The organism is Algibacter miyuki (genome assembly GCF_030409805.1).
Taxonomy (GTDB): Bacteria; Bacteroidota; Bacteroidia; order Flavobacteriales; family Flavobacteriaceae; genus Algibacter; species Algibacter miyuki.
Map to the genome: position 1 here is coordinate 697059 of NZ_JAUFQP010000010.1, position 57671 is coordinate 754729.

61 protein-coding genes and 1 other RNA gene (1 of these 62 only partly in view) are annotated in these 57671 nt (G+C 34.4%); 33 read left to right on the forward strand and 29 right to left on the reverse strand.

Annotated features, from left to right (window positions below; genetic code table 11):
* Nucleotides 1–316, forward strand: partial view of a SanA/YdcF family protein gene (locus tag QWY92_RS10880; RefSeq protein WP_290271162.1) — the 3' portion only. It extends 314 nt beyond the left edge of the window; only the last 316 of its 630 coding nucleotides appear in the window; the start codon falls outside the window, past its left edge; the stop codon is at nt 314–316.
* Between the two features lie 193 nt (nt 317–509).
* Nucleotides 510–893: a ribosomal maturation YjgA family protein gene (locus QWY92_RS10885; protein ID WP_290271164.1), complete on the forward strand. Its 384-nt coding sequence runs from the start codon at nt 510–512 to the stop codon at nt 891–893.
* Between the two features lie 256 nt (nt 894–1149).
* Here QWY92_RS10885 and QWY92_RS10890 read toward each other — a convergent pair whose 3' ends face one another.
* Both QWY92_RS10890 and QWY92_RS10895 read right to left on the reverse strand, forming a co-directional pair.
* Entirely contained in the window at nt 1150–1971 is an 822-nt protein-coding gene (locus QWY92_RS10890; RefSeq protein WP_290271166.1) for an SDR family NAD(P)-dependent oxidoreductase, read from the reverse strand.
* Between the two features lie 26 nt (nt 1972–1997).
* Nucleotides 1998–3200, reverse strand: a complete 1203-nt coding sequence (locus QWY92_RS10895) for an NAD(P)-dependent oxidoreductase (RefSeq protein WP_290271168.1) — start codon at nt 3198–3200, stop codon at nt 1998–2000.
* 298 nt (nt 3201–3498) lie between these two features.
* Here QWY92_RS10895 and ssrA point away from each other — a divergent pair.
* Both ssrA and QWY92_RS10905 read left to right on the forward strand, forming a co-directional pair.
* Nucleotides 3499–3893, forward strand: a transfer-messenger RNA (tmRNA) gene (gene ssrA, locus QWY92_RS10900).
* A gap of 388 nt (nt 3894–4281) precedes the next feature.
* Complete coding sequence (locus QWY92_RS10905) at nt 4282–4623, forward strand: lipocalin family protein (protein ID WP_290271170.1); 342 nt, start codon at nt 4282–4284, stop codon at nt 4621–4623.
* 248 nt (nt 4624–4871) lie between these two features.
* Here QWY92_RS10905 and QWY92_RS10910 read toward each other — a convergent pair whose 3' ends face one another.
* From QWY92_RS10910 to QWY92_RS10955, 10 genes are all read right to left on the reverse strand, one after another.
* Complete coding sequence (locus QWY92_RS10910) at nt 4872–5252, reverse strand: Fur family transcriptional regulator (RefSeq protein WP_290271172.1); 381 nt, start codon at nt 5250–5252, stop codon at nt 4872–4874.
* A gap of 163 nt (nt 5253–5415) precedes the next feature.
* Nucleotides 5416–5895 (reverse strand): DUF4625 domain-containing protein, encoded by a 480-nt coding sequence (locus tag QWY92_RS10915; RefSeq protein WP_290271173.1) that lies wholly within the window; start codon nt 5893–5895, stop codon nt 5416–5418.
* 55 nt (nt 5896–5950) lie between these two features.
* Complete coding sequence (locus QWY92_RS10920; protein WP_290271174.1) at nt 5951–6727, reverse strand: DUF4625 domain-containing protein; 777 nt, start codon at nt 6725–6727, stop codon at nt 5951–5953.
* A gap of 42 nt (nt 6728–6769) precedes the next feature.
* Nucleotides 6770–9139: a TonB-dependent receptor gene (locus tag QWY92_RS10925; RefSeq protein WP_290271175.1), complete on the reverse strand. Its 2370-nt coding sequence runs from the start codon at nt 9137–9139 to the stop codon at nt 6770–6772.
* A gap of 220 nt (nt 9140–9359) precedes the next feature.
* Complete coding sequence (locus QWY92_RS10930) at nt 9360–9608, reverse strand: hypothetical protein (RefSeq protein ID WP_290271177.1); 249 nt, start codon at nt 9606–9608, stop codon at nt 9360–9362.
* A gap of 477 nt (nt 9609–10085) precedes the next feature.
* A complete protein-coding gene (locus tag QWY92_RS10935; RefSeq protein ID WP_290271178.1) occupies nt 10086–10727 on the reverse strand; it encodes a response regulator transcription factor in 642 nt (213 codons plus the stop codon).
* Nucleotides 10724–11482, reverse strand: coding sequence for a sensor histidine kinase (locus tag QWY92_RS10940; RefSeq protein WP_290271180.1), 759 nt, complete (start codon nt 11480–11482; stop codon nt 10724–10726). The genes QWY92_RS10935 and QWY92_RS10940 overlap by 4 nt, the downstream gene beginning before the upstream one ends.
* Nucleotides 11452–12096, reverse strand: a complete 645-nt coding sequence (locus QWY92_RS10945) for a hypothetical protein (RefSeq protein ID WP_290271181.1) — start codon at nt 12094–12096, stop codon at nt 11452–11454. Before QWY92_RS10945 ends, QWY92_RS10940 begins: the two co-directional genes overlap by 31 nt.
* Before the next feature lie 38 nt (nt 12097–12134).
* Nucleotides 12135–12854: a hypothetical protein gene (locus QWY92_RS10950; RefSeq protein ID WP_290271183.1), complete on the reverse strand. Its 720-nt coding sequence runs from the start codon at nt 12852–12854 to the stop codon at nt 12135–12137.
* A gap of 236 nt (nt 12855–13090) precedes the next feature.
* The gene (locus tag QWY92_RS10955) at nt 13091–16423 is read right to left on the reverse strand and encodes a hypothetical protein (protein WP_290271185.1); all 3333 of its coding nucleotides are present in this window, start codon (nt 16421–16423) and stop codon (nt 13091–13093) included.
* A 134-nt stretch (nt 16424–16557) separates the two neighbouring features.
* Here QWY92_RS10955 and QWY92_RS10960 point away from each other — a divergent pair, with 134 nt between their 5' ends.
* On the forward strand, nt 16558–16917 hold the full coding sequence (locus QWY92_RS10960) for a hypothetical protein (RefSeq protein ID WP_290271186.1): 360 nt from the start codon (nt 16558–16560) through the stop codon (nt 16915–16917).
* Between the two features lie 109 nt (nt 16918–17026).
* Here QWY92_RS10960 and xylA read toward each other — a convergent pair whose 3' ends face one another.
* From xylA to QWY92_RS11000, 8 genes are all read right to left on the reverse strand, one after another.
* Nucleotides 17027–18343: a xylose isomerase gene (gene xylA / locus QWY92_RS10965; protein WP_290271189.1), complete on the reverse strand. Its 1317-nt coding sequence runs from the start codon at nt 18341–18343 to the stop codon at nt 17027–17029.
* Nucleotides 18344–18484: 141 nt separating this feature from the next.
* Nucleotides 18485–19969 (reverse strand): xylulokinase, encoded by a 1485-nt coding sequence (locus QWY92_RS10970; RefSeq protein WP_290271584.1) that lies wholly within the window; start codon nt 19967–19969, stop codon nt 18485–18487.
* Nucleotides 19969–20955: a GntR family transcriptional regulator gene (locus QWY92_RS10975; RefSeq protein WP_290271192.1), complete on the reverse strand. Its 987-nt coding sequence runs from the start codon at nt 20953–20955 to the stop codon at nt 19969–19971. Before QWY92_RS10975 ends, QWY92_RS10970 begins: the two co-directional genes overlap by 1 nt.
* Before the next feature lie 153 nt (nt 20956–21108).
* Complete coding sequence (locus QWY92_RS10980; protein ID WP_290271194.1) at nt 21109–21378, reverse strand: hypothetical protein; 270 nt, start codon at nt 21376–21378, stop codon at nt 21109–21111.
* A gap of 159 nt (nt 21379–21537) precedes the next feature.
* Nucleotides 21538–21933 carry a rhodanese-like domain-containing protein gene (locus QWY92_RS10985; protein ID WP_290271196.1) on the reverse strand — a complete coding sequence of 132 codons (396 nt, stop codon included), beginning with the start codon at nt 21931–21933 and terminating at the stop codon, nt 21538–21540.
* Nucleotides 21934–21936: 3 nt separating this feature from the next.
* Nucleotides 21937–22251: a rhodanese-like domain-containing protein gene (locus QWY92_RS10990; protein WP_290271197.1), complete on the reverse strand. Its 315-nt coding sequence runs from the start codon at nt 22249–22251 to the stop codon at nt 21937–21939.
* Nucleotides 22252–22404: 153 nt separating this feature from the next.
* A complete protein-coding gene (locus QWY92_RS10995; RefSeq protein ID WP_290271199.1) occupies nt 22405–23025 on the reverse strand; it encodes a thioredoxin family protein in 621 nt (206 codons plus the stop codon).
* Between the two features lie 2 nt (nt 23026–23027).
* Nucleotides 23028–23564, reverse strand: coding sequence for a TlpA family protein disulfide reductase (locus QWY92_RS11000; protein WP_290271201.1), 537 nt, complete (start codon nt 23562–23564; stop codon nt 23028–23030).
* Nucleotides 23565–24261: 697 nt separating this feature from the next.
* Between QWY92_RS11000 and QWY92_RS11005 the strand changes: the two genes are divergently transcribed.
* From QWY92_RS11005 to QWY92_RS11115, 23 genes are all read left to right on the forward strand, one after another.
* Nucleotides 24262–25668: an anthranilate synthase component I family protein gene (locus tag QWY92_RS11005; RefSeq protein ID WP_290271204.1), complete on the forward strand. Its 1407-nt coding sequence runs from the start codon at nt 24262–24264 to the stop codon at nt 25666–25668.
* Nucleotides 25669–26162: 494 nt separating this feature from the next.
* On the forward strand, nt 26163–26729 hold the full coding sequence (locus tag QWY92_RS11010) for an anthranilate synthase component II (protein ID WP_290271585.1): 567 nt from the start codon (nt 26163–26165) through the stop codon (nt 26727–26729).
* 104 nt (nt 26730–26833) lie between these two features.
* Entirely contained in the window at nt 26834–27826 is a 993-nt protein-coding gene (trpD, locus tag QWY92_RS11015) for an anthranilate phosphoribosyltransferase (RefSeq protein ID WP_290271205.1), read from the forward strand.
* A 77-nt stretch (nt 27827–27903) separates the two neighbouring features.
* Nucleotides 27904–28689 carry an indole-3-glycerol phosphate synthase TrpC gene (trpC, locus tag QWY92_RS11020; protein WP_290271206.1) on the forward strand — a complete coding sequence of 262 codons (786 nt, stop codon included), beginning with the start codon at nt 27904–27906 and terminating at the stop codon, nt 28687–28689.
* A gap of 42 nt (nt 28690–28731) precedes the next feature.
* The gene (locus QWY92_RS11025) at nt 28732–29358 is read left to right on the forward strand and encodes a phosphoribosylanthranilate isomerase (protein ID WP_290271207.1); all 627 of its coding nucleotides are present in this window, start codon (nt 28732–28734) and stop codon (nt 29356–29358) included.
* Between the two features lie 71 nt (nt 29359–29429).
* Nucleotides 29430–30611, forward strand: coding sequence for a tryptophan synthase subunit beta (gene trpB, locus QWY92_RS11030; RefSeq protein WP_290271603.1), 1182 nt, complete (start codon nt 29430–29432; stop codon nt 30609–30611).
* Nucleotides 30612–30658: 47 nt separating this feature from the next.
* The gene (locus QWY92_RS11035; protein WP_042501141.1) at nt 30659–30943 is read left to right on the forward strand and encodes a GIY-YIG nuclease family protein; all 285 of its coding nucleotides are present in this window, start codon (nt 30659–30661) and stop codon (nt 30941–30943) included.
* Nucleotides 30944–30985: 42 nt separating this feature from the next.
* Nucleotides 30986–31750: a tryptophan synthase subunit alpha gene (gene trpA, locus QWY92_RS11040; protein WP_290271212.1), complete on the forward strand. Its 765-nt coding sequence runs from the start codon at nt 30986–30988 to the stop codon at nt 31748–31750.
* 1 nt (nt 31751) lies between these two features.
* Nucleotides 31752–31976 carry a hypothetical protein gene (locus QWY92_RS11045; protein ID WP_290271215.1) on the forward strand — a complete coding sequence of 75 codons (225 nt, stop codon included), beginning with the start codon at nt 31752–31754 and terminating at the stop codon, nt 31974–31976.
* A 57-nt stretch (nt 31977–32033) separates the two neighbouring features.
* Nucleotides 32034–33314, forward strand: a complete 1281-nt coding sequence (locus tag QWY92_RS11050) for an NAD(P)/FAD-dependent oxidoreductase (protein WP_290271216.1) — start codon at nt 32034–32036, stop codon at nt 33312–33314.
* On the forward strand, nt 33314–33763 hold the full coding sequence (locus tag QWY92_RS11055; protein ID WP_290271218.1) for a tRNA (cytidine(34)-2'-O)-methyltransferase: 450 nt from the start codon (nt 33314–33316) through the stop codon (nt 33761–33763). The genes QWY92_RS11050 and QWY92_RS11055 overlap by 1 nt, the downstream gene beginning before the upstream one ends.
* Before the next feature lie 73 nt (nt 33764–33836).
* On the forward strand, nt 33837–34802 hold the full coding sequence (locus tag QWY92_RS11060; RefSeq protein ID WP_290271220.1) for a tRNA dihydrouridine synthase: 966 nt from the start codon (nt 33837–33839) through the stop codon (nt 34800–34802).
* A 285-nt stretch (nt 34803–35087) separates the two neighbouring features.
* A complete protein-coding gene (locus QWY92_RS11065) occupies nt 35088–37685 on the forward strand; it encodes a chondroitinase-B domain-containing protein (protein ID WP_290271222.1) in 2598 nt (865 codons plus the stop codon).
* Between the two features lie 94 nt (nt 37686–37779).
* Nucleotides 37780–38094 (forward strand): EF-hand domain-containing protein, encoded by a 315-nt coding sequence (locus QWY92_RS11070; RefSeq protein WP_290271224.1) that lies wholly within the window; start codon nt 37780–37782, stop codon nt 38092–38094.
* A 139-nt stretch (nt 38095–38233) separates the two neighbouring features.
* Entirely contained in the window at nt 38234–38998 is a 765-nt protein-coding gene (locus QWY92_RS11075) for a ParA family protein (RefSeq protein WP_290271226.1), read from the forward strand.
* A 2-nt stretch (nt 38999–39000) separates the two neighbouring features.
* Nucleotides 39001–39915, forward strand: a complete 915-nt coding sequence (locus QWY92_RS11080; RefSeq protein ID WP_290271228.1) for a ParB/RepB/Spo0J family partition protein — start codon at nt 39001–39003, stop codon at nt 39913–39915.
* Nucleotides 39905–40552 carry a DUF5683 domain-containing protein gene (locus QWY92_RS11085; RefSeq protein WP_290271605.1) on the forward strand — a complete coding sequence of 216 codons (648 nt, stop codon included), beginning with the start codon at nt 39905–39907 and terminating at the stop codon, nt 40550–40552. Before QWY92_RS11080 ends, QWY92_RS11085 begins: the two co-directional genes overlap by 11 nt.
* Before the next feature lies 1 nt (nt 40553).
* Entirely contained in the window at nt 40554–41258 is a 705-nt protein-coding gene (gene dapB / locus QWY92_RS11090; RefSeq protein ID WP_290271230.1) for a 4-hydroxy-tetrahydrodipicolinate reductase, read from the forward strand.
* A gap of 185 nt (nt 41259–41443) precedes the next feature.
* The gene (lepB, locus tag QWY92_RS11095; RefSeq protein ID WP_290271232.1) at nt 41444–43024 is read left to right on the forward strand and encodes a signal peptidase I; all 1581 of its coding nucleotides are present in this window, start codon (nt 41444–41446) and stop codon (nt 43022–43024) included.
* Nucleotides 43025–43042: 18 nt separating this feature from the next.
* Nucleotides 43043–44347, forward strand: coding sequence for an AAA family ATPase (locus tag QWY92_RS11100; protein WP_290271234.1), 1305 nt, complete (start codon nt 43043–43045; stop codon nt 44345–44347).
* The gene (locus tag QWY92_RS11105; protein WP_290271236.1) at nt 44347–45576 is read left to right on the forward strand and encodes a tetratricopeptide repeat protein; all 1230 of its coding nucleotides are present in this window, start codon (nt 44347–44349) and stop codon (nt 45574–45576) included. The genes QWY92_RS11100 and QWY92_RS11105 overlap by 1 nt, the downstream gene beginning before the upstream one ends.
* Nucleotides 45576–46199 (forward strand): WbqC family protein, encoded by a 624-nt coding sequence (locus tag QWY92_RS11110; RefSeq protein WP_290271238.1) that lies wholly within the window; start codon nt 45576–45578, stop codon nt 46197–46199. Before QWY92_RS11105 ends, QWY92_RS11110 begins: the two co-directional genes overlap by 1 nt.
* Nucleotides 46199–46510: a DUF6122 family protein gene (locus QWY92_RS11115; protein WP_290271240.1), complete on the forward strand. Its 312-nt coding sequence runs from the start codon at nt 46199–46201 to the stop codon at nt 46508–46510. Before QWY92_RS11110 ends, QWY92_RS11115 begins: the two co-directional genes overlap by 1 nt.
* A 35-nt stretch (nt 46511–46545) precedes the next feature.
* On the opposite strand, the gene QWY92_RS11120 is transcribed toward QWY92_RS11115, so the two are convergent.
* From QWY92_RS11120 to QWY92_RS11155, 8 genes are all read right to left on the reverse strand, one after another.
* On the reverse strand, nt 46546–47571 hold the full coding sequence (locus tag QWY92_RS11120) for an endonuclease/exonuclease/phosphatase family protein (RefSeq protein ID WP_290271242.1): 1026 nt from the start codon (nt 47569–47571) through the stop codon (nt 46546–46548).
* 229 nt (nt 47572–47800) lie between these two features.
* Complete coding sequence (locus QWY92_RS11125; protein WP_290271244.1) at nt 47801–48646, reverse strand: rhomboid family intramembrane serine protease; 846 nt, start codon at nt 48644–48646, stop codon at nt 47801–47803.
* On the reverse strand, nt 48646–49413 hold the full coding sequence (locus tag QWY92_RS11130; RefSeq protein WP_290271246.1) for a rhomboid family intramembrane serine protease: 768 nt from the start codon (nt 49411–49413) through the stop codon (nt 48646–48648). The genes QWY92_RS11125 and QWY92_RS11130 overlap by 1 nt, the downstream gene beginning before the upstream one ends.
* Before the next feature lie 3 nt (nt 49414–49416).
* On the reverse strand, nt 49417–51276 hold the full coding sequence (gene mutL, locus QWY92_RS11135) for a DNA mismatch repair endonuclease MutL (RefSeq protein ID WP_290271248.1): 1860 nt from the start codon (nt 51274–51276) through the stop codon (nt 49417–49419).
* A 4-nt stretch (nt 51277–51280) separates the two neighbouring features.
* Nucleotides 51281–51568, reverse strand: coding sequence for a riboflavin synthase subunit beta (locus QWY92_RS11140; RefSeq protein WP_290271249.1), 288 nt, complete (start codon nt 51566–51568; stop codon nt 51281–51283).
* A gap of 28 nt (nt 51569–51596) precedes the next feature.
* A complete protein-coding gene (locus QWY92_RS11145; protein ID WP_290271250.1) occupies nt 51597–51830 on the reverse strand; it encodes a hypothetical protein in 234 nt (77 codons plus the stop codon).
* A 256-nt stretch (nt 51831–52086) separates the two neighbouring features.
* Nucleotides 52087–52572: a 6,7-dimethyl-8-ribityllumazine synthase gene (ribH, locus tag QWY92_RS11150; protein WP_290271251.1), complete on the reverse strand. Its 486-nt coding sequence runs from the start codon at nt 52570–52572 to the stop codon at nt 52087–52089.
* 18 nt (nt 52573–52590) lie between these two features.
* The gene (locus QWY92_RS11155; RefSeq protein WP_290271252.1) at nt 52591–53361 is read right to left on the reverse strand and encodes a tetratricopeptide repeat protein; all 771 of its coding nucleotides are present in this window, start codon (nt 53359–53361) and stop codon (nt 52591–52593) included.
* Nucleotides 53362–53498: 137 nt separating this feature from the next.
* On the opposite strand from QWY92_RS11155, the gene recF reads away from it, so the two are divergent.
* The 3 genes from recF to QWY92_RS11170 all read left to right on the forward strand — a co-directional run bounded on the left by recF (nt 53499) and on the right by QWY92_RS11170 (nt 55256).
* Entirely contained in the window at nt 53499–54578 is a 1080-nt protein-coding gene (recF, locus tag QWY92_RS11160) for a DNA replication/repair protein RecF (RefSeq protein WP_290271254.1), read from the forward strand.
* 91 nt (nt 54579–54669) lie between these two features.
* Nucleotides 54670–54966, forward strand: coding sequence for a DciA family protein (locus QWY92_RS11165; RefSeq protein ID WP_290271257.1), 297 nt, complete (start codon nt 54670–54672; stop codon nt 54964–54966).
* A gap of 98 nt (nt 54967–55064) precedes the next feature.
* A complete protein-coding gene (locus tag QWY92_RS11170) occupies nt 55065–55256 on the forward strand; it encodes a cold-shock protein (protein ID WP_034044451.1) in 192 nt (63 codons plus the stop codon).
* 194 nt (nt 55257–55450) lie between these two features.
* On the opposite strand, the gene QWY92_RS11175 is transcribed toward QWY92_RS11170, so the two are convergent.
* Nucleotides 55451–55870, reverse strand: a complete 420-nt coding sequence (locus QWY92_RS11175) for a nucleoside-diphosphate kinase (RefSeq protein ID WP_290271266.1) — start codon at nt 55868–55870, stop codon at nt 55451–55453.
* A 251-nt stretch (nt 55871–56121) separates the two neighbouring features.
* Between QWY92_RS11175 and QWY92_RS11180 the strand changes: the two genes are divergently transcribed.
* On the forward strand, nt 56122–57141 hold the full coding sequence (locus QWY92_RS11180; RefSeq protein ID WP_290271268.1) for a DHH family phosphoesterase: 1020 nt from the start codon (nt 56122–56124) through the stop codon (nt 57139–57141).
* Nucleotides 57134–57667, forward strand: coding sequence for a gliding motility-associated peptidyl-prolyl isomerase GldI (gldI, locus tag QWY92_RS11185; protein WP_290271270.1), 534 nt, complete (start codon nt 57134–57136; stop codon nt 57665–57667). Before QWY92_RS11180 ends, gldI begins: the two co-directional genes overlap by 8 nt.
* The last annotated feature ends 4 nt before the right edge of the window (nt 57668–57671 follow it).

Here is a 57671-nt window from a genome sequence, read left to right on the forward strand (position 1 = left end):
TGAAAATGGCATTCCCGAAAATAAGATCTATTTGGATTATGCCGGCTTTAGAACTTTAGATTCTATGGTGAGAGCCAAAGAAATTTTCGGATTGGATGCTTTTACCATTATTTCTCAAAAATTTCATAATGAGCGCGCCATTTACCTAGCTAATCAATATGATATAAGCGCTATTGCATTCAATGCTAAAGATGTTCCGAAACGATATAGTTTTAAAACCAAACTTCGGGAATACCTCGCGCGCACTAAAGCTTCAGTAGATATTTTGTTTAATATATCGCCTAAGTTTTTAGGGGCTAAAATTGAAATAAAATAACATATTATACACCTTGTCTGATTTAAAACACAATAAAATTACGATTCCTCCTATCTCATACGGGCATTTTTCTCGTAAATACTCAAACAAGCAAAAACATTTAAAACGCTTGAGGTATTATTCCTGTCCATATTCTGGCCGCTATTTTATACCAAAACATAATTATAGACATAACAAATAAGATACTACACTAATGATTTTCCGACTTAACAAACACTACGCATCCCTCTGCGTACTCCTTTTACTTACTGAAATCTATATTGCACTTTTCTTAAAAACAGGATTTATCAGATATACTTTTGGAGATTTTTTATCTGTCATTTTACTGTATTGTTTTTTCAAAAGCTTTTTAAAAATAGACAGTATTAAATTAGCTGTCAACGTTTTAAAATTTGCTTTCGTAATAGAGTTTATGCAATTTTTTCATGTGTTAAAACTATTCCATTTAGAAAACAACCGTTTTTTAAGTATTGTTTTAGGTAGCACCTACCAAACCTCCGATTTGTTAGCCTACACTATTGGAGTTATTGCCATAGTTGTTGTGGAGCATAAAGTGAATAAACTATGCATTGTGTAAAACACCTTTTAACCATTAATTAGAACCATTGCCCATTTTAGCGGTATCCATATCGTTTTCCTTTATCCCTTATAGTTAGAAATTATTTTTAGCAGTCATTCCTTATTTTATTGCAAGTTATTTGGCAAGTGCCCCCAAACTTAATAAAGCTCTGCTTGTAATATATTTTGCGTTTGGCTGCTATTTTCTCCAAACGCGACCTAATATTAATGAAATTGGAAATTCGTGATTCTTATAGTTCAATATTCTGAACTGTTTAATCTGCTCTATTTTTAGCTTGTATTTTTCTAACAAGAGCTGCTGTAGCATTCCGCGTCATAAATCTTGGAATAATGGATAAAAATTTATTAAAACGTCCTGGGATAGCATAGGTTTTTCCTTTAAGCATCGCTTCATAACCATAAATAGCAACCGTTTTAGCACATCCCATATTGAATTTGATTTTATTATCGGAAGCGCCTTCTGACACGGTACCTGTAACCGTGTCTTGAAATGCTGTTTTTGTAGGTCCTGGACAAAGCGCCGTAACAGTAACCCCAGTACCTTTTAACTCGTTTGCAATGGCTTCGGAAAAAGATAACATATACCCTTTAGAAGCATAATAAATAGACATTAATGGGCCTGGTTGAAAAGCTGCCAAAGACGACATATTTAATATTTTACCCGAACCACGCTCTACCATACCTTGCAAAACCAGTTTGGTTAAATGTGTGGTGGTCATGATATGAAGATGTAACATGGCCGATTCGCGTTCCCAATTGGTTTCGGCAAAGGTACCAAACAAGCCAAAACCTGCATTATTAATAAGCACGTCTATATGCACATTACCCACAGCACTCATGATATCTTGAGCAATATTGGGTAGACTTAAATCTTTAATTAAAGCCAAAACCTCAACATTAAACTTGTTTTCTAGTTCGGTTTTAACCACTTCTAAGCCTTCCGAATCAAGGTCTACTAAAATTAACTTATAGTTATCTTCTGCCAATAATAACGCTAATTCATACCCTAATCCCGAGGCTGCTCCTGTAACTAATGCCGTTTTAATAATACTCGATTTTTTTAATTCTTCTACCATTTGAAATAAATGATAGGGCAAACTTATTAGTTTCCGTTAATATATCCTTGTAAATATGAAAAATTTTCGGTTAGTTTTTGATTTTCGGTCATTTTTGACCGTTGTAAAACACCATTGGCATCGTTATTAAAAAAGGCAGGAATAACTTCTTTTAGAAACATATCGCCAAAACCTTCACTAGCGTCTTGCGGAAGCTCGCAAGGTAAATTATCGACAGCCATTACGGTTATGGCTTTTTCGGATGTAAAATCTATTTCGGTTTCTGTTTCCGGGTTGTAGCCATAAATAGGATCGGCAATAGTTGAAGCGCGAAGCGTTGTAGCTACTGGCCCGTCGACATCGCAACTGATATCGGCCACAACTTTAATATTGAAATCTGGTGATTTCACGTCGGAACGGGTATAAAGATATGGAGCACCATCGCCGTAAAAATGCCCTGCGATGTAATAGTCTGTTACTTTAGCGAAACGCATAAAGTTGGATTGATAATCTTGTGGATTATTGAAAAAATCTTGATTATCTAGAACTTTACTGTCTTTGCGTATGTTGTAATCGAGCACATCGATGTTGCAATATACAGGCTCTGTAAAATTTTTATTTAGATAATCGGACACGGTAACAGATTTTACCTGCATGGCATCGAGCATTTCTTGAGCACCTTTTGCTACTTTTCCGCTACCGGTAAGGAGTATTTTTATGTTGGGTAATTTTAGGTTATTGAGTTCTGAAATTAAAGCTTCTTGATTTGGTAATGGGCCTGCTTTGGGTAATTGCCAGGTATTGTATTTTAGTCCCCAGGCTCGAAAACCGTTATAAGCGCCAACAATACCAGCATAACGACCAAAACCTATTAAGCGAAATCCTTGTGCGTTTACAATAGTTTCGTGATCGTGAAGTTCGATATTCTTTTCTAATATAGCTTGTAGCAACTTGCGGTTATAGGGTTGCTTTTTTATGGTATGAGAAAAGAAAAAATATTTTTTATTAGGAATTAGTGCGTTGATTGGAACTTCTTTTACACCAAGCATAACATCACAATCGGATACATCGTTTACGACTTCGAAGCCTGCGTTTCGGTATTGCTCGTCGGTAAACACACGAATGTTGGACGATTCTACTTTGAAAATGGCTTCAGGGAATTGTTTTTGGGCTTCGGCTAGTTTGGATGGCGAAAATACCACGCGACGGTCGGGTGGGTTTTTACGTTCTTTTATGATGGCGAATTTCATGGGTTTCTCTTTAGGTGTAATTTCGGAAATATATTAAAATATTTCATTAATTATACTAACTTTTTTTACTGACAACGATGAACTGACAAATGAAAATGGTATAATTTTTGATTTATGTTAGCGGATTACACACTAGTTTAAAAGTTTTAATTAACTTTGCGGACTGTGCGTTAGGGATTGAGGCTTTGTTGAAGCTCTTTTTTGTTTTTCTCAAAAAAAGCGACTGCCGAAAGCCCGACCCTTGTGGTAACGCCAAAAAAAACTTAGTGAATTAAAATTTTACTATTTCATTAATTCTGGGGTCGACTGGTTTTGACAGCGAGATTAACGAAACGGTAAGCACGTCGTGTAATGGCATTGATACACGTTAAAGGCTAGACCAACTTTTAAACGGCGAGAATAACTACGCTTTAGCAGCATAATTCGAATTATAGTAGAATTGGCCTAGGTACACAAGGTGTACATGCTTTATGTCTCCGGAAAGCCTTGATTGACGGCGTTCCATTTTGAGGCATCGTAAATGTCAATATAGTTTAGGCAGTGCTTTGATGCTTTTACGAAACTAAAGAAGCTAAGTTATAAGTGGGTTGTCTTTAACCAGCTTATAGTCGAAAACCCAAGAAAAGAATAAACGTGTAGAAAGCTCTTTGGTTACTTGTTTGGACGAGAGTTCGATTCTCTCCGACTCCACTTTTAAACCCCGTAAACCCAGTGTTTACGGGGTTTTTGTTTTTAGAGGTACTGTATAGGCCTCAGTTTGGTTCAAAATGCAATTATTACTTTCACTTCTTTTGAGGCAACTATTCTCAAATCCAATTTTATTTAAATTTAATATTCAACAAAGCTTATTACCAAACTAGGCCAGATAGCCATTTAATATTGGAGTTGTTATTGGTATTAGATTATTTGTTAGTTCATATTTTTTTAGGACTAAAAAAAACAGTTTTTAGAAAAGTAATTGGATTTTTACTTAAAACCTTATGAATCGCATATAACATAAAAGTACTTTTATCGGATTATCTTTTTCTAAAAAAATAAAATAACCTCAAATTATTAAATATAAAAAACGAAAAACAAAACGATGATTTTTAGAGCAATATTAATTGCAACATCACTTTTTATAATGTCTTGTACAGAAGAAGACAATGAGCCTACACCTGCAAAAGAACTATCCAATTTAGACCTCATTAAACATACTTGGGAAAAGAGCACTGTAACACATGATGGCGTAACAAGTACAACACAGGTTATATGCAATGAAGAAAGAGAGCTTTTTACCTTTATGAGTGATAATACATTCTCTGAACGTTATTTTGATGATTCTTGTGAAGAAGATTTTGACAATGGCACTTTTGTAGTTAAAGAAACATCTTTTATATTAAGTTATAATGATTCCTCAATAGATACTTATACCATTGTTTAGCTAAGTGAAACAACTTTAAAATTCAACTTTAAATGATGGTGGAGTCATTGTTGAGAACACATACTCTAAAAGTAACTGAATAAACTATAGTAAAAATTAACACATATAAAAGCCCCATTTCTGGCATAGCTTTTAATAGTATTAATAAAAAAAACCGTTCATTTTCATGAGTTTTTTTTTATGCTCAAAACGTAAAAGATTCAATCTTAAGAAAATAAAAAATAAATTATATTTGAATTGAATATTACCTAAACTAAGCATGCCTTACAACTACCTTGCAACAAAACTTGCGAGGCTTCTACTCTGTGATTAGGTATTTGTGGAACATTAAAATCGGTATCTAGACAATCTACCTTACCACAATGTAAACATTGAAAATGTGCATGAGAATCATGATGTTTAGAGGAGGAGCAATCATGACATTTTGCATACCACTTATGTCCATTTTTCCCGAAAAAAGAATGTAAAACCCCATCATTTTCAAGTTTATCTAAGATGCGATACACTGTAGTTTTGTTCATCTGAGAACTAAGATTTTCTATTAGAGCAACAGCAGAAATAGCACTTGTGTGCTTATCAAATTCATCTAGTAAAATTTTAACTGATTTTGTTTTTCTTATAATACCCATAGTACAAAAATAATACAACTGAGTCGCAAAAAAAAATCACCTCTACATTTCTAATTTTCAAGGCACAACAGCGCCCTATTTTAATATAATCATATTAGGTTTTTCGTAATAATTACAAAAAAACCTAAAATAATTAAAACAGTTACCCACCTCTAGCCTTCATTTATTCAATAATTTTTATGTCTATCGATGTTCTACTTTGCCAACCTGTTGCATCTGTTACAGAGTAAGCACAGTGATAATCGCCTATATCTATATCGTCAGGAATTGTTATTGAGATATTAATTTCATAACTAGTTAATCCGCTTTCCAAAGTATAGTTTTCCATAAAAATTAACGGATTTACAACCTGTTTTACCTCTTCTAAATCGCATTGTTCGCCTTGATCGTCATGGGTATGATGATCAAAATTATGATGAATATCTAAACTATAACTAGCCAGCGCTAAGTTGTCTGTAACTTTTGCCTTAAAATTGTACGTTTCTCCTTTTACAAGCTGGGCACAGCCTTGAGGAACCCCCCCATTATAATTAATCGTTATGGTTGGCTTTTCTTCATCTTTATTACCACCGTCATCACTTGAGCAAGATGCCAAAAGCGACATAAAAAGTAAAAAGCAACCATGTTTTAGTATCGTTCTCATTTTAATATGATTTATAACCGCATAGCACATCATGATGCTATGCGGTTTAGTTATTTTATGATGCTGTAACATCTATATGAGTTTCATAGGTTTTAGTGTTTCCGTTTTCATCTTCAACTGTAAAAAGCATATGATATTCTCCTGCAGGTGCCGTAACAGGTACATCTATATGCTTATGAAATTCTACTTCAGTTTGCTCATGGTATCCTTCTTCATACGCTTGCTCAAAGTCCCATTCTACTTCTCCTTCTCCAGGAGTAATTCCATCTGCATGGATATCAACAGTAATATTATGGATGCCATTAACAGCATTTACCATAAATTCTGCATGAAAATCGCTTCCGCGCACTACCGAAGTATCTATAGAGAAATCGCTTAAAGTAATTGGGTCTAAAACGTCGATATGTCCTTCAATTTCTGTACTATTTCCGAGTTCATCTGTTACGATTAATTCGATATGATATTCGCCGGCTGGTATATTAGCAGGAACATCTATATGTTCATGAAATGTAGGGTTAATCACTAAATAATTACTATCTGTAAATACCTGCTCAAAATCCCAATCCACTTCATCATCTCCAACAGTTAAATCGTGTGCATGAATGGAAAGCGTAATACTACTTACTTTTGCTTCTGCATTAATTTCCGCTTCTAAATGAATATCCGAACCTTTATAGGCAACCTGTTCAGTTGAATGCTCACTTCCTTCTCCATATTCAAAATTAGAGATTATCGGAGCATTGAATGCTACGTTATCATCATCGCTACTACAGGAATTTAAAAAGAGTCCTAAAAAAGTGATAAATGCTAAAAATTTAAAATTTGTTTTCATAATGTTTGTTTTCATTTGATTTTGATTATTTATTTATAATTATTAAAAAGGTATTGTTAATGATATGGATAGGTTTCTACCAGCTTCGGGAACATCTATCAACCTATAAAAACTGGTATGGTCAAAATATTTGGTATTGAATACATTGTTGAGTTTTACTCGTAGTGCTAAAGGTTTATTATTTTTGAAAACATCCATTTCTGTTAAAAATGACATATTAAGCATTTGATAACCTTCTGTTTTTTCTTCTGGCGGAACAATTTCATCTTGATTTGCGGTTATTCTAAAATCGGCCACAAGTAGTGGTTTCTTAAAAAAAAGAAGATCGTTAAATTGGTAGCTAGCAGATAACAACCCCGATAATGGCGGAGAAAAAGGAAGCGTAAAATCTTTTTTCGCGCCACTGGTTTGTCTTGAAAACACGTATTCTGCGGAAGCATCTAATTGTAGGTTTTTGAAAACCGTAGTACGCGCTCTTACCTCTCCTCCAACTCTAAACACCTTACTTTGGGTATATTCGTAAATTTGTAAGGTTTCATAATAATTTGAAGTGGGATTCAAATAAATATAATTCTCAAATAGGTTTACAAAGGGGCTTACACCAACTGAGAAGTCCTTTGTAGTATGATCAATATCAACATCCAATTGATACGATTCTTCCGGATTCAAATCCAAATTTCCTCTTTCATACCGATACATGTGATAGTTTACGCCATCCGAAGCCAACTCATTTGGTAATGGCATTCTAAAACTCTTACCTATATTTAATTTATAAGTAGTATTTTTCTGAACATAACTAAGCCCAGCCGAGGCACTAATATTACCAAAATCTAACGTTTTATTCTGAGCTCTTTGTAAATGCACGTACGAGGTGGAGCCATCTCTATTACTTATAGTTGAAGGGTACCAATCGAAATAAGATTTGGAATCCATAAGCCCATAATCATAGCGTATGCCTGCCAACAGGTGTAAATCCGGCTGAATCTCAAATTGATCATAAACAAATGCCCCAATGCTAAAACGATTATAATTAGGAATTAAAAATCCCCATCCGCCAATATTATTATCTTGAAATTCAACATTAATCCCTGCGACAAGATCATGTAAGTCATTCGGCTTAAAAACATCTCTAACATTTAAGGCGTAAGTATTCTTATTAAATTGTCGCTCCTTGCTGTCCGAAGGTTTTGGCATATAGCCATGTGGTACTGGTTCGGAATGTTCTTCTCTATGATTATTTTGAAACCCCAAATCAAAATGAAAAGCGTGGTCGCCCTTTGTCCAAGATGTATTATTGGTGATTTTAAAATGATTTACTTTATGAAAAGGCAAATCGATATCTCTATTAGAACTATCATAATCTATACTAGACGTTCTCACTTCTAAACCATGCGCATTGGCAAAAAAGCCGTTTTTAGCATTAACGTTACTAAAAAAAGTTTCCGATTTTAAATTTTCAGAAACATAACCTACGCTAAAACTGGCATTAGCTTCTTTTCCTGCGGTGTTTCTTAAATTATTATCGTGTAATTCAAAAATGTAATTCTCGTAGTTAATTTTATCGGTAGGCACTTTGTAATCTCCATAATCTCTAAAAGTTAAACGTCCGCGATAAAACCATTTCTCTTTTCTTGTCTCAATACCTGCAGAAATACCTAGTAAATCATTATTACTTTCTCCCAATACATTTACCTCGCCACTAAAAGAGTTTAATAACGGAATTTTATTAGGCTGAATATCCACAACACCCGCAATAGCATCAGAACCATAAACTAAAGAGGCTGGGCCTTTTATAATTTGTATGTTATTAATACCGTATTGATCTATTTCTAAGCCATGGTCATTGCCCCACTGTTGCGCTTCGTGTTTTATTCCATTTTGAACAACGGCAACTCTATTAAAACCCAAGCCTCTAATAACAGGTTTAGATTGCCCCGAACCAATAGTAATAGTACTTACCCCAGGAATTTTACTCAGAGTTTGCATCAAGCTATTTTCTCTGTTTTTATCAAGAAACTCCTTAGAAACGATATGAGAAACCACGGGCGTCTCCTTCGATATTCTTTGTTTTGATTTACTATGCACCTCAACTTCATCAAGTGCCGTGGAGACTTCATTTAATAATATTTTTACAGTTTCCATTTCTGGACTCACAATGATGTTCACTTTTTGAGACGCATACCCCATGTGAGATATGGTTAAAGCATAAGTATTTTTAACTACATTTTTAATTGTAAAAGCACCTGTTTTAGATGAAATTGAAAAGACACCTTTACCAATAATATTGGCTCCCTCAATAGGTTTTAAGGTACGGGCATCTATAACAGAACCTTTTATTTGAAAAGAATTTTGCGCACACACTATAGAGCATAGGCTGAAACACAACCATACACTCAGTATTTTTTGAAACATATTTAAAATACTATAAAATTTGAATAATTACCCCTAGAAAAAGGGCTACGACAAAACCTATACATTAATTAATAAGAGACTAAACGGAAGAACTAGCAGGCATTACGAGCGTAATAACTAGCTGTATTAAGTTTATTAATAAACAGAACAACATATTAGCTCGTTTAGCACGATTTAACACTTAACGTTCAAATTCTCAAATAAAATGTACAAGGAAAACTTATAGTAAAAAAGGAGGAGGTCGAGAAAAGAGCTCGTTTGCAGCAATGGTACTTGCGATAATAAAACTGTAGTTTTTAATTATCGTTCTTGGAACTATGGGTTCAGTGTTTTCAATAGTGCAATCCTGTAAATCCGGGGTAATGGCAGGAATTAAGTTATGCGTAATAGCATGGTCGCAAATAGTACAATGAATTTCGTGATCGTCATCATTTGTATGAGACAACACGTGAAGCCCTGCTATTTTCATTGTTAGAAAAAGAGCAATGAAAAAGAAAGTTATACTATTTTTAATCTGACTTGTTTTCATTATCACGTTTAAAAACTTCTAAAAAGAAGTACTTAATATTTTTTGGCTTGCAATAATTTTATATCTAAAAATAAACTAGAGATAAAACTATAATGAGACACATGGTAATATATTTTTACTTGTTTGTAATTTAATTTTACCAAGTTATTTTGCAAATATATTACTTTTGATTTCTAATGCAACTAAGTTGCGTTAATTTATTTTCTTTTCTAAAATTAAAATCCTACTATAAAAAAAAAGGAAGGTTTAACTAATGTGGAAATTTCGGAATATTTAGATGTTTCTATAAAAAGTGTAGAAGCCCAAATTACCAAAGCATTCCGAACTATTAGAAAAAACATTGGTAAAAAAGCAAATGGTATTTTATTTTATTATTCGGCCAAACAAAAATATATTAAACGTGATAACCGCAGCAAACTAAAGGTGCACAATTTTGTTTTTTATAGCATAAAGCACCAAACCAATTTTGTTTTTCACTTGTAGTTTTTGAAACAAGCTATCGCGATACCCATCGATAGTCTTCGGGCTTAAAAACATTTTATCGGCAATTTCTTTATAGGTTAACTCCGAGCAAACAAGTTTTATAAATTCGAGCTCGCGTTCTTTTAGTTTTCCTACAGCAGTATTTTCATCGGTTAAGGAATCAACTAAAATTTTGGACACCGTTTTGGTATGAAAATAACCCGTGCTAATCACTTCTTTCAAAGCTAACTCTAGCACTTCTTTTTCAACATCTTTAAGCAAATAACCTTTTGCTCCAGCCTTTAGCATTTGGATAATGGTATCTTCGGAACCTTCTACAGAAAGGGCAATTACTTTTATTTGCGGATATTCATTTTTAATAATCTCGGTAGTTTCTATGCCGTTTAAAATAGGCATATTTACATCCATCAAAACAACGTCGGGTATGTTGTTTGCAAATTTTAATTTATCTAAAAGTTCACGACCATTATTACATAAATACGGTACTTCAAAGTTATTAAACGCATTGACTAGTCCTGCTATAGCTTGAGAAAGCAAAACGTGATCTTCAACAATTACAACTTTATATGGATTCATGATTTATAGCGATAGGTTATAGTTAATTGTGTGCCTTGGTTTGGTTTAGAAAAAACATTAACAGTTGCATTTACCAATTGCGCTCTGTTTTTCATGTTAGACAAACCAATTCCTGAAGCCTGATCTTGTTGATCGGAATCAAACCCTTGACCGTCATCTTTCGCTATGATTGAAAGTTCTTCTGTATCGAACTTTAAAGTCACATCCAAATGCCTAGCCTTGGCGTGTTTCATCGTGTTCGAAAAAAACTCTTGTAATATTCTAAATAATACAATTTCAGTTTTTTCGTTTATTTTTTTTTCTTCACCAATAATATCTATGGATGCTTTAATAAAATTGAGCCTATTAAAACGTTCAATTTCTTGTGTTACAGCCTCCGTGAAACGCATTTTTTTTAATGCTTCGGGGTTTATCTGTTTCGATAAAGACCTCAACTCAATTAACCCTTTATTCAATGTTTCTTTTACATCGTTAATATTTTCGGGATTTTGAATTTGGATTTTAGCTAAGGTTAGAAGCTGCCCAATATTATCATGCAGTTCCCAACTTATATTTCTAAAGGTTTCTTCCCTAATTTCTATTTGAGTTTGGGCTATTTCTTGCTCAAATTGTTTTTCGATTTCCTTCTGTTTTAAAATTAGAATATTTTTCCTTTTCTGAAAAACAACAAATAAAACCACTAGAATGAAGCATAAAAAAACCAACGTAAAAACGGTAACTAATATTACAGCTTGCCCTTGTCCTTCTCCCCCCATACAAATCCGATAATAAAACACATATTCATAACAATGCTTAAAACACTGCTTATTTCTAAAACGTTCTCTAAACTTACAACATCTGCAAAGTAATTCCTAATAACTCGAATCGGAATATTCCCAGAGAGGTATAACAAGTACCCTACACTAATCCAAAAAAGCATATTATTTTTAACATAAAGCACTTCTTCTGTATTTAATATTTCAGAAAAATAAAACACAATACTTGTAATTAATAATACGGAAGCTATTAAAAAAGGTACAGTTTGCACTTCTATTAAATAGTTTTCAAAAAACATATTTATAAAAAAACTAGCGACATAAATACCCAGAAATATACTGGTTGCTTTTTTGTACTTCGGAATTTCTAATGACCTATTAAAGAGTAAAAACAGGAATGAAAAATTTATAAAATGAAAAACATTGTAGATTATCATATTTGTAGAAAACCCCAATATTCTAAACAAGTAACCCGAAAATTCGTTAATAGCAGTGTACCAAAGTATCACTAAAAAATACTTTAAATACGTATGTTTATATTTAAATAAGTAGATGGTTCCGATAATAGCAACAAGAAGCTCAATATATTTTATTGAACTTCGAATTGATATCATTAAGGCGATTTCTAGGGGCATAGGCAGTAGGTAGGTGCTTAGTTATTTATTGGGGGTGGAATCATTTCGCCTTCATTAAAAATCATTTTTAATTCGGCGGTACTTCCAGTAAAAGTATTCGTGTTAAAACCTGCCGTTTGGAAATTTTGCGATTTCTTATAAAACAAGTTTAGACGCTCTTTCTTTGATGTTGAATTCATTAAATCATCAATAATTTTGAAGTCTCCATTCAAACTATTAGTGGCTTTAGAATTTATAACGAATGGTAGATGGTTTAGGGCATTATACTCTTTAGAACCGCCTTCTATAGCAACGGTAGGCACCATAAAAACAGTTTGTTGTCCGGGTAATTTAATCTTTTTACCATCTTTAAATTTTCCAGAATCAGGATAAGCTCCTAAATAAATTCGTAGGCCAGAAACATCTTGCTTTGGATTTGCTTTTTGTATAGCTTCAACATATTCTATGTACGCTTTTAAATCTTCTAAAGCATACCAGATAAATTGAGTGTCATTAAAATCCGGATTTTTATACTTGTCTTTCAAGGTTTTTGCTAAGACTTTAATTCTGTTTTCATCAAATTCATGATACATTTCAGTCCCTTGATTTACAGAGATCAAATGTTCTTCCAACGCATTATCTTTCACCTTAATTTCTCTTGCAGATTCCTGTTTAACATCCGATGTCTTCTTGTCGCAAGAAAAGAGAAACATAGTTAATACAAATAGGCTAACTGATAAACGCTGTAAATGCTTCATAATAAGTTTTTATTTAAAGTTCAAAGTTAATCAGAAGAATACACCTACATAAGGGGAAAAACCCCCTTTTTTATTAAAAACAAAATCTTTTCCTACAAATAGGATGATTTTTTGCAAATTAAGCACCTCAACAAAACACACATAAACCCCTGAACAACATAAAGATAAACATTTAAATCATTCCGTTTTCTTCTTTTTAATCTAAAACAATAAAAACCAGCACTAAACCGTTCAAATTATTTTATACAATTTAGTTTATCCATAAAAAACGTGTTATAACTTAAGTTTTCTACTTCTCTATAGCCTTTGGTTCCCTTTAATTTAAGAGACTTAATTGGCGATTTTTCTAGTTGAGAAATTTGCGATTGTGTTAAATTAGCTTTAAACAAGAACTCACCACATTCCATATTCCAGGAGTGATATAAAGTAATCACCTGGTTGTTTTCTAAACGAACAATTACTGAGGAACGGTTGTTAGATAGGTAGCTTACACAGCCTAAATCTATAGGCGAATTAATAAACACGGATGCTTTATTACCATACTTAAATAGCTCGACAGTTATGTTTTCCGAAATATCATAAGGTTCTGTTTTTATGGTTACTTTCTTGGTAAAACTATCGTACTCGTCCAGTAAATAATGGCACGTATTTCTAAACTGCATTCTTGCAGAGTTTTCTTTTTCAGCCACTTGTGATTCGTGCTGTTTTTCAGCATTTCTAATATTAGTAATAGAGTCCCTTATTCTATTTGCTTCTAGCTCCACAGCGGCCTTTATAGCTTGTGCACGCTCCTGTTCTAGCTGTTGTATTTTATCGGCACTTGCTTGTTTAATAGAGTCGTTTACTCGTTTCAACTCCAGTTCTTTTAACCGTTTTAAAGCCTGAGTTTTTTCATAATTTGCTTGCTCTAATTTAGCTTGTTGTACACGCATTATAGAGTCTTTAGCGCGTTTCACAATCAATTCTACGGCTCTTTTTTCAGCTTCCTGTTTTTCTCTTTCAAAAATTAATCGTGTGCTTTCTGCAGCCTCAGCTTTAACTACTGAATCACTAACACGCTTTGCCTCAATTTCTGCTATTCGTTTTCTTACACGCTCTTGTTCTTTCTCATCTTCTAAACGCGCTTTTTCTAATACTTCGGCCTGAGCCGCGGCATTTTTTAAGCGCTCTTCTTCAAGCTCCTTTGCTAGAGCTCTTACTCTTTCTTGTTCTTTTTCTAAAGCTTCCCTTTGTTTTTCTAAAACTTCAGCATGTGCAATAGAATCCTTTACACGAATAGCTTCCTCTTCTTTCTTCTGTTTTAAAACAGCTTCTAATCGTTCTTTTTCAGCTTCTGCGGCACGGTCAAGTTCATCCTGAATACGTTTTGCTTCTAACTCTGCCGTTCGCTGTTCTGCTCTTTCTTTTTCCTTTTCGAATATGATTCGATTCTTCTGTGCTGTTTCAGCTTTTTCAGTAGAATCTTTAATGCGTTTAGCTTCTAGTTTCTCGGCTTGTTTTCTTTCTAATTCTTGAATACGTTCGCGTTCTAAACGTGCTTTCTCAATGGTTTTGGCTTCAATTATAGAATCTTTTACACGTTGCTTCTCGACTTCCGCCGCTTTTTTAAGCGCTTGTTCTCGGAGCATTTCCAAACGTTCTTTTGCAGCTGTTTCAGCTTTTGCTATCGAATCGTTTACGCGTCTTATTTCTAATAGCGCAGCTTCTTTTCTAGCTTCTTCCTGCTTGGCTTCAAACGCTAAACGTTCACGCTCGGCAGTTTCAGCCTGTTCAGTAGAATCTTTAATGCGTTTAGCTTCTAGTTTCTCAGCTTGTTTTCTTTCTAATTCTTGAATACGTTCGCGTTCTAAACGTGCTTTCTCAATGGTTTTGGCTTCAATTATAGAATCTTTTACACGTTGCTTTTCGTCTTCCGCTGCTTGTTTAAGCGCTTGTTCTCGCAGCATTTCCAAACGTTCTTTTGCAGCTGTTTCAGCTTTTGCTATCGAATCATTTACACGTCTTATTTCTAATAGCGCAGCTTTTTTTCTAGCTTCTTCCTGCTTGGCTTCAAACGCTAAACGTTCACGCTCGGCAGTTTCAGCCTGTTCAGTAGAATCTTTAATGCGTTTAGCTTCTAGTTTCTCGGCTTGTTTTCTTTCTAATTCTTGAATACGTTCGCGTTCTAAACGTGCTTTCTCAATGGTTTTGGCTTCAATTATAGAATCTTTTACTCGTTGCTTTTCGACTTCCGCCGCTTTTTTAAGCGCTTGTTCTCGGAGCATTTCCAAACGTTCTTTTGCAGCTGTTTCAACTTTTGCTATCGAATCGTTTACCCGTCTTATTTCCAATAGCGCTGCTTCTTTTCTAGCTTCTTCCTGCTTGGCTTCAAACGCTAAACGTTCACGCTCGGCAGTTTCAGCCTGTTCAATAGAATCTTTAATGCGTTTAGCTTCTAGTTTCTCTGCTTGTTTTCTTTCTAATTCTTGAATACGTTCGCGTTCTAAACGTGCTTTCTCAATGGTTTTGGCTTCAATTATAGAATCTTTTACACGTTGCTTCTCGTCTTCCGCTGCTTGTTTAAGCGCTTGTTCTCGGAGCATTTCCAAACGTTCTTTTGCAGCTGTTTCAGCTTTTGCTATCGAATCGTTTACCCGTCTTATTTCTAATAGCGCAGCTTCTTTTCTAACTTCTTCCTGCTTGGCTTCAAACGCTAAACGTTCACGCTTGGCAGTTTCAGCCTGTTCAGTAGAATCTTTAATGCGTTTAGCTTCTAGCTTCTCTGCTTGAGCTTGTATTTTTTCTTGATCTTCGCGTTCCTTTTTTAATATTTTAGCTTGCTTTATAGAATCTTTAACCCGTATAACTTCAGCCTCAGCAGCCAACTTTAAGGCCTGAGCCCGAGCAATTTCTAATCGTTCTTTTTCGGCTGTTTCAGCTTTTGTTATCGAATCGTTTATGCGTCTTATTTCCAATAGCGCTGCTTCTTTTCTAGCTTCTTCCTGCTTGGCTTCAAACGCTAAACGTTCACGCTGGGCAATCTCTGCCTTTTCAATAGAATCTTTAACACGCTTAGCTTCTAATTCCTCGGCATGCTTTTTAGCGATAGCCTCTGCTTTAGCTTGACTTATAGAATCGGCAACACGCTGTTTTTCTATAGCCTCTGCTTTTTCTTTTGCTATAGCATCATTTTTTATTTGCAATCGTTTTTCTTTGGAGAGCACTTTTCCATATTGAATCACTTCTTGCATTTCAACTTTTCTTATACGTTCGAGCTCAACGGCCTTTTGACTTTCTTTTTCTTGAAAATCGAAATACAAATCGGACATCGCTTCAGTAACCAATAAATCAACATCTTTTACAATACCAACCCATTCTTTATACTGCACTTTATAATTATCGCGGCCCAAATACCCCACAACAACACACTTTTCCTTTTCGGAAAAAGTTGTAATAACTTGAGATAACTGATTCGAATTAGTATCCAATTTTTTATACAAACTACCATTCTCTAAGAACTTAGTCGGAATATTAACTTCCTGCCCAAAGAGACTGATTGAAAACAATAAAAAACATATGTATTTAATCAAAATTTATAATTTTAGATGAATTGAATTCTCGGAAGAATTCAATTATGCAATAATACTCCAATTTAAACATTTCTAAAAAAGTAATCCCTGTTTTTAAAGATTTTAGCTGTTTAAAATCAATAACTTTGTTCAATATGACGATAAACGATATTATTGGAGAGTTTTCTATTGAAGGCTCTAACCAAGACGAACATAAAACGGCTTATTCGGGAACCCTAACTCTGTCATTAGACGAGCACCAAAGAATAATAGCCCATTGGATGATTGGACCAGACCAGAGCCAAAAAGGCACTGGATTTTTTAAAGACCACATTTTGGTCATTAATTTTAATTATGAAGGGGAAGACGGTAACATTTTCAAAGGCGTTGTAGTTTACAAATGCTTAACACCCGATTTACTCGAAGGTTTTTGGTCTGAGAAACATGGAAATCCATTATTCTTAGGAGAAGAACGCTGTTTCCGAATAGCAAAAAACCACTCGTTTTTGAATTAAAAAAAGTTGATTTTCATTAAAAAATGAAAAAAGCTCGAAAACCAATTGCTTTTCGAGCTTTTTAAAATTGAACATTTAGAGAATTTGCAGATTCTCTTTCGTCTTGAATCTATATGTACTGATTGATAATATTCTCAAACAATTCCTGCTTACCGCTTTTTAATTGCAGCTCACCATTGTCTTGAGCAATTTTATATAAATCTTGTAAATTTAATTTACCAGCTTCAAAATCTTTACCTTTTCCAGCATCGAAAGAACTGTAACGCTCTGTACGTAATTTATCGTAAGCTGAATCTGTAATAATTTTATCGGCTGTTAATAATGCTCTAGCAAAAGTATCTGCTCCACCAATATGCGCATGGAATACATCGTCTAAATCGGTTGAGTTTCTTCTAATTTTAGCATCGAAATTAACACCTCCGCCTTGTAAACCACCAGCTTTCATGAAAACTAACATAGCTTCTGTAGTTTCTTGAATGTTATTTGGAAATTGATCGGTATCCCAGCCATTCTGGTAATCGCCGCGGTTAGCATCTAAACTTCCTAACATACCAGCTTTTGCAGCCGTTTCTATTTCGTGTTGGAATGTGTGTTGCGCTAATGTTGCATGGTTTACTTCTATGTTTATTTTGAAATCTTTATCTAAACCATATTCTCTTAAGAAACCGATAGCTGTAGCCGAATCGAAATCGTATTGGTGTTTAGATGGCTCCATTGGCTTAGGCTCGATAAAGAAATTACCTTTAAAACCTTGTGCTCTAGCATAATCTCTAGCCATGGTTAAAAATTGTCCCATGTGGTCTAATTCGCGTCCCATATCGGTATTTAATAAAGACATGTAACCTTCACGACCTCCCCAGAACACGTAGTTTTCACCACCTAACTTAATAGTTGCATCTAAAGCTAATTTTACTTGTCCGCCTGCTCTAGCTACCACATCGAAATCTGGATTTGTAGCCGCACCATTCATATAACGTGGGTTTGAAAAACAGTTCGCTGTTCCCCAAAGTAATTTAACACCACTTTCGGCTTGTTTACCTTTTATGTAATCTGTGATAGTCTCTAATCTACTTTCTGACTCTGCAAATGTTGCACCTTCTTGAATTAAATCGAAATCGTGGAAACAGAAATAATCGAATCCCATTTTTCCAATAAATTCGAAAGCTGCATCGGCTTTATCTTTTGCCGCTTGAATTGGATCTGATGATTTATCCCACTCAAAACTTTGTGTTCCTGGACCAAATGGATCTCCACCTTGCCCACAGAATGTATGCCAGTAAGCAATTGAAAATTTAAACCATTCTTTCATGGTTTTTCCTGCTACAACCTGGTCCGGATTGTAATATTTGAATGCTAATGGATTATCAGATTCCTTACCTTCAAATTTAATGTTGCTAATGCCTTTAAAATATTCTTTAGTAGCCATAATGTTAAATTATTTGTTGATATTATTTTTTATTTTTCTAATGTTTGTTTGCGTTAGGGATTGCAGTGAAAAGCCCACAGCCTGACGCAGGAAGTGCGAGGACTTGTAACGTAAAGCCCGACCCTTGTGGTAACGCCCTAATTATTTATTTAATACGAGTTCTAGTTCTTTTTTCCAGTTATTGTATGCTTCGGTGTATGGTGTTTTGTCTTTAAACGGCATAAACGTCATAACATGATCGTTGTCCATTATAGTTTTTCCAAAGGCCTCAAAATCGCCTTTATGCAGGTTTGCTGCACGTGCCGCACCAATAGCTCCGGTGGTATTATATATTTCTATTTCTTGCCCAATTAGGGTTGCTACGGTGTTTGCAAAAATCTCGGAACGGAATAAGTTATCGTTGCCAGCACGGATTACGCTAGCTTTAATACCATCGGATTTTAGAATTTCCATGCCATATAAAAATGAAAAGGCAATACCTTCCAAAGCAGCCCGACATAGATGTGCTTTGTTGTGATTGTTAAGGTTTACGTTTACCATACGCGTGCCAATACTTTTGTTGTTTAGCATACGCTCGGCGCCGTTTCCAAATGGTAAAATGCATACTCCATCTGACCCAATTGGAATCTCGGATGCAATATTATTCATCTCTTCGTAAGAACTTACATCGAGGTTATTTAGTAACCAACGGTACTGAATTCCAGCCCCATTGATGTTTAATAATTTACCTATATTTTTGTTTTCTTTAGTATAGTTTACGTGTGCAAAATTATTTACTCGTGTGCTCTCTTTACCCGAAAGACTATCTGTTACAGCATAGACAACACCTGATGTTCCACCGGTTGCAGCTACTTCGCCTGGATTGAATACATTCAACGACAGTGCATTATTTGGTTGATCTCCGGCGCGGTAATAAATTGGTGTTCCGGCAGCTATGCCACTTTCTTTTTCACCAGTTTCATCAACTTGAGATTGGTTACCAAAAGTATCTACAATGTCGGGAATTAAATCTGCACTAATACCGTAATGTTCCAATAGAAAATTGGCTACACTATCATTTTTAAAATCCCAAAAGATACCTTCGGAAAGTCCTGAAATTGTTGTATTTATTTTATTTGAAAATTTATACGCCACATAATCGCCAGGCAACATAAATTTGTGAATTTTACTATAAATATCGGGCTCGTTATCTTTTACCCATTTTAATTTTGAAGCTGTAAAGTTTGCTGGAGAATTAAGTAAATGCTCGGCACATTTAGCCTCGCCAACTTCAGCGAAAGCTTTATGTCCAATTTCTACCGCACGGCTATCGCACCAAATGATACTTTTACGCAATGGTTCTCCATTTTTATCGACTACAACCAAACCGTGCATTTGATACGAAATACCAATACCTTTTATTTGTGTGCGACTAATATTGTATTCTTTTTTTAGTTTTTGAATGGCGTTACAGGTATGCAGCCACCAATCGTTTGGGTTTTGCTCGGCCCAACCATTTTCCTTGGCAACCATGCTCATTTCCTCTTTTGGCTCTTGAGCTACGGCTAAACTTTTGCCTGTTTCTACTTCTACTAACGCAACTTTTATTGACGAGCTGCCAATATCGATTCCTAAGTTATAATTCATCATAGTGAGTCTCTTAAAATTAGTTTGGTGGGTATGTATTCTTGAATTGTTTTGTCTTCGCTAACAAATTCGGCTGCTTTGGCTCCCAATTGTTTAAAATCGGTAGAAATAACCGAAATGCCCTTATATATGAATTGTTTCATCGGGGTTTCATTATAGGATAAAAAACCAACATCGGTTCCGGGCTCAAAATTATTAGAACGGCATTGCTCTAAGAAAAAACCTAAAACACGATCGCTTACACTGATGTAGGCTTCTTGCTTTTTTATGCTGAATGCTTTTGGATTGGTCACTATTTCGAAATCGAACTCTTCCTTTTTACAGTAATCTTTAAAATATGTTACGGCTTCTGATGGATGGCTGGTGAATGTTGGGTAAACAAATACCAGTTTTTTATACTTTCGAAAAGCCGTTGTAGCTTCCGTTAAAGCATTATAAAACGATTTTCCAAAATCTTGAAACACGAAGTTATTGTTTTTATTGGCGTAAACATTCCAATCTATTAAAAGCAACTTAGCATTATCTATTTCTGAAATAACTTCTGGCACTTCGGGATTATCAAAAGTCATGACCACATATTTAAAATATTTCCCTTTGCTATTGTGAAGTATGGTTTTAAAATTTTCGATATTATAATGATGAAACTGAATATCGACAATAACATTATCCGGAAGGTTATATACAAAGGCGTGATACAACACTTCCTTATAAGCCTTAAAGGTATCTAACAACAATAGCACTTTTCGGTTCTCGTGGGCTACATAATATCCTATATTGGGTACAGACTCGATTACGCCATGTTCTTTTAATATAGAATAAGCTTTAAAAACCGTATCGCGAGACAGTTGAAGTGTTTTGCAAACCACATTTACCGATGGCAAAGCATCTCCACTCACTAACCTATTATTAGCAAGCTCATTATTTATAGCATTAACGAGCTGCTGGTATTTAGGTACTTCGCTATTTGTATCTATTGTGAAATTCATAACAAAAACCGGTCTGGTCTGGTCTGTTATGCAAATATAGAAATAATTTGATATTAATGAAATATTTCAGATTCTATTTTTAGAAAATAGGCACAAAAAAAGCCATATAAATTTTCATCTATATGACTTTACTATTTATTGACTAAATACCTATTAACTAGCTATTTGTTTTTGTTTCATTTTATCAAGTAGCTCTAATTCTACTCGAATTTCTTCTTTACGTTTATTGAAACTTCTAACGCGTTCTAACATAGATTCTTGTTTTTCTAAGCGTGCTTTTCTTCTTAACTCTTGCGCTTCAAGCATGTCTTTGTTTTCTTGCTTTTGTCTTGCTTTTTCCTTAGCTACAGACAAATAAGAATAGCCATACATGCTAATAAATAACATAGCTATTATACCGATAATTACGAAACCATTTTCCATAAGTTCTTTGAGGGATTAATTAATAAAATCATTTACATTTTAGACGGGTTAGGAATAAATATAAATTCTTATTAAATGTAATAAAAACCATTAAAAAAAACGAATTTAAAAGTCCATCAGTAAATAAAATAGACAAACGATAAAAATATATACGAAATACTACTTTGTTTTAAAGCCTTCAGACTTCCATCCTAATATTCCGCCTTCCAAATTGTAGATTTTATTAAAGCCTAATTTGGTAAAAACCTCTTGACTTTTACCACTTCTACGTCCTGATTTACAATAAATAACCAATGATTTTCTATTATCAATTAATCCTACTCTTGTTTCAAAATCTGAATCAAAAAAATTGATATTTTCAGCTCCTTCAATATGTCCAGCTTCAAATTCTTCTGGGGTTCTAACATCAATAATTCGAATGTCTTTTTCCTGTTTCAAGACCTGCTGAAGTTCCTCTGGAGATACCTCGATAATATGCTCGTTATTTTGTGCATTACAACTAAACATTAATGCACAAAAAATGAGACTTAGTGTTATTAATTTAAATTGTTTCATGGTTTATAAATCTACAACATCACCTGTCCATTCTAGCATACCGCCTTCTAAATTATAAGCATTCTCGAATCCTAATTGATCCATGATTGCACAGGCTTGACCACTTCTATTTCCAGATCGGCAATACACATAAAAGTTTTTACTTTTATCAAGCGCTTCAATTTCATTTATAAATTCTTGCCCTTTGTAAATATCGATATGTATTGCGTTCGGGATAATACCTTCGGCTACTTCTGCATCGGTTCTAACGTCTAAAACAACAGCATTATCATCTTTTGCCAATTGCTCAACCCATTCTTCTTGTGTTAAATCTTCCATGTTTATGTTTTTATATTTTATTTTAATTCTATTAAGTTGAAAACAAATTTAATATTTCTATAGGGATAGACGAAAAAAATCCGAAGTATTACACTCCGGATCTTTATATAACGCTCTTTTTAGTTTTAATAAATAAAAATCTATTCTGAAAAATTAACTTTTTATACCACACCCAATAGCGCGAGTTTCGGTTTCTGGCACTGATTTTCCTGATAATAAGGCATCGATAGCATCTTCAACATATTTCGTTTTTACCGCATTTGCGTCTTTATAATTATCATCTATCGCTCCAATATATTTTACTTCATTCCCTTTATTTGTTTTTTCCAAAATAAACACATGTGGTGTTTTAGTGGCTCCAAATTTCGGATATATGCTTTGATCTTTATCTAGTAGATATGGAAATGTAAAACCTTTTTCTGCGGCACGTTGTTTCATGGCTTCGAAACTATCACCGGGCATAACATCTGTATTATTGGGCATTATAGCAATTACCGGATACCCCAACTTTGCGTATTTTTTATCAAGATCAACAATACGATCTTCATACATTACGGCGTACGGACAAGTGTTACAAGTGAATGTAACAATAAAACCTTTGGCATTATTATAATCGGAAAGCGACACCATTTTACCATCAATGTTTTTTAACGAAAAATCGTCTGCAATATCACCAATTTGATAGCCGTCCCCTGTTATGGGAGTATGCATAGTAAAGGCACTTGCGCAAATTACAACCAGCAGTACAGACCAAATTTTAATTATTTTTTTCATAGTTATTCGTTTAAAAATTGTTTTAATTCATGTTCTAATTCTTCGTAAGTAAAAGATTGTTCGTAAAATTTTCTTTTTCCGTTCTTGTAAATAATAGTGGCTGGAATGGATCCAGACCATGTTTCACCTACCTTAGGAATCCATGTATTAGAGTCGACATCATCTAGAGCGATGACTTTCGATTTTAATTTATGTTTCCGCATAAAAGGTTTCAACTTCGTATCATATAAATGCGGAAAATCTAAGCTCACTAAAACAAAATCAACTTCTTCGTGTTCGGCTTTCAGTTTTTCAAAATAAGGCAATTCTTTAACGCAAGGTGCACACCAAGTGGCCCAGAAATTAATCACATGAATTTTATCGTCTTTAATATTTAAGAATTTTTCAAATCCATCAAAATCATAAACCTCTAGCTGCACATCGGCTTCTTTCAAATTTTCAGACACCGCCAAATCCTTAACATTTTCCTCGATGTTTTTCTTCTTATTAGAACAAGCAACCATCAAGAATACGACGGCTAAAAATAGATAATGTTTCATATCTATAAAATTAATTAATCCTGTATGACTTTTACTGCTGTTTAACAAATTATTATAAAATTTTGAGAATTAAATTCAAATTATATACATTTGTGTAATAACAAGTCCCTCTGTTATTTAATAATTAAAATTTATTATCTCCCTCTCTATAAATTTTATTATTACAACAAGTATGTGAAGTCTACTCCCAATGTCAATACTCAAATTTTATGAGGATTGAAATGTATTAGAATTTTAACGCTTCTGTAAAAACAAAAAATTATTACAACATAAATAAATACAAGGTAGCCGTTTTACTACTGACGATAAAGTTGATTTTTTTCAACTTTAGGCGAATTAGCAATAATTTTCCTAAAACCCTTAGTAACCAACCAAGACTGTTGTACTTGTTACAACAGTCTTTTTTAGCAACGAATTACTAAACAAAAATGAATAATCCTGATTTTTTCGTAAAAAATGAATAAAGTTTTGTTTAATACTTTTTCAATCTTTATCTTTGAACCAACATAAAAAATAACAATGAACATATCTTTAAATAATTCTTGGTGGTGGAACTTTCGAAACTAAAATTCGTGAAGAAACCCGAGTATATTTAAAACTTAAAAATATCCAAAAGGCTTGTCATTCACGACAAGCCTTTTTTTTATTTTATAACTGTTCACTTTTTGGCCATTTGCCGAAATACAAAAAACAATAAATGGAAAAATTTAGTCTATACACACATCACAAAAAAATATTAACAGATACCATTACACCTGTATCCGTTTACTATAAAATACGCGATAAATACCCAAATAGCATTCTATTAGAAAGTGGCGACTACCATAGAAGTCATAAAAACTTCTCGTACATCTGTTTCAATCCAATCGCCTCTATAAAGGTAGAGAATGAAGTGATATCGCAAACTTTTCCAGATGGCAGTTCAACTTCACTTAATATTACAAGCGAAATAAATGTAGCCGATGAAATTCACGATTTCACCAAACGTTTTAAACCACAATCCGACGAAGATTTTAAGTTTATAAACAACGGTATATTTGGTTACACTGCTTACGATGCCGTACGTTATTTTGAAGATGTACAAATTAGTAAAAAAGACAACTCGGTAGTTATACCAGATATCTATTATGCGGTTTACAAAAATATCATTGCCATAAACCATTACAAAAATGAAGCTTATATTTTCGCGCATTGTTATGATGATGCCGAAAATAATATCGATGCCATTGATAAACTTATAAACGTGCAAAACTTTGCATCTTATAATTTCAAATCTAAAGGTGATATACAATCTAATTTAACCGACGACGAATTTAAAAATCAAGTTGAATTAGCACGTAAACACTGTGCACGAGGCGATGTTTTTCAACTCGTATTATCACGTCGTTTTTCACAAGAATTTACTGGCGACGATTTCAATATCTATCGCGCCCTTCGTAGCATAAACCCATCACCATACTTGTTTTATTTCGATTATGGCGATTTTAAAATATTTGGTAGTTCGCCCGAAGCTCAACTTATTGTTTCCGAAGGTATGGCAGAAATCCACCCTATTGCCGGAACTTTTAAACGTACAGGCGACGAGGAAAAAGATGAAATATTAGCAGAAAAACTTAAAAAAGACGACAAAGAAAACGCCGAACACGTAATGCTTGTCGATCTTGCACGAAACGATTTAAGTCGTCACGGCAGCGAAGTAAAAGTAGTAACCTACCGTGAAGTTCAGTTTTTCTCACACGTTATTCACCTCGTTAGTAAAGTCGTTGGAAAAAAACACAAAAGTACTTCAACTATGCAAGTCGTAGCCGATACTTTTCCAGCAGGAACCTTAAGTGGCGCACCAAAACACCGTGCCATGCAACTTATCGAGCAGTACGAAAAAACAAGTCGTGGCTATTACGGCGGAGCCATAGGCTTTATGGATTTCGACGGCAATTTCAATCATGCCATCATGATCCGTACTTTTTTGAGTAAAGATTATAAATTGAACTGGCAAGCAGGCGCCGGAATGGTATCAAAATCCAATGCCGAAAGCGAGCTACAAGAAGTATTTAACAAACTCGGCGCATTAACAAAAGCCATAAAAGTAGCCGAAGACATTTAAATAATTTGGACGTTACCCGAAAAGGGGCGGGCTTTGAAGAGAGTCTCAGTATTCAGTAGCAGTTGGCAGTGTTTACTCGAATGAATAAAAAAAGCAACAGTGAGTAGTTGCAGTTAACAGAGCTTGCTCAGATAAAAAAAAGAAGTAAAAATTGGAAAGAAAAACAAACATAACAAAAGTGAAACTCCCAAATTCTGACGTAGTTGGAAAACGTTAATCTGCAGAAATAATGAGCGAAAAACGGAACTGCAAAACGAAGTTTTAAGCATGAAGTTTTTCAGCGAATGTTCCGAAGGAATTTCATCAGATTAACATGATTTTTTGGTTCGTTTTGCATCAAGGCAAAATGAACAGAAAGTGAAAAAAATAAGAAAAAGTAGCAGTGAGCAGTTGCAGTAAAACAGTGCTTACTCAGATAAAAATAAAAAAGTCAAAGTAAACCAACACTTACTCGACTAATAAATAAAATTCAGAGTCATCTGAAAAAAAATAAAATTATGAAAGTACTAGTCATAGACAATTACGACAGTTTCACATACAATCTAGTTCATTACCTAGAAGATTTAAACTGCGATGTTACCGTAGTACGTAACGACAAACTCACTCTAGACGATGTTAAACCGTTCCATAAAATTGTACTATCGCCAGGCCCAGGAATTCCAGACGAAGCTGGTTTACTAAAAGCCATTATAGAAACCTACGCACCAACAAAAAGCATTTTAGGTGTTTGCCTTGGCCAACAAGCCATAGGTGAAGTTTTTGGAGGTTCGCTTATAAACCTAGAAGACGTTTACCACGGTGTAGCAACAAATGTTACCATAACCGTAGACGACGAAATCTTATTTAAAGGTTTAGATAAAAACATAGAAGTTGGGCGTTACCACTCATGGGTAGTAAATCCAAACTTACCAGAAAGTTTAGAAGCCACATCGGTAGATGCTAACGGACAAATTATGTCTTTACGCCATAAAGTTTACGATGTTCGTGGTGTACAATATCATCCTGAATCGGTTTTAACACCTAACGGAAAAGCGATATTAAAAAACTGGGTGGAAAATTAAAAGCAGTATTCAGTTTTCAGTCGCAGTAAAACAGAACTTACTCGAATGAAAGTGCACAAATAACCAACAACTATTAACCAGTAACAATTATCTCTTTTATAGAAATGAAGAACTTACTAAACAGATTAATAAATCACGACACCTTATCTACCGAAGAGGCTAAACAAATCTTGGTAAACATATCGAATGATGCGTATAACCCGAGCCAAATAGCATGTTTTTTATCAGTTTTTATGATGAGAAGCATTACTCTCGAAGAACTAAAAGGTTTTAGAGATGCACTTCTAGAGCTTTGCTTACCCATAAATCTTAGCGATTTTAACGCGATCGATATTGTAGGTACTGGTGGCGATGGTAAAAACACATTCAACATCTCTACCCTATCGGCTTTTATTACGGCAGGTGCAGGTGTTCATGTTTCTAAACATGGAAATTATGGCGTATCATCTACATCAGGTTCTTCAAATGTTATGGAGCATTTAGGTGTGAAATTTTCTAATAATGAAGATTTTTTAAAACGCGCTTTGGACCAAGCAGGTATATGTATTTTACATGCACCACTATTTCACCCAGCAATGAAAAACGTAGCACCTATTCGTAAAGAACTTGGTGTTAAAACTTTTTTCAATATGTTAGGGCCTTTAGTAAATCCGTCGTTTCCAAAAAATCATGTTTTAGGTGTTTTTAATTTAGAAGTTTTGAGACTTTATAGTTTCTTATTTCAAAACACAGGGCACAATTATAATATTGTTTACGCTTTAGATGGTTACGATGAAATTTCATTAACAGGAAAAGCGAAAATTATTTCTAATCATACCGAAAAACTTTTTTCACCTGAAGATTTAGGCGTTTCAATAATTAAACAAGAAGATATTTTTGGTGGAGACTCTATAAAAGATGCCGCAACTATATTTGTTGAGATCATTTCTGGAAAAGGAACTGAAGCCCAAAACAACGTAGTTTGTGCTAATGCCGGTTTAGCTATTGCTACTTCAAAACAAATTTCGCATCAAGAAGGTTTTGAACTAGCAAAAGAATCGTTGTTTTCTGGAAAAGCAAAAACCTGTTTAGATAAATTAATTGAGTTAAGTAAATAAAAAAAGTCTGCAGTTGATAGTATTCAGTTGGCAGTTTGCTCACTCAAAACTTAAGACTCAGGCTTCAAGACTAGAACATGAATATTTTAGACAAAATAACATTAGATAAGCGTAAGGAAGTTGAACTTCGTAAAAGTTTAATCCCAGTTTCTCAATTAGAACAATCTGTTTTATTCGGAAGACAAACCGTTTCTCTTGCAAACAATCTACGCAATAGTAAATCCGGAATTATCGCCGAACATAAACGCCGATCGCCATCAAAATCTGTAATTAATAACAACTTAAACGTTCAAGATGTAGCAAAAGGGTATCAAGATGCGGGCGTTTGCGGCATGTCTGTTCTAACCGATGGAAAATACTTTGGAGGCTCTCTAGACGATTTATTAACAGCAAGAGCAAGTTGCAACTTACCATTACTTAGAAAAGAATTTATAATCGATGAATATCAAATGCTAGAAGCCAAGGCTTATGGTGCTGATGTTATTCTTCTTATTGCAGCTATTCTATCTCGAGACGAAATAAAACAATTCTCAGAGTTTGCTAAAAGCTTAAATTTAGATGTGCTTTTAGAAGTACATAACGAAGAAGAATTACATAAATCGATTATGCCAAGTTTAGATATGCTTGGTGTAAATAACAGAAATTTAAAAACCTTCGAGGTGAGTTTAGAAACCAGTAAATTATTAAGCACACAGATACCAAACGATTTTGTAAAAGTATCAGAAAGCGGCATAAGTAGCGTTGAAGCCATTAAAGAACTTCAGCCTTTTGGATATCAAGGATTTTTAATAGGTGAAAACTTTATGAAAACGGATAATCCTGGGGCAAGTGCTACCGATTTTATAAACCAATTGAATCAATAAAATTTTACTGAATTTATTTTAGAACAACACAAATTGAACATCATGAAACTGAAAATTTGCGGAATGAAATATCAAGATAATATGACTGAAGTCGCTGGCCTACAGCCCGACTATTTAGGTTTTATATTCTACGATAAATCGTCTAGAAATTTCGACACATCCATTCCCGAAATATCAAATTCTATAAAAAAGACTGGTGTTTTTGTTAATGAAGATTTACAAGTTGTTATTGAAAAAATAAAAACATTCAACTTACAAGCTGTTCAATTACACGGCGAAGAATCCCCGGAATATTGTAACGATTTAAAAGGAAAAGTATCAGAAATCATTAAAGTATTCTCTATTAAAAACGAATTCAATTTTGAGGTTTTAAAGCCTTACGAAGCGGTTTGCGATTACTTTCTATTCGATACCAAAGGAAAACACCCTGGCGGAAATGGATACACTTTCGATTGGAATGTGCTAAACAATTACCCGTCTACCAAACCCTTCTTTTTAAGTGGTGGTATTGGTTTCGATGAAATTGAAGCGGTTAAAAAGTTTCAACAAAGTACGGCATCAAAATACTGCTATGCTTTAGATGTAAATAGTAAGTTTGAAATAGAACCCGGATTAAAAGATATTAAATTATTAGAAAATTTTAAACAAAGTTTGTCATTCCGCAGTTGATGTGGAATTCATTATAAATTAAACCAAAAAATAAGATTCCCTCCTTCGAGGGAATGACAAAAGAAAACATGATGAATTATAACGTAAACGAAAAAGGCTATTACGGCGAATTTGGTGGTGCATTTATTCCAGAAATGCTTTACCCAAATGTGGAAGAGTTACGCCAAAACTATTTAAAAGTGATGGCCGAACCAGATTTCAAAAAAGAATTCGATCAACTTTTAAAAGATTATGTTGGTCGCCCATCACCTTTGTATTTTGCTAAACGTCTTTCTGAAAAATACAATACCAAAATTTATTTAAAGCGTGAAGATCTAAACCATACGGGCGCACACAAAATAAACAATACTATTGGCCAGATTTTAATGGCCAAACGCTTAGGTAAAACTCGAATTATTGCTGAAACAGGAGCTGGACAACACGGTGTTGCTACCGCTACTGTTTGTGCTTTAATGGGACTAGAATGTATTGTTTACATGGGCGAAATTGATATTGCACGCCAAGCCCCGAACGTAGCTAGAATGAAAATGTTAGGCGCTACCGTTGTGCCTGCACTTTCTGGAAGTAGAACTTTAAAAGACGCTACAAACGAAGCGATTCGCGATTGGATTAACAACCCTGTAAACACTCACTATATTATTGGATCGGCTATTGGGCCACATCCATACCCGGATATGGTTACCAGATTTCAATCGGTAATTTCCGAAGAAATAAAATGGCAACTAAAAGAACAAATTGGGAGAGAAAACCCAGATTATGTAGTGGCTTGTATTGGTGGCGGAAGTAATGCTGCCGGAACGTACTACCACTATTTACACGAACCAGATGTAAAAATCATTGCTGTTGAAGCGGCTGGTTTAGGTGTAGATTCTGGAGAAAGTGCTGCTACTTCTGTTTTAGGACACGAAGGTGTTATTCATGGTTGTAAAACCTTGTTAATGCAAACTAAAGACGGACAAATTACGGAGCCCTACTCTATTTCGGCTGGTTTAGATTATCCTGGTGTTGGCCCAATGCACGCACATTTATGCAAAACGGGACGTGCTGAATTTATGTCGATTACCGATGATCAAGCTATGACGGCTGGTTTGGATTTATGTAAACTAGAAGGTATTATTCCGGCTATTGAGAGTTCGCATGCGCTGGCTATTTTTGAAGAAAAAACCTTCAAACCAGACGACGTGGTTGTTGTGAGTCTTTCAGGACGTGGTGATAAGGATTTACAGAATTATATTGAATATTTTAAGATATAAGTTTCATTTTTTCATTTCCGCGAAGGCGGAAATCTCAAAGTAAAACCATGGACGTACATTACGTTTACATATTAACAAATAAGAACCATACAGTTTTGTATGTTGGGCGTACTAAACAATTAAAGGTTAGGCTAAATCAACATAAAAACAATAGTTCAAAATCCTTTACAGGAAAATATAATGTTGATAAATTAGTTTACTTTGAAACAACGAAATACGTAAACAATTCAATAAAAAGAGAACGACAAATTAAGAAATGGAATAGAGCCTGGAAAATCAATTTAATAAATAGTTTAAACCCTGATTGGAAAGACCTTTCCGAATACATTTAAAAGATTCCCTCCTTCGAGGGAATGAAAAAAATAGTCTTAAAAATGAATAGAATAAACCAAAAATTACAAGAAGACAAAAAATTATTGTCCATATATTTTACAGCCGGTTACCCGAGTTTAACCAACACTGTTTCCATTATTGAAGATTTAGAAAAAAATGGTGTAGACATGATAGAAATTGGACTTCCGTTTAGTGATCCTTTGGCCGATGGCCCAACGATACAGGCTAGTTCTACGCAAGCACTAAAAAATGGTATGACCACCGAAGTGCTTTTCGACCAGTTAAAAGATATTAGAAAAACCGTATCTATTCCGTTAATAATTATGGGTTATTTTAACCCGATGTTACAATATGGTGTGGAGGCGTTTTGCAAAAAATGTCAGGAAATAGGTATCGATGGTTTAATAATTCCAGATTTACCGGTAGATGTTTATAAAGAAGATTACCAAGCCGTTTTTGAAAAATACGGACTAATAAATGTGTTTTTAATTACACCACAAACATCGGTGGAGCGTATTAATTTCATCGATTCGGTTTCAAATGGATTCATTTATATGGTAAGTAGCGCAAGTGTTACTGGTAGCAGTTCTGGTTTTGGGGACGAGCAAACAAGCTATTTTAAACGTATTGCCGATATGAATTTGAAAAACCCGCAGGTTATTGGATTTGGAATTTCGGATAATGAAACTTTTACTCAAGCCACAACGTACGCTAAAGGCGCCATTATTGGTAGTGCATTTATAAAACACATTACGGAAAACGGTGTTAACAAAACGGATGTATTTGTGAAATCGATACTCGGTTAAAATGAAAGTACTAAACGATTGGAAACTTGTTTTACTAATTTGCTTAACTTTAGGTTTAGCGCCTTTTTTCCCTGAATCTCATATCCTAGGTAAACTTAAATGGATACTAGGTGGAGCAACAGGCATGAAACTTAAAGATTGGTTTGATGTTGTTTTACACGGGTTTCCTTTTGTGCTATTAATACGAATTGTACTCCTAAAAATATTTCAAATGAGTAAAAAATAAAGAACAAATATCGTTAGTAAATTAATAAAATTTATTCTTGCCTAAAAATAAGATAACATGAGTAAAACAGAAAAAATTGTAATTATTGGTGCTGGTTTCGCAGGACTAAGACTTGCACAAGACTTAATAAATCACCCAAATTACGAGGTGTATTTAATTGACAAGCAAAATTACCACCAATTTCAACCACTTATGTATCAAGTAGCCACGGCTAGGCTTGAACCTGCAAGTATTTCCTTTCCGTTACGAAAGGTTTTTCAAAAGGCAAAAAACGTAAGAATTAGAATTACAGAAGTAGCGGAAATTAATTTCGAAGACCAGTTTGTTAACACACCTATTGGCGATTTTGATTACGACCATTTGGTGATTTCTATTGGTTGTACAACCAATTATTTTGGGAACGAAAACCTAAAGAATTTCGCTTACCCCATGAAAACTATTCCTGAAGCCATACAGCTTAGAAATAGAATTCTACAAACTTTTGAAAACGCGCTTAACACCACCGACCCCGAAAAACTTCAAACTTTACTAAATTTCGTCATTGTTGGTGGAGGCCCTACTGGTGTAGAGTTAGCAGGTGCTTTAGCAGAAATGAAACAACACATTTTACCTAAAGATTATCCTGATAAAGATTTCTCTAAACTAAAAATATATTTATTAGAAGGCAGTCCGAACACACTGAGTCCAATGAGTGAAGGCTCTCAAAAAATGTCTCAAAAGTATTTAGAAGAACTTGGTGTTTCCGTAGTTACAAATACCTTTGTTAAAGATTATGATGGCACCATTGTTACCCTAAATACAGGAAAAACAATAAACTCTAAAAATGTAATTTGGGCAGCAGGTGTAACCGGAAATGTTATTAAAGGTTTCCCTGAAACTTGTATTACTCGTGGCAATCGACTTATTGTTAATCGCCAAAACGAAGTTACTGGTTTAAAACATGTTTACGCCTTAGGAGATATTGCATACATGGAAACTCCTAATTTCCCGAAAGGCCATGCACAAGTAGCGAGTGTAGCTTTGCAACAAGCTTCGCTTTTGGCCGAGAATTTAAACAGAAAAGTTAAAAACAAGCCTTTAAAAGATTACGAGTACACCGATAAAGGTTCTATGGCAACCATTGGAAAACGCAAAGCCGTTGTAGATTTGCCTAAATTTAGTTTCCAAGGACGTTTGGCCTGGTTTACCTGGATGTTTATTCACTTAATGCTCATTTTGAGTATCAAAAACAAACTTCTAATTTTCATGAATTGGATGATTAGTTATTTTAATAACGACAGCACGTTACGAATTATAATGAAACCTGTTGCAACCAAAGTTAAAACCACAAAAGAATAATGCCGTTAAACATCGTTTTAGTTGAACCAGAAATCCCCAATAACACCGGAAACATAGGCCGTTTAGCTCTAGGATCGGGCTCACACTTACACCTTGTAAAGCCTTTTGGTTTTGAAATATCGGATGCGCGATTAAAACGTGCTGGATTAGATTATTGGAAACATCTTTCTATTACGTATTACGATAATATTGATGAATTCTTCAAAATTAATCATGATAAAAAAATGGCGTTTCTTTCTAGCCATGGTGAAAAAAAACATTGGGATATTCCTTTTGAAGACGATTTGTTTCTTGTTTTCGGAAAAGAATCGGTTGGTCTTCCAAAATGGATTAATGAAACTTACGCAAATCAGCTTTATAAAATCCCTCTGTATAGTGAACATGTGCGTAGTTTGAATATAGCGAATGCCGTCAGTATTGTAACTTATGAAGGATTGAAACATCTTTAAATTTTCATATTTCGTTTAGGTCTAAATTCACCTTCAAACCAATTACTCTATATTTGCCCCACAAAACAGCAAAATGGCTTCTACTTTACTTTCATCACCTTTACAAGGATTTACCGATTTCCGTTTTCGCAACGCCTTCCATCATTATTTTGGAGGTATCGACACCTTTTATGCGCCGTATATTAGATTGAATGGAAAGTTGAAAATTAAACAATCGTATCAAAATGATTTACAACCGGAAAACAACACGACTTTAGAGGTTATTCCGCAAGTGATGACGAACGATGCCGACGAGTTCATTTTTGTTGCCAAGTACGTACAGAGCTTAGGTTATAAAGAATTAAATTGGAATTTAGGTTGTCCTTACCCTATGGTGACAAAATCTGGTATGGGTTCAGGATTGATTTGTAATCCTAATAAAATTAACGACATTTTACACAAAGCCCATAACGAAACCGATATTTTGGTTTCCATGAAAATGAGAATGGGTTATGAACATGCCGAAGAAATTCTAGATGCCTTTCCTATTTTAGACCAATATCCACTTAAAAACATTGCTATTCATGCCCGAATTGGAAAGCAACTTTACAAAGGCCCTGTAGATTTAGATGCTTTTGAAAAATGCATTAGTAGTACCAAACACAAATTATATTATAATGGTGATATTACTAGCGTTTCAACATACAAAGCTATTGAAGAACGTTTCCCAAGTATCGATCATTTCATGATGGGACGTGGCTTAATTGCCGATCCATTTTTACCTAGTATGATAAAAAATAATACTACGGAATACCCAAAGGATCGTTGGTCTATTTTTTCTGAATTCCATGATACTATTTATCAACAATACGACGCATATTTATCTGGACCAACACCTATAAAAATGAAAATGCTTGGCTTTTGGGAATTCTTTTCTCAATCGACATCAAATCCGCAAAAAACTTACAAAGCCATAAAAAAGGCCACAAACCCCGTAAAATACAGACAAGCTGTTGATAAAATTATAGCGACTGAAATAAAAGTTAAACGCGCGTTTTAAATTTTACTGTAATATAGTTAATACCACTTCCATAGTATTTGATTCTTAAATATCTTCCTTCTAAACAAAGAGAGGTTAAACTTACACTTCTTACCTGCTATAAACCTATTGTTAAAGTATTACAAAGCAACCTAACACCTTAGTAAACACTTAAAAACCAAATAATTACAACTAAACACCTTTTAATTACATTTTGACGGTTTTAATTTGAACAGATAAAATTAAAATTTACATTGGTTTACCAATCTGGGAAACCAATTAATTAACCATTAAAACTAAACTAAAATGCCATTAAGAACTACCCTCAGCATGCTTTCTTGTTTTAAACCTTTTCGTTCAAAAGCAGTCTTTATTGTATTAATTTTCAGCTGTAACCTCCAAGTTTTGGCGCAAACATTTACCGATGCAGAAGATCTAGTAGATGCCGTAAACGCCAGTACCAATGGTGGTACTTTTATTGTTAAAAACGGAACTTACAATGATTTTGAAGCCACGTTTGAAGTCATGGCCACAGCGGTCACCCCCATTATTATTAAGGCTGAAACTGTTGGCGGTGTAACCTTAACAGGCGAATCGCATTTTGTTTTTAAAAAATCGGCTCACATTACTTTAGAAGGTTTTGTGATTGACGGTGTTGGCGATAATTCTTTAATAAAATTAGAAGGCTGTAACAACATTCGAATTACAAGAAATATTTTTGAGTTAGTTACTGAAGAATCTATTAAATGGGTTTATATCGGCGGCGTTTATAACGACAACACTAAACCATTTGTTTACCCAAGCCATAACAACAGAATAGACCATAATATATTTCAGAATAAAACTACGCCAGGTCATTACATTACGATAGATGGCACCACAGATTCTAACGATGTAGCCTACCAATCACAATACGACAGAATAGACCACAATCATTTTAAAAATAATGGACCAAGAGCTGTTAACGAACAAGAATCTATTAGAATTGGTTGGAGCGAAATGTCACAATCAAGCGGCTATACAATCGTCGAATTTAATTTATTTGAAGATTGCGACGGCGACCCTGAAATTGTTTCTATAAAATCGTCGGACAATACGGTGCGCCATAATACTTTTAAAAGCAGTTATGGCACACTATCTTTTAGACACGGAAATAACAACAGAGCAGAAGGCAATTACTTTTTCGGCAACGGAAAGGCCATAACCACATCTCCTGATGGCGCTACATTATACACCGGAGGCATACGTATTTACGGCAAAAACCAAGTAATTATTAACAATTACATGGAAGGTTTAACTGGCACCCGTTGGGATGCACCAATTACCTTAACTCTAGGCGACGCTATTGATGGGCAAAGCAGCAGTTTGTCAAAACATTTTAGAGCAGAAAACGTATTAATTGCATACAACACTTTGGTGAATAACAGCCATGGTATTGAAATTGGTTACGACAACAACAATGCGTATTCTAAAGATTTAGAAAACATAACCATTGCAAACAATTTAATTACAGGATCGGAAAATGCTTTAGTTGAAATTGTAGATACCGATAACGACCAAGGCGATAACATTACTTGGAAAAACAACCTATTTTTCCCAAAAGATAACGCTGTACTTTTAGCTGGAGCAACATCAACAAGTTTTGATATGAGCGAAGTGGTTAATGAAAACCCTAATATTATTTTTGATGCAGATTCTGGGACTTGGAAAACCTCCGCAACCACCCCATTATATAGCAATGGTGTTACTAACGAATCTATTTCCGAAGATATTGAAGGACAAATGAGACCGACAAGTAGTAATCCTGGAGCCGATCATTTTAGCACAGAAAGCATAAGATACAAACCTTTAAACTCCACTGATGTTGGACCAGATGCTTATGAAATTGATGATACTTCAGAAAGCTTATATCTTTCATCAATAGCACCGTTTCCTGCTTCGGAAGCGTCTCAAAATGTAACTATTACATCTAATGTAGATTGGACTGTAAACAACTCAACCAATTGGGTTTCTGTAACACCAACAAGCGGCAGCAATAACGGAAGTATTGAAATTTCCGTTCTACAAAACCCAACATTTTCAACGCGCTCAACACAAATCACTATTGAAGGTGGTAACATTTCAAGAACGTTAGAAATTATACAAGGTCCTGCAGACCCAAAAGATGGGCTCATTTTAATTAACGACCAATCGAGCAACGATAACGTTAGCATACATTATGTTTTTGCTGAAGAAATTACAGATACGAAAAACAATATTGCCGCACATTCATTAGATAAAAATTTTGACACCCAATGGTCGGGAAAAAATATTGATGGTGAACCTGGTGAAATTATTTTCGATTTAGGAGGAACATATAACCTACAACTTATAGATTATGCTAGCACCAATGGGAAACGCTATGAGTTTCAAATATGGACATCAACAACAGGAACTGCTGAGGCCGATTTCTCAAATGCCTTTCCAGGTGAAAGTAATTTAGTTTGCGAAACCAATAATGATGTTTTCACTAGCTACAAACTCCCACAAGTAGCTGTAGGTACGAAATATGTCAAAATAATTGGTTTCGGTCAACCAGATCGTCCAAGTGATTGGAATACCATTTCAGAAATTGAGTTTTATAGCACCGTAAGCCTATCAACTTCAAGCGAGCCGTTACAAACTCGTATCCTATTATATCCTGTCCCTACTAAAAATCAACTTCATATTAAGTCGTTAGATACTCCTGTAAAAAACATCAAAATTTATGGCGTAGATGGCCGCCTTGTTTTAAATCAAGATGTAAAAATGACCTCTTCAGAAGCGACAATTAATACATCAACCCTGAAAAATGGTGCTTATATTATTAATTTAACGAACGAGAATAGCCTAAATCATTCAGAAATATTTATTATTTCACAGTAAATAATAAAAAATTCAAAAAAAATTAACAAGTCATTAAACCTTTTCGAAAAAACAGAGTCAAAGAAAGCAGTTCAAACCATTAAAAACAAAACAAATGATATCAAAAACTTTAAAATTCGGAATAGTTGTAGTGGCCTTATGTGCCTTTTCAGTAACAAACGCACAAGACAGAAAGAAGCCAGACCCAGAAAAAATGTTTGCTTCTTATGACGCTGATGAAGACAAATTAATTTCTTTAGATGAATACAAATCTAAAAAACGTAAAAAAGAAATGGAAGCTGACGTATTAGAAAAACGTTTTGCTAAAATGGACGAAAACAGCGATGGATCGGTTACTTTAGAAGAATTTAAAGCATCAATGAACAACCAAAAAGGTAAAGGAAAAGGAAAAGGTAAGAAAAAAGAATAATCCGCAATAATTACCCTATAATTTTAAGAAAAGACAACTCTCAAGGTTGTCTTTTTTTTGTGAATTAATTAATAACATCTTCCATTTTTATTCCTAATAATTAATCGTATTTTTACCGCTAATAAATTCAAATTATTTAATGGGTAAAATCATCGCAATTGCTAACCAAAAAGGAGGTGTTGGAAAAACAACCACATCGGTAAACTTAGCAGCATCCTTAGGGGTATTAGAAAAAAAAGTATTGCTTATTGATGCTGACCCTCAAGCCAATGCCAGTTCAGGAATAGGCATAGATGTAGAATCTGTAGAGATTGGAACTTACCAAATTTTAGAGCATTCTAACACGGCAAGAGAGGCCATTATGAAAACTGATACGCCGAATTTAGATATCATTCCGGCTCATATCGACCTGGTAGCCATAGAAATAGAACTTGTTGATAAAGACGAGCGCGAGTATATGATGAAAAAATCGTTACAAGAAATTAAAGACGATTACGATTATATTTTAATTGATTGTGCGCCATCATTAGGCCTACTAACATTAAATGCTTTAACGGCTGCCGATTCAGTAATTATCCCAATTCAATGTGAATATTTTGCGTTGGAAGGCTTAGGAAAACTATTAAACACTATAAAAAGTGTTCAGAAAATACATAACCCAGATTTAGACATCGAAGGGTTACTTTTAACTATGTACGATTCACGTTTACGACTTTCAAACCAAGTGGTAGAAGAAGTTCAGAAACATTTTAACGATATGGTTTTTAAAACCATAATACAAAGAAACGTACGATTAAGCGAAGCGCCAAGTTATGGCGAAAGCATTATTAACTACGATGCCAGTAGTAAAGGTGCCACAAATTACCTGAGTTTGGCAAGAGAAGTTATCACTAAAAATGAATAATTATGGCTAAGGCAACAAAAAAACAAGCTTTAGGACGAGGTTTATCGGCTCTTTTACAAGATCCGACTAACGATATACAATCGGCAGAAGATAAAAATGCAGATAAAGTTATTGGAAATATTGTCGATTTAGACATTGATTATATTGAAGTTAACCCTTTTCAGCCTCGTACTAATTTCAGTGAAGAATCATTACGAGAATTAGCCTCTTCTATTAAAGAACTAGGCATTATCCAGCCTATAACGGTTCGAAAATTAGGTTTAAACAAATACCAATTGGTATCTGGAGAACGCCGTTTTAGAGCTTCTAAATTATTAGGTTTAGAAACCATTACGGCTTACGTTAGAATTGCAAACGATCAAGAATCGCTAGAAATGGCCTTGGTTGAAAACATTCAACGTCAAGATTTAGACCCGATTGAAATTGCCCTTTCATACCAAAGATTAATAGACGAAATAAATTTAACGCAAGAGCAAATGAGCGAGCGCGTTGGAAAAAAACGTTCTACCATTGCCAATTATTTGCGTTTGCTAAAGTTAGATCCTATTATCCAAACTGGAATGCGAGACGGTTTTATTTCTATGGGACATGGGCGTGCTTTAATTACTATTGAAGACCAATCGATTCAACTAGATATTTACGAAAAAATTCTTTCTAACAAATTATCGGTTAGAGATACAGAAGTTTTAGTTCGCAATTATAACAATAATGAAACGGTTGAAGCTCCTATAAAAAAGGAAGCTGCACCGAGTATGCCAAATTTTGTTAAAACAGGTATTAACTCGTTTTCGGAATACTTTGGACATAAAATTGACGTTAAAGTCTCTAAAAACGGAAAGGGAAAAATTACAATCCCATTTCATTCCGAAGAAGATTTTAACCGTATTAAAAAATTAGTTGAAGGTGATTCAAAATAAATTTAAAACATTTCTAACAACCATATTATGCACACTTCTGTGTTGTTTTTCTTTATTCGCACAAGATAAACCACAAGAAGAAGCGAAAGAAGAGGAAAACGAAGCAGTGCTACTTCCGGAAGGCGTGGTTATAGATTCTATTATTCAAATCACGGAACCTTTCGATGCCTTAAGACCAGCAAAAGCAGCCTTTTATTCGGCTATTTTACCAGGTTTAGGGCAAGCTTACAATAAAAAATATTGGAAAATCCCCATCGTATATGCTGCACTTGGCACCGGTGTTTATTTTTACATTAACAATAACAACGAATACAACCGCTTTCGCGATGCTTATAAAAGTCGTTTAGCAGGTTTTGAAACCGATGAATTCTATTTCAGTGCGGCCGGCGAAAAACTAGACGATCCGCGTGTGAGCACAGAACGTTTGGAAACCGCTCAAGAATTTTACAAAAAAAACAAAGAAATATCTTTACTTGTGCTTGTTGGCATGTATGCTTTAAACATCATAGAAGCCAATGTAAATGCGCATTTACTTCAATATAATGTCGATGAAAATTTATCATTGGCACCACACTACAAATTCAATGAAATTGACGCAAAAAGCGACATTGGATTAACTTTAAATTTCAAATTTTAATATGAATATTGCTTTACTCGGATACGGGAGAATGGGACAAACCATTGAACAAATTGCTATTAAACGCGGCCATACTATTGTTTTAAAGGTTGATAAAGAAGATAAAGATTATGATATTTCAAAAGCCGATGTTGCTATAGATTTTAGTATTCCAAACGTCGCATTTCAAAATATTTCTAATTGCTTAAACAACAATGTTCCCGTAATTTCAGGAACCACAGGTTGGTTAGAAAACTACGATAATGCCGTGGCCTTATGCGAAGAGAAAAAGGGAGCTTTTATTTATGCTTCAAATTTTAGTTTAGGCGTTAACATCTTTTTTGAGTTGAACAAAACTTTAGCCAAAATGATGAGTACTTTAAAAGAGTACAATGTTTCTATGGAAGAAATTCATCATACTAAAAAATTAGATGCCCCGAGCGGAACAGCCATTACTTTAGCCGAAGGTATCATCGCTAATAACCCAAATTACGAAGGTTGGTTGCTTGATGATAAAGCAGACAAAAAATTACCTATAGTTGCCAAACGTATCGAGGATGTTCCTGGCACGCACACGGTAACTTACGAAAGTGAAGTAGACACCATAACAATAGATCATGTAGCACATAACAGACAAGGTTTTGCTCTTGGTGCTGTAATTGCAGCCGAATGGATTGTTGGAAAAGCAGGCGTTTTCACCATGAACGATGTGTTAAACATTGGTTAAAAAACAACATTTATGTAACGCTAAACCGGGTTTAGCAACTTATACCCAATGAATTTTAGTAAGATTGATAATTATTAAGTTTTGCATTTTTTAGTTTCTTCAGAATTAAAAATATAATAAAACCGAACGTCATCAATTATATAAAATTTCATTTTGTATTCATCAATAAATAAAATTTTAGGATTATGACATTAATGCAATGGTTTATATTCATTTTGATTATTCAAGTGATTCACGGATTAGGAACTTGGAAATTATACACAAAAGCTGGAAGACAAGCTTGGGAAGCCTTTATTCCGGTATATAACGGCGTTATATTAATGAAAATTATTAACCGTCCGCTATGGTGGGTTATCCTTTTATTTCTCCCAATTGTAAACATGATTATGTTTCCTGTAATTTGGGTAGAAACAGCTAGAAGTTTCGGGAAAAACACAACTCTAGACACCGTTTTAGCAGTTGTTTCCTTAGGTTTTTACAACTACTACCTGAACTATGTTGCAGATGTAACTTACATTGAAGATAGAAGTTTACAACCTAAATCGGCTACGGGAGATTGGGTAAGCTCTATTTTATTTGCCATTGTTGCAGCAACTATTGTACATACTTATTTTATTCAGCCATTTACGATTCCTTCATCTTCTTTAGAAAAATCATTACTTGTTGGCGACTTCCTTTTTGTAAGTAAGTTTCATTATGGAGCAAGAATACCAATGACAACCATTGGAGCGCCTATGGTGCATGACACTATTCCGGGTTTAAAAAAGAAATCGTACCTATTTAACGATCATTATGACGAACGTAAAACTTCTCTAATTAATAAATTACAACTACCCTATTTACGTATTCCAGGTTTCGAAAATATAGAACGTAACGAGATTGTTGTTTTCAACCAACCTGCCGATACGCTGTTGGATATGAACAACTTTACGCCAGACAGAAACTACTACAAGCCTATAGATAAAAAAACCAATCTTGTAAAACGATGCGTTGCTATTGCTGGCGACAGCCTAGAAATTCGTGATGGTTTTGTTTATATTAATGGGAAGAAAAACGAATTACCAGACCGGGCACATTTACAGTTTAGCTATTTGGTTCAACCTAAAACCAATCAGTTTAATCCTGCATATTTAAAAGAACGTTATGATATTACGGATGGTTTTGGCATTATCAACAACCAAAACACCTATTACTTTTCAGCCATTTCAGATGAAGCTTTAGCGCAGTTTAAAAATCATCCAAACGTGGCTAGCATCACCCCTAATAAGAAAGAAAAAGGTGTTAGAGATCCTAATATTTTTCCTCACGATCCGAATTACGATTGGAATGTGGATTTCTTCGGACCACTTTATATCCCTGAAGAAGGCAAAACAATTGATATCAATTTAGATGTTTTACCGCTTTACAAACGTGTGATTACAGAATATGAACACAACGATTTACAGGTGAAAGGCAATCAAATTATAATTAATGGCGAAGTGGCCACAACTTATACCTTCAAACAAAATTATTATTGGATGATGGGTGATAACCGCCACAATTCTATAGACGCGCGTGCTTGGGGCTTTGTGCCTTTCGATCACGTGGTTGGAAAACCTGTATTTATTTGGATGAGTTGGGATGGATCTAGCCCACGTTGGGAACGTTTCTTCACTACCGTTAGTGGTAGCGGAAAAGCAACCTCTTTTTTAATTCCGTTTTTAATTTTGCTAGCAGGATGGTTCGGATTTAAAAAATGGAGAACTATGAAAGCCGATAAAAGCTAAAAAAAACAAATTGTACTTATGAATAACGCGCTAATAGAAAGCCTTCTAAAAGCCTTAGAGTTTTCGCCTGAAAACATAGAATTGCGATTCCAAATTGCAAAAATGTATACCGATGCTTTAAACTATGAAGAAGCCGAAAAACATTTGTTATTCATTTTGGATAAACAACCTAAAGCGGCTTATAAGTTCTTTTTAGCGGAATGTTATTTCAAACAGAAAAAATATAATTTAACAGACGTTATTCTTGAAGAATTAATAGATAACGAAGAACACATCGATTACTTAGAACTTCAATGTTCTAGCCATATCGAACAGAATCAAAACGAAGAAGCCCTTGCTGTTTATCAGCGTATTCTGGAGATTGATAACCACTATAGAAACGACGATTTCGAAAGCTTATTTAAAGTAGCTATTGAAGATTTTGACGACGACTTCATAGATGAAGATGCCATTCATTTCTTAAAAAAACCGGACGTCAACTTCGACAGTGTTGGCGGTATGGATAAAGTAAAAGAGGAAATTGATTTAAAAATAATCAAACCGCTTTTGCACAAAGATTTATACAAAGCTTACGGCAAAAAAATTGGAGGTGGTATTTTACTTTATGGCCCTCCAGGCTGTGGAAAAACTCACATTGCACGCGCTACCGCTGGTGAAATCAATGCAAATTTCATTAATATCGGTATTAACGATATTCTAGATATGTGGATGGGCAGTTCTGAAAAAAACTTACACGAAATATTTGAAACTGCTCGAGCCAACAAACCTTGTGTTATTTTTATAGATGAAATTGATGCCCTTGGTGCCAATAGGAACGACGTTAACAAAACCGCTGGGCGCACTGTTATCAATCAGTTTTTATCTGAACTTGATGGCATAGATTCTGATAACGATGGTATTTTGGTTTTAGGTGCTACAAATGCACCTTGGTATATTGATCCTGCTTTCCGTCGTCCGGGACGTTTCGATCGTATCATCTTTGTTGCGCCACCAGATGAAGCTGCACGTGAAGCTATTTTTAACATTCAATTAAAAGATAAACCGACCGATAATATTAAACTAAAAGATCTAGCTAAAAAAAGTAAAGCGTTTTCTGGGGCTGATATTAAATCAAGTATTGATATTGCTATTGAAGCAAAATTATTAGAATCGTTCAAAGATGGGATTCCAAAACCTTTAACTACGAAAGATATTTTAAAAGCTTTTGGTAAAATGAAAGCCTCTACCAAGGAGTGGTTTCAATCTGCAAAAAACTACGCACTTTACTCAAACGATTCGGGTTTATACGATGATATTTTAGTGTATTTAAAAATTAAAAAATAATGGATAGCCCAAATCTAGAACGCGGCATTCAGCTTTTTGAAATTGGAAGATATAAAGATGCTATTTCGTATTTTCAATCGGCCTTATCGGAAAACGTCAATAACACCACCGCTAAATATTTTTTGGCACAATGCCTTTTTCAAACAGGCGCATTGGATAAAGCTTTAAATTTAGCTTTGGATTTACGACGCGACATTCCAGATGCTGCTCATGTTTATTTCCTTTTGTCTCAGCTTTATCTACATCAAAAAAAGATTAAAGAAGCCGAGGAAAACATTGATAAATCGATAGCACTTGATCCTTACCAGGACACTTCATTTGGGCAAAAAGCATACATTGAATTGTCGAAGAAAAAATTTGAGGATGCTCTAAAATCTGCCAATGAAGGTTTAAGGTTAAATCCGAAAAGTAATTTCTGTTTAAATGCCCGAACCACTGCACTCACAAAATTAAATAGAAAAGACGAAGCTAAATCATCCATTGAGCATTTACTTGAAGATGATCCTGAAGATGCGCATTCGCATGCTAACGTCGGTTGGAGCTACCTGGAACACAACAACACCAAAGATGCTTTAAACCACTTTAAAGAAGCCTTATCGCTTAACCCTAATTTGGAATATGCACGGTCGGGAATGCTTACCGCTATAAAATCTAAAAACAAAGTTTACAACCTGTATTTGCGCTATTCCTTTTGGATGAATAAGCAGTCGGGGAAAAACCAATGGATTTTTATTATTGGTATTTATATTGCCTATAAACTCTCGGTTAAACTAATTTCAGCATCGGGATATACTTTTTTATTAATTCCGCTCATCATCATCTATTTATTATTTGCTTTGGGCAGTTGGATTATGGAACCTTTATCTAATATGTTGCTTATTTTAGACAAATACGGCAAGTATTTATTAGACCAAAAAGAAAAGTTAAGCGGACAAGTATTTTTCGCTTTACTTATTGGTGCTTTAGTCATGTTTCTGTGTAACATAGCTACTAAAAATGACTATTTCACCATGTTAAGTTTAACCTGTTTAGCCGCCATATTACCACTAACTCGTGGCGTTTTAGCAAACACCAAAAAATCTAAAATAATAAACTTAGCTTACGGAGGTGTTATGATATTCGCAGCCATTGGTTTAACATTATTTGGAGGTACCATCGCGCAAATTGGTATTACCGTTGGTGTGATGTTTATTGCGTATACTTGGCTAAGCAACTTTTTTACTTCATAATGAGCATTTTAATTCACCCTACATATTTCCCAAGTATTTCGAATTTTGTTGCTATCGCAAATGCCGATGAATTGGTATTTGAAGTTGACGATAATTTTTTAAAACAAACTTACCGAAACCGTGCTTACATTTATGGAGCTAACGGGAAGTTGACTTTAAACATCCCGGTAATTCACTCGCAAAAGAACAGACAAAAGTATCGTGATGTAAAGATTTTTAATGATGAAAACTGGCAAAGTTTACATTGGAAATCACTCTTATCAGCATACAGAACATCTCCTTTTTTTGAATATTATGAAGACGAGCTGAAACCACTTTTTGAAATGAAAGCCGATTACATTTTAGATTTTAATTTGAAGTGTTTCGAAATCGTTTGTGAATGTTTACAATTAGAAATCCCGACATCAAAAACTGAAACATTCCAACCTATTGTTGATGGTGTTAAAGATTTTAGGTTTTTAGTGCATGCTAAAAAAGAACAACCCCAACATTTAGAAAACTACACCCAAGTGTTTAACAACAAACATGGGTTTATTCCTAATTTAAGTATTTTGGATTTACTTTTTAATGAAGGTCCTAATGCGCTTAATTATTTAGAATCTCAAACTATCACTCCTAAATAATGTTACAGTCAATTGCACATTACGGATGCCATTTTTTACTTCCGCTGTTAGTGGCGCTCATTTGGTTTAAACCGTATTGGAAAATGGCCTATATCATTATGGTTTGTGGCATACTTATCGATTTAGACCACTTACTCGCAAATCCTATTTTCGATCCGAATAGATGTAGTATAAACTTCCATCCGCTTCATACCTACTATGCATTTGCTGTGTATTTAATTCTTACCCTTTTTAAGAAAACCCGTTTAATTGGTTTAGGTTTGGCTATCCACATTATTGCAGACGTGGTAGACTGCAGTTTTATGCAGTAAACAGACCAGTTCAAATCGGAGTATTTCACAAAAATCTACTCTTTTAAACTCAATGTAGTGCTTATAGGGTAATGGTCGGAATAATGATTCTCGTAGCTTTTAAATCCGTTTACAGAGAAGGCATCGTCAGCAAATATAAAATCAATACGCAGTGGGAAAAACTGAAAATCGTAAGTACGACCGAAACCACTTCCGGCTTCTTTAAAAGTGTCGTTTAAATCGTCTTTAATTTTTCTATAAACATAAGAAAAAGCCGTGTTATTAAAATCGCCACATACAATGGTTTTGTACTTGCATTTTGCTTTGTGGTCTAAGAAAAGTTCCGTTTGATATTGTTGACGCTTAAAAGTAGACCCAACACGTTTTAGAAGGCGTTCGGAGTCTTCATTCTTTAAGCTTTCTGCTTTTGGGTTTATACGTAACGATTCTAGGTGAATATTATAAATGCGCATTGTGTCTTTTCCTTTTACAACATCGGCAAATATGGCGTTGTTGGAGGTATTTGGAAACTCAATAGAACCTGTATTTATTATAGGAAACTTAGAAAAAATGGCTTGTCCGTATTTGAATTTCTTCCCTGATAATTTCTCGAACTTATATTTAAAATAAGATAGGTTGATATTTTTATGCGGATGATATTCTTGAATACTTAGAACATCGGGCGCTTCAGATTCTATAAAAGCTACTAAATCGGTTTCCACGTTTTCTTCAGGAATCCAATTGTATAGATTAAAAAGACGCACGTTATAATTCATGACTTTAAAATTCTGAGGATCTTCAATTGCTTTTGCGGATGAAAACTTATACAAGGATCCAAAGGAAAAGTAAGTGATAATAAGCACTAAAAGCGAGATGGTAAATTGCTTTTTTAGTCGGATAACCCAATATACAAAAAACAAGACGTTTACTAATATTAAGAATGAAACGCCTAAATTAATGACCGATAGAATGGAAAATGTTTTAGGTGGTAAATAAGGTAACACAATAGAAAGCAATAACAACAACGCTACAATGCTATTGACGATGTATATTAGTTTATTAATGAAACTTAAATTTTTCATTCTGCTTTTATTGACCTTTTAGATAAATACGTTTTTAGGTTGGCAATAGACTTCGGGATGGCTGCGTTAGGGATTGATGCGGCATCCTTTTTTTTTTCTTCTGATTAATAACGTTAATAGTATGTAAACTCTATTTTGACAAAACCTTCTTTTCTATGCAAATATGCCAAAAAAAAAGATATAGCGGAAAGCCCGACCCTTTTCGGGTAACGCCCAAATAACAACGCTACTATTTACCGGCTCGAAAGAGCAATTCTTTTTCTTCGGCTGTTAGGCTGTCATAACCACTTTTACTGATTTTATCTAAAATGATATCGATTTGTTTCTGATTGTTGAATTTACTAAAATCAGATTTTTTAAAACCTCCAACCTTCGTTTTATTTTTATGCACTGTTTTTAACGGACTCTTTTTTGAGGCTTTAAACAGATTGCTAATAGCATCTATAAGGCGCTCGAAAGATTTCCCTATATCGTTACCTTTTACTAACTGTGTTGCGTAAACATAGCCTAAGAGACCGCCACCGAGATGGGCTAAATTACCTCCTGCATTTGCCCCGAAAAGACCAACAACGTCCATTATTACGATAGCTAACCCAATATACCAAAGCTTAACATTGAATGTAAAAACACGTACTTCTTGGTTGGGCATATAAGCGCATAGAAAAATTAACAAGGCACGAACGGCCGCCGAAGCTCCTACTAAGCTTGAGTTTGTTCCGAAAAATGAAGGTAATAAGCTATAACATAGTATGAACAAAACGCCACCAGAAATAGCTCCTAAAAAGTAAACATTTAGCGCGGTTTTAGCACTAAAAAGGTTTAAAAACATGCGCGCAATAACGTATAGCCAAAGCATATTGAAAAGCATGTGTAAAAAATCGTAATGCACGAAGGCGTACCCGATTATAGACCACGGTGAGATGAGCGCTTCGAAGGCATCGCTTGGTAACGCCAACCAGCTAATGGCTGGACGATAAACTAAACCTAGAATGAAAATGACTAGGTTTACCGCGATTAATTTCTCTAATATATTAAGTTGCGTTAACTTATATTTTATGTCGGTGGTTAGACTCATTAGTTCCAACGGTTTTTGTTAAACTGTGTTTTTTTCCAGTAATACATAATTAAAAAGCCTGTGATTGCACCACCAACGTGCGCCATATACGCCGTATTACTTGGACTGAAAAAGGACTGCCCTGTGATACCAGAAATTAAATCTAAAAGAATAATGGCTGGTATAAAATACTTGGCTTTTATAGGGATGGGCAGAAAAATCATCATTAATTCGGCATTAGGATTCATCATGGCGAAAGCGGCCATAATACCCATAATACAACCCGAAGCACCTACCATACTAGCATTAAAAGCTGGGAATATATCTTTTAATAATGCAATTTGAGATTGTGTTACTCCGGCAATGGTTTCGTTATTAGCAAGCATACTTTTGATGCTTTCGGCAGATAAACCTGAATTTAACAACGCGTTATAATCTGGTAAATATTGATAATAGTAAAATCCTATTTGTAATAAAACGGCTCCTAATCCTGCCGAAATATAAATAAACAGAAATCGTTTTGCGCCTAAAGTTTGTTCTACTGGCGAACCAAACATCCAGAGTGCAAACATGTTAAATAACAAGTGTGTTACACTTAAATTATCGAGATAACCACCTCCATGCATAAACATGTGAGTTATAAGTTGCCACGGTTTGAATAGTTCGTTTTGCGGAAAATACATAGAGAACCATTGGTAAAAACTACCATGACCTATAAATATAGTACCGATAAACATAATCACGTTAATGATTATAAGGTGTTTAACGGTTTCTGAAATTCGCATCATATCTTAAATAAATTTTTTGTCCAATTCATCCACACTCATCGTGATAAATGTGGTTCTGTTAGATGGTGAAACATTAGGCGCTTTACAAGCAAATAGCTTATTTACCAAATGTTCTTGCTCGTCCTTCTGTAGTGACTGGCCTGTTTTTATGGCTAAACTTTTTGCCATAGATTTTGCTAATAAATCGGTTGCTGAAAAATTACTATCGGGTACCTCGTTTTCCACGTCGCTTATCAATTGCTCTAAAATGATAGATACTTCACTTTCGGGAACACCAACAGGAACGCCTGTAATTTCAATAGACTCTTCTGTAACGTTTGAAAACACGAAACCGGTATGTTCTAAGTCTTCTTTTAACTGATTAATAACAACAATTTCCTGATTTGAAAAATGTAAATCTAAAGGAAATAGCAATTGCTGACTTAAAGCGCCTTTTATGGTTAGGTGTTGCAGATAATCTTCGTACAACACACGTTGGTGCGCACGATGTTGATCGATAACCAACATACCCGATTTTATAGTACTTACAATGTATTTGTTGTGTAATTGATAAGTGGTGTGCGTTTGCTCAATATCTTTATCGAACATAGACACGGTGGCCTCTTCGGTTTCAAAATGTACTTCGCTAAAATCTTGCTGCGTTTTTGTGCCTTTAGATTCTAGTCCAACATATAAACTTTCCCAACTTTCGGTTGGTTCTTTTTTATAAGATACTGTTCTAGTTGGGCTTGGCGTGTTTATGCCAACGACTTCTTCCTGGAAGGGATTAAAGCTTCGATCGACCTCGATACTAGGTGTTTTATTAGGCGTTGGTTTTAAATCGTAAGGCGTATCTAAATTAGCATCACGATCAAAATCTAAAACTGGCGCTATATTAAATTGCCCCAAACTGTGTTTTACTGCTGAACGTAAAATAGCGTACAACGTATGCTCATCATCAAACTTAATTTCCGTTTTTGTGGGGTGGATATTAATGTCAATAGTTTGCGGATCTACAGTTAGATTTAAAAAATAACTGGCATGTGTACCGTTCTTCAATAAACCATCGTAAGCTGAAGCTATAGCGTGATTTAGGTAAGCACTTTTTATAAATCTATCGTTTACAAAAAAATATTGCTCGCCTCTGGTTTTTTTAGCAAACTCGGGCTTACCAACAAAACCTGATATTTTTAGCACTTCAGTTTCCTCTTCTACAGGCACCAATTTCTCATTCGTTTTTGTTCCGAAGATATTTACAATACGTTGTCTGTAATTACTTATTGGTACATTGAAAGCTTCGCTACCATTATTATAAAGCACAAAACCAATACTTGGATGCGCTAAAGATACACGATGAAATTCGTCTATAATATGACGTAATTCTACATTATCCGATTTTAAAAAATTTCGTCTGGCAGGAATGTTAAAAAACAAATTCTTAACGGAAACCGATGTGCCTTGAGGTGTAACCACCACATCTTGAGCGGTAATTTTACTCCCCTCGATAACAATAGTGTTACCAACATCGTCATTTGGTTGTTTGGTTTTTAACTCCACATGAGCAATAGCAGCAATACTAGCTAAAGCCTCTCCACGAAAGCCTTTGGTGTGCAGTTGAAATAAATCTTCTGCACTTCGAATTTTAGACGTGGCGTGGCGTTCGAAGCTTAATCGGGCATCGGTAGTACTCATACCTTTACCGTTATCAATAACTTGAACCAGTGTTTTTCCGGCATCTTTTATAATAAGTTTAATAGAATCTGCGCCGGCATCAATGGCGTTTTCAAGCAGTTCTTTAACTACAGATGCTGGGCGTTGCACAACTTCTCCTGCGGCAATTTGGTTTGCGACATGATCGGGTAAAAGCTGAATAATATCTGCCATATATTTATTTAGAAAAGAATATAGATAAATCGAAATCGATGATAAATAGAAAAATAAGCACTAAAACAGCTGCAATTACTAATATGCGTCTATTGGCTTCTTTATCTCGATTGTCTTTAAGTTCGCTTAAGGCGTGGTTTAGCTTTGCTTTAAACCCTTTATTTTCGCCTACAGTAGTACGAAATTCGTCAAATTTATGTTTAATTTCAAAAGGGTTTCCTTCACCTTTATCGTCAAAATAACGTGGTGTATAACTGAATTTTTTGTTTTTTTTCGCCTTTAAGATTCCCATGATTTCTGTGTTTTTTAAAATGATTTGACTACATATACTTTTTTTCTAATAAATACATACAAATCAATAATAATACCAAAAATAAAATTAAGGTTTTTACTGGCATTGTGCCACGCACTTTACGTTTAACCTCTCGATTTTCTTTCCATTTAGAAATATAATCTTTGCGGTTAGCAGTTTCATTTAAACTAGAATCGGCCGTTTTATCTTGCGTAAAACGAGACTGATAATTAAATGTTTTATGTTTACGTGGTTTAAACAAAATGATGTGCGGTTATAAATCAAAAATACTTAAAAATAGACAGATATTAAGGATAGTCATCTTAAAAATTGTTAACAAAACAGAGAATTTCTGATCTTTAAAAAGATTAAAAACGGCTTTCTGCAAGAATTAAGAACAGGGTTTAAACAGAAACAGACTAAACAAACATCCATCAACTTCATTTTACCCCATCACCATACAACAGGCAATACACTTACCCGCGTTGTATAATCTGTAAAAAAAAAGATGTTTAGATTTAGCTGTTTTTACGTAATTCAGCCATTTTTATAGCAGCAATAGCCGCTTCGGTACCTTTATTACCGTGTTTTCCTCCAGAACGATCTATAGATTGTTGCATGTTATTATCAGTAAGCACACAGAAAATAACAGGTGTTTCACGCAGTACATTTAAATCTTTAATGCCTTGCGTTACCCCTTCGCATACAAAGTCGAAATGTTTGGTTTCACCTTGAATAACACACCCAATAGCAATAACGGCGTTCACCATTTGTTGTTGCATTTTTTTGCTACCATAAATAAGCTCAAAGCTTCCTGGCACATCCCAACGCACAATATTTTCGGGTAATACGCCATGTTCTAACAAGGCTTCTTTTGCGCCTTGAAATAAGCCTTCTGTAATGGTATCATTCCATTCTGAAACAACAATCCCAAATCGAAAACCTTTCGCATTTGGGATTGTTGTTTTATCGTATTCGGATAAATTATTGTTTGCCGTTGCCATATATGTTAACGCAATTTTTTATTTGTTAGCCAAAACCTGAGCTTTACCAATAAATACATCTACGGTAGCAGCTTCGGTTGCATTTGGAAAATCTTCTTTAATTCTTTCGAAATAAGATAACGCTTTATCAGCCTTTCCTAAATCTAAAGCAATAGTACCTGCTTTGTATAAATACATTGGTGTTGTGTATTCGTTGTTACGCATGGCAATCGCTTTTTCATAATAGTCTAAAGCATCGTCTTTTTGGTTTAATTGCACAAAGGCATCACCAATATTTCCTTTTGCTAAAGGCGCTAAAATTTCATCATCACTATCAAAGTTAGATAAATGTTCTACCGCATTTTTATAATCTTTCAATCTTAAATACGCTGTACCTGCATAATAGCTTGCTAAATTAGCAGCATCGGTTCCGCTATATTCTTCAATAATATCTAGCATACCAAATTTCCCCTCACCACCATTTAAGGCTAAATTATAAAGTGAATCTGACGCTACACCTGTTACGGCTTCATCAAAATATTTTTGCGCTTGGAACATATCGTTCATTGCGTTTTCTTGTTTCGGGCTAGATACAAATTCTTTATAAGCTAAAGAACCTAAAACCACCAAGGCAACTACACCAATAATGATGAAAATGTATTTTTGATTTTTCGCTACAAAGTCTTCTGTTTTAGAAGCTGTTTCGTCAAGCGTGTTAAAAACTTCTGCAGTTGTTGAACCTTCTTCGATATCGTGTTCCTTTTCTACTTTCGTTTTTGGTTTGTAACCTCTTTTATTATAAGTTGCCATTTTTATCTTTCTGTTAATGTGGCGCAAAAATATAATTTTTCTTCATAACTAAAAGGTTATTTATTTGATATTTTTCAATAATTTGCACTTCTTTTTAAGAGTTCACTCTCTTAACGCGCTTAAAGTTGCTATTTTCTATGATTTTAAAATCACTTTCGTTACTCAATTATAAAAATTTTGATAGTAAAACGTTTACTTTCAACGAGAAAATTAATTGTATTGTTGGAAATAATGGCATTGGAAAAACCAATGTGCTCGACGCTATCTATCATTTATCCTTCGGTAAAAGTTATTTTAATCCTATCGCTACGCAAAATATTAAGCATGACGAAGACTTTTTTGTGGTGAACGGCGACTATATAAAGGACGAAAAACCAGAAAAAGTAATTGTAAGTTTAAAACGCGGACAAAAAAAAGTAATAAAACGCAACAGCAAAGCTTATGAAAAATTTAGCGAGCATATTGGTTTTTTGCCACTTGTAATTATTTCACCGGCCGATCGCGATTTAATTATTGAAGGTAGTACAACCAGACGCAAATTTATAGATAGCGTAATTTCGCAAAGCGACACGAGCTACTTAAACTACTTAATAAATTACAATAAAATTTTAGCGCAACGGAATGCTTTACTGAAGTATTTTGCACTAAACCACACCTATAATAAAGATACACTAGACGTTTACAACAGCCAATTAACCGATTTTGGAACCCAGATTTTTGAAAAACGAGATGCTTTTCTAAAAACCTTTATCCCCATTTTTAAGTCGCGTTATGAAGCCATAAGTAACGGCAATGAAACGGTAGATTTAAATTACCAAAGTGATTTATTTGAAAACGATTTAAACACCTTGTTAAATAAGGTTATAAATAAAGATCGTGCACTGCAGTATACTAGTGTTGGAATCCATAAAGACGATTTAAACTTTAACATTTCGGAACACCCAATCAAGAAATTTGGAAGTCAAGGGCAGCAAAAATCGTTTTTAATCGCTTTAAAACTCGCGCAATTCGATTTTATAAAAGCACAAAGCGGTGTAAACCCCATCTTATTATTAGATGATATTTTCGATAAATTAGATGAGCAACGGGTGGCGCAAATTATAAAATTGGTGGACGATGAAAATTTCGGACAACTTTTTATTAGCGATACACATGCCGAACGTACTGAAAATGCAGTAAAGCAAGTGCACCAATCGTATGAGATTTTTAAATTGTAAATTTTAAATTGAATTCCACACCATTTTGAAATACAAATAATGTATAATACAGATTATCTAAACTTAGTAAAACCCTCAAAAATTTAACCTCATGGCAAAACGAAATAACGAAAACTTAAGCATTTCCGACGCATTAAAAGAATTTGTAGAAACCAACAGATTAGAAAAAGGCTTAGACAAAGTTAACGTGGCTGAAGCTTGGGAGAAACTTATGGGTAATGGTGTAAATAATTACACCACATCGGTAGCATTAGAGCGCGAAACTTTATACATACAACTGTCTTCAAGTGTTTTAAGAGAAGAATTAAGCTACGGAAAACAAAAAATAATAGACCTTTTAAATGAAGAATTAGGCAAGGATATTATTAAAAAACTGGTTTTAAGATAATTAGCCCTAAAAAAATTATATAAATATTTTAAAATATATTGCCAACATATTGATTTTTACATTATCTTTGGCACTTAATTATTATAATACACATTAAAATGAGTAAAGGTACCGTAAAATTCTTCAATGATTCTAAAGGATTTGGATTCATCACTGAAGATGACAACAACAAAGAACATTTCGTACACATTTCTGGATTAATCGATGAAATTCGTGAAGGTGATGCAGTTGAATTCGATCTACAAGAAGGTAGAAAAGGATTAAACGCCGTAAACGTAAAAGTAATCTAATTATATATAGATTCTAAAATTTACAAAGAAAGCCTATCAATTTATTTTGATAGGCTTTTTTGATTTGCATAAATGAGTAAAGAAGCATTAAGTATCGCAAACGCAATATTATTTTAAAACACATCTTTACTTTTAGAAACAAAAAATCCTGCTTATTATAGCAGGATTTTTTTATTAATATACACTAAACGTACTTAAAACATTTCTCTCCCCGAGAAATGGAAAGCACCTTCAATAGCTGCATTTTCATCACTATCACTTCCGTGTACTGCATTTTCGCCCATAGACGTCGCAAACATTTTACGAATAGTACCTTCAGCAGCATCTGCTGGATTTGTAGCACCAATCAAGGTTCTAAAATCGTCAACTGCATTTTCTTTTTCCAAAATAGCTGCCACTATAGGGCCTCTAGTCATAAACTCAACTAATTCTCCAAAAAATGGACGTTCGTTGTGTACTGCATAAAACGACTCAGCATCAGCTTTTGTCATTTGAGTTAATTTCATAGCTACAATTCTAAATCCTGAAGCTGAAATTTTTTCTAATATTGCACCAATGTGTCCGTTTTCAACAGCATCTGGCTTAAGCATTGTAAATGTTCTATTTGTTGACATTTTCGTTTTTTTAAATTTCTGCAAAAGTACAGTTTTAAATTTGGTTTCACATTAATTAAGAATGCAAAAATTTCCACCACAACATATTGGTAACATAAAGGCATACAACCAACTAGAATAGCACTTCAAATAAACAAACTTTAAAATCTTATATTTAAACAAGAATTTCATAGTGCATTACCGTTAATATTTCTATAAAAGTACAACTATCTATTTTAAGGCTTTATTTTTATATTGTATCTTCGTTTCCTATGAAAAAAACAGACATTTCCAATATAAAACAACTATTATCTAGTCCAAAAAAAATAGTTATTGTTCCGCATAAAAATCCAGATGGAGATGCTATTGGATCCACTTTAGCCCTTTATCATTACCTACTAAAAGGCAACCATAAAGCAACCGTTATGGTACCTAATGATTATCCCACATTTTTAAAATGGATACCTGGAAATGATTCTATTTTAATTTACGATTATCAAACTAAAACATGTGAGAGCTTAATTGAATCGGCCGATATTATTTTTACTTTAGATTTTAACGCCTTCCACAGAACAGGAAACATGGAACATATACTATCTAATAGTAGCGCATTGAAAATAATGATAGATCACCATCAATCTCCAGACGATTATGCAACGTATCAATATAGTGATGTGAGCATGAGTTCTACCTGCGAAATGGTGTATCATTTTATTGATATGTTGGGAGACACCGCCTTAATCGATGCTGATACAGCAACTTGTATTTATGTAGGCATTATGACGGATACAGGATCATTCCGTTTCCAATCGACCACCAATAAAACCCATGAAATTATAGCCAAACTTATTGAAAAAGGCGCCGATAATTCACATATTCACAATAGCATTTACGACACAAATAGCTACCAAGGCTTACAACTCTTGGGTTGTGCATTAAGCAATTTACGTGTTGTGCCAGAATCGCGTGCCGCTTACATTACTTTATCTCAAGATGAATTGAACCGTTTCAACTATAAAAAAGGAGACACAGAAGGCATTGTAAATTACGGTTTATCACTCGATGGTGTAGTACTCGCAGCTATTTTTATTGAAGATAAACAGGAAGGCATTATTAAAATATCGTTACGTTCGAAAGGTGATTTTTCGGTAAACGAAATGTCTCGTGCACACTTCCAAGGTGGCGGCCATACAAACGCAGCTGGAGGCAAAAGCGACTTAACTTTAGAAGAAACTGTACAAAAATTTATTAGTATATTACCCAGCTATAACGACGCTTTGAATAATGAATAAATTACTCACCATCGCTTTTGTATTGCTCATTTTCAATTGCAAAAGCCCGGAAGCTAGACGACCGATTTCTACAAAATCAGGATCGTTTATTGATGCTTCTATCGAAATTAACAAAAAGCGTTATGCTAAAGAAAAAGCCATTATAGAAAAAATAATGGAAGCCGATAGTAGCAACTACATTCCGTCGCAATCTGGTTTTTGGTACACCTATCATACTAAGATTGAAAACGATAGTTTAGTAACACCACAATTTGGAGACATCGTAAATTTTGATTACGATGTAAAAAGCCTAAATGGTGTCGAAATATATTCTAATGAAGAATTAAAAACTCAAAATTATGCGATGGATAAACAGGAACTTTTCACGGGTTTACGCCATGGCTTAAAACTAATGAAAGCTGGAGAAACCGTTACTTTTATTTTTCCGTCCGATCGTGCTTATGGTTATTATGGTGATGAAAACAAAATTGGCCCCAACACACCGTTAATTTGTAAAGTTACTGTAAATTCTATTACCCAAAACTAAAACT

Bases quoted from the DNA above. Each gene is read 5' to 3' on its own strand.
- QWY92_RS11165 (WP_290271257.1), top strand. From the start codon at position 54,670: ATGGCAAAACGAAATAACGAAAACTTAAGCATTTCCGACGCATTAAAA.
- QWY92_RS10920 (WP_290271174.1), bottom strand. From the start codon at position 6,727: ATGAAAACAAATTTTAAATTTTTAGCATTTATCACTTTTTTAGGACTC.
- QWY92_RS10895 (WP_290271168.1), bottom strand. From the start codon at position 3,200: ATGAAATTCGCCATCATAAAAGAACGTAAAAACCCACCCGACCGTCGC.
- QWY92_RS10995 (WP_290271199.1), bottom strand. From the start codon at position 23,025: ATGAAAAAAATAATTAAAATTTGGTCTGTACTGCTGGTTGTAATTTGC.
- QWY92_RS11175 (WP_290271266.1), bottom strand. From the start codon at position 55,870: ATGTCAACAAATAGAACATTTACAATGCTTAAGCCAGATGCTGTTGAA.
- QWY92_RS10905 (WP_290271170.1), top strand. From the start codon at position 4,282: ATGATTTTTAGAGCAATATTAATTGCAACATCACTTTTTATAATGTCT.
- QWY92_RS11125 (WP_290271244.1), bottom strand. From the start codon at position 48,646: ATGAGTCTAACCACCGACATAAAATATAAGTTAACGCAACTTAATATA.
- QWY92_RS10890 (WP_290271166.1), bottom strand. From the start codon at position 1,971: ATGGTAGAAGAATTAAAAAAATCGAGTATTATTAAAACGGCATTAGTT.
- QWY92_RS11035 (WP_042501141.1), top strand. From the start codon at position 30,659: ATGGACGTACATTACGTTTACATATTAACAAATAAGAACCATACAGTT.
- mutL (WP_290271248.1), bottom strand. From the start codon at position 51,276: ATGGCAGATATTATTCAGCTTTTACCCGATCATGTCGCAAACCAAATT.
- QWY92_RS11060 (WP_290271220.1), top strand. From the start codon at position 33,837: ATGGCTTCTACTTTACTTTCATCACCTTTACAAGGATTTACCGATTTC.
- QWY92_RS10885 (WP_290271164.1), top strand. From the start codon at position 510: ATGATTTTCCGACTTAACAAACACTACGCATCCCTCTGCGTACTCCTT.
- QWY92_RS11120 (WP_290271242.1), bottom strand. From the start codon at position 47,571: ATGAAAAATTTAAGTTTCATTAATAAACTAATATACATCGTCAATAGC.
- QWY92_RS10925 (WP_290271175.1), bottom strand. From the start codon at position 9,139: ATGTTTCAAAAAATACTGAGTGTATGGTTGTGTTTCAGCCTATGCTCT.
- QWY92_RS11075 (WP_290271226.1), top strand. From the start codon at position 38,234: ATGGGTAAAATCATCGCAATTGCTAACCAAAAAGGAGGTGTTGGAAAA.
- QWY92_RS11045 (WP_290271215.1), top strand. From the start codon at position 31,752: ATGAAAGTACTAAACGATTGGAAACTTGTTTTACTAATTTGCTTAACT.
- trpD (WP_290271205.1), top strand. From the start codon at position 26,834: ATGAAGAACTTACTAAACAGATTAATAAATCACGACACCTTATCTACC.
- QWY92_RS11140 (WP_290271249.1), bottom strand. From the start codon at position 51,568: ATGGGAATCTTAAAGGCGAAAAAAAACAAAAAATTCAGTTATACACCA.
- QWY92_RS11105 (WP_290271236.1), top strand. From the start codon at position 44,347: ATGGATAGCCCAAATCTAGAACGCGGCATTCAGCTTTTTGAAATTGGA.
- QWY92_RS11115 (WP_290271240.1), top strand. From the start codon at position 46,199: ATGTTACAGTCAATTGCACATTACGGATGCCATTTTTTACTTCCGCTG.
- QWY92_RS10975 (WP_290271192.1), bottom strand. From the start codon at position 20,955: ATGAATTTCACAATAGATACAAATAGCGAAGTACCTAAATACCAGCAG.
- QWY92_RS11055 (WP_290271218.1), top strand. From the start codon at position 33,314: ATGCCGTTAAACATCGTTTTAGTTGAACCAGAAATCCCCAATAACACC.
- QWY92_RS10970 (WP_290271584.1), bottom strand. From the start codon at position 19,969: ATGAATTATAACTTAGGAATCGATATTGGCAGCTCGTCAATAAAAGTT.
- QWY92_RS11025 (WP_290271207.1), top strand. From the start codon at position 28,732: ATGAAACTGAAAATTTGCGGAATGAAATATCAAGATAATATGACTGAA.
- QWY92_RS10950 (WP_290271183.1), bottom strand. From the start codon at position 12,854: ATGAAGCATTTACAGCGTTTATCAGTTAGCCTATTTGTATTAACTATG.
- QWY92_RS11180 (WP_290271268.1), top strand. From the start codon at position 56,122: ATGAAAAAAACAGACATTTCCAATATAAAACAACTATTATCTAGTCCA.
- QWY92_RS11170 (WP_034044451.1), top strand. From the start codon at position 55,065: ATGAGTAAAGGTACCGTAAAATTCTTCAATGATTCTAAAGGATTTGGA.
- QWY92_RS11005 (WP_290271204.1), top strand. From the start codon at position 24,262: ATGGAAAAATTTAGTCTATACACACATCACAAAAAAATATTAACAGAT.
- ribH (WP_290271251.1), bottom strand. From the start codon at position 52,572: ATGGCAACGGCAAACAATAATTTATCCGAATACGATAAAACAACAATC.
- QWY92_RS10915 (WP_290271173.1), bottom strand. From the start codon at position 5,895: ATGAGAACGATACTAAAACATGGTTGCTTTTTACTTTTTATGTCGCTT.
- QWY92_RS10930 (WP_290271177.1), bottom strand. From the start codon at position 9,608: ATGAAAATAGCAGGGCTTCACGTGTTGTCTCATACAAATGATGACGAT.
- QWY92_RS11130 (WP_290271246.1), bottom strand. From the start codon at position 49,413: ATGATGCGAATTTCAGAAACCGTTAAACACCTTATAATCATTAACGTG.
- QWY92_RS10980 (WP_290271194.1), bottom strand. From the start codon at position 21,378: ATGGAAAATGGTTTCGTAATTATCGGTATAATAGCTATGTTATTTATT.
- QWY92_RS11065 (WP_290271222.1), top strand. From the start codon at position 35,088: ATGCCATTAAGAACTACCCTCAGCATGCTTTCTTGTTTTAAACCTTTT.
- QWY92_RS10985 (WP_290271196.1), bottom strand. From the start codon at position 21,933: ATGAAACAATTTAAATTAATAACACTAAGTCTCATTTTTTGTGCATTA.
- QWY92_RS11100 (WP_290271234.1), top strand. From the start codon at position 43,043: ATGAATAACGCGCTAATAGAAAGCCTTCTAAAAGCCTTAGAGTTTTCG.
- QWY92_RS10990 (WP_290271197.1), bottom strand. From the start codon at position 22,251: ATGGAAGATTTAACACAAGAAGAATGGGTTGAGCAATTGGCAAAAGAT.
- QWY92_RS10940 (WP_290271180.1), bottom strand. From the start codon at position 11,482: ATGGGGGGAGAAGGACAAGGGCAAGCTGTAATATTAGTTACCGTTTTT.
- QWY92_RS10960 (WP_290271186.1), top strand. From the start codon at position 16,558: ATGACGATAAACGATATTATTGGAGAGTTTTCTATTGAAGGCTCTAAC.
- QWY92_RS10910 (WP_290271172.1), bottom strand. From the start codon at position 5,252: ATGGGTATTATAAGAAAAACAAAATCAGTTAAAATTTTACTAGATGAA.
- QWY92_RS11050 (WP_290271216.1), top strand. From the start codon at position 32,034: ATGAGTAAAACAGAAAAAATTGTAATTATTGGTGCTGGTTTCGCAGGA.
- xylA (WP_290271189.1), bottom strand. From the start codon at position 18,343: ATGGCTACTAAAGAATATTTTAAAGGCATTAGCAACATTAAATTTGAA.
- trpB (WP_290271603.1), top strand. From the start codon at position 29,430: ATGAATTATAACGTAAACGAAAAAGGCTATTACGGCGAATTTGGTGGT.
- trpA (WP_290271212.1), top strand. From the start codon at position 30,986: ATGAATAGAATAAACCAAAAATTACAAGAAGACAAAAAATTATTGTCC.
- gldI (WP_290271270.1), top strand. From the start codon at position 57,134: ATGAATAAATTACTCACCATCGCTTTTGTATTGCTCATTTTCAATTGC.
- lepB (WP_290271232.1), top strand. From the start codon at position 41,444: ATGACATTAATGCAATGGTTTATATTCATTTTGATTATTCAAGTGATT.
- trpC (WP_290271206.1), top strand. From the start codon at position 27,904: ATGAATATTTTAGACAAAATAACATTAGATAAGCGTAAGGAAGTTGAA.
- QWY92_RS10945 (WP_290271181.1), bottom strand. From the start codon at position 12,096: ATGATATCAATTCGAAGTTCAATAAAATATATTGAGCTTCTTGTTGCT.
- dapB (WP_290271230.1), top strand. From the start codon at position 40,554: ATGAATATTGCTTTACTCGGATACGGGAGAATGGGACAAACCATTGAA.
- recF (WP_290271254.1), top strand. From the start codon at position 53,499: ATGATTTTAAAATCACTTTCGTTACTCAATTATAAAAATTTTGATAGT.
- QWY92_RS11155 (WP_290271252.1), bottom strand. From the start codon at position 53,361: ATGGCAACTTATAATAAAAGAGGTTACAAACCAAAAACGAAAGTAGAA.
- QWY92_RS11000 (WP_290271201.1), bottom strand. From the start codon at position 23,564: ATGAAACATTATCTATTTTTAGCCGTCGTATTCTTGATGGTTGCTTGT.
- QWY92_RS10935 (WP_290271178.1), bottom strand. From the start codon at position 10,727: ATGAATCCATATAAAGTTGTAATTGTTGAAGATCACGTTTTGCTTTCT.
- QWY92_RS11070 (WP_290271224.1), top strand. From the start codon at position 37,780: ATGATATCAAAAACTTTAAAATTCGGAATAGTTGTAGTGGCCTTATGT.
- QWY92_RS11080 (WP_290271228.1), top strand. From the start codon at position 39,001: ATGGCTAAGGCAACAAAAAAACAAGCTTTAGGACGAGGTTTATCGGCT.
- QWY92_RS11110 (WP_290271238.1), top strand. From the start codon at position 45,576: ATGAGCATTTTAATTCACCCTACATATTTCCCAAGTATTTCGAATTTT.